The following is a 47,605-nucleotide window of genomic DNA, read 5'->3' as shown; positions in this document are numbered from 1 at the left end:
TCATCGTAGTCCTAATGGTTTTATGTTGAATTTACTCGCAGGGTTAGTAGCTTATTGCCTTAAAGAAAATAAGCCAATCCTTAATATTAATGACGTAGAGAAGAATGCTATGGTTAGGGCTTAACCCGATCTGAGGTTAATTACATTGAGTAACGTATACCAAACATGACTCGACGCTCTAATTGCTCTAAACTAATAGGCAGTAAAAGGTTATTAGATTGCATTTTGGTAACCGTTTCTTCCGTTATGTTTAATACATCAAACTGAATCGAAAAGTTTTCAGAAAGGTTGTAGTTTGCAGATAAATCTAACTGGCCATAAGCATCTTGATATTTAGCTTCTGGAAAGTAATCTACATATTCACTTCGCCACGCATAAGACAATCTTGCATCAAAAGTTGAATTATCATAGTAAACAATAGCGTTATAACTATTTTTAGATAATCCAGGCAAGGTTGTACTACGAATATCAGTTTCATCAGCAAATGAAGCAGCACTGTCGGTATAAGTAAAGTTCACTATAGTACCGAAATTACTCAAACTTTCAGAGATGAAAGTAAAAGGACTTTGAAAACTAACTTCTATACCTTGTACTGATGCATCAGTACCATTTTGTGGCTGAGTAAAATCAATAGGACCAGTAATTAATTCATTTGATATTTGATGACGATAAGTTGTCACTTCAGTAGAAACAGAATTCTCAACTAACGAATCTATCTTTTTATAAAAAAATGCGGCGGCTAAAAGTGATTCTGGAGCAAAATACCACTCTGCACCAAAATCAATATTGTTAGATGTATAAGGTAATAAGTTTACATTACCTTTGTTACCTTCTAAGCGAGATGCATCAATCGTTGTTGATGGAGACAAACTTGCTAATGGTGGGCGAGTCATTGTTCTTGAATAAGCAGTACGAAGGAGTACATCTTCACCTAATTCATAGCTTAAATTAAAGCTAGGTAAAAACTCAGTATAGTCACTTTTATAAGTAACCGGCTCTATTATGCCATTTTGAAACAGTGACCCATTAGACTCTATTTCTGTACTAATATATCGTAATCCTATATTAAAATGAGCATTATCAGTGACAAAATTAGCTTGAATGTAAGCAGCCAAAGTTTGCTCAGTTATCCCATAAGTTCCTGTAGCACTTGCTTCGGCTTGGTAACTATTATTTTCTACGTCATCACCATGCTTTCCTTGCATATAGGTTGCCTGCATTAAATCGTGATCAACATATAATAATGAACTTGGGCCATTTATGCTATCAACGCTGTAATCTCGATTACTACCTAAAACACTGGCTAACGTCATACCAGCACCCGAAAGTAGATCATCCTGCCCTTGCGCTGGACCATCACCCCAAAAGTCATTCCAGGCACTTTGATTATTTGCATAATGCTCTGGATTCATATGTTGAACAGCACTCTCCCCCATCTGCCAAAAATCATAATCACGAGTTTTTTCTCTATCACTCGCTGAAAAGCCATAATCAATGCTCACTAAATTATCTAAATCCAATAATTGTTCAAAATCAACTTTTGCAACTAATTCTTCATCTTCATTTTTACGATCTTTACTGAAGGCAACATTGAATAAAAAGTTTTCGGCATTGTTTTGATCTGCATAATATTCAGCAGAACTACCCACTGGGTAAAACTCATAACCGGCGCCAGCTCTTTGTATTTGTGTGGCTATTCGATTATAAAAAGAATAAAGATAGGTTTCTTCATCACCTGTACGTTTGGTATAACCAATTAAGGGTTTAATTGTTAATGAGTCACTCACATTCCAATCAGCGCTTAGTACATGAGAAGCAAATGTTTCTTCGCGATCAATATTCTGTGTTCCTACTCGATTTCTTGCACGAGGAAAAGCAGCATTGATAATATAATCATTACCGGCAATATTCTGAAGTTCAGCTGTTTCAGGCTCTCCCCCAATATCCCATTCTAAGGTAACATCTATGCGGTTGTATTCTCGCAAGGTATCAGAGGAAACATAAATGTTATCAAAAGTGAATTGTAGGTTTTCAGATGCGTTATATTGAAGTGTTAACGTGGTCCCTAATGATTCACGGTTGATATCATTACGTAAATACCGAGGATCATCAGGGATAAAGGCATGGCCATAATTTGGTGCCTCATGCACATCTCCCCCTGTTGCGCGGTAAGTAATATTTGGATCTAAAGTCGCATATTTCCATGTACCACTCTCATTTACTACCGTATCAACCTCAGAATATGCAACAGATGCAGCTATCCCAAAAACATCATCAAAATTATTGCTAAAAAACATCGATGCTCTAGGCGTTGTTTCTTCAGATAAACTACCATAACTCCCCTGAACGGAAGTGCTAAATTTAGGGTCGTTGGCGTCATAAGTAAACGGTTTTGGCGTTTCTAGATTAACAACACCAGCCAGTCCGCCTTCTGTTTGTTTGGCTGAGGCTGTTTTATGTATTGTAACTTGATTAAATAATTCTGAGGCGAGTAAACTAAAATCAAATTCTCGACCGCCTTCAGCATCCAGTTGTCCGCTAAAGCCAGAAGAAGTAGAAGAGACTCCATTAATTTGTACCATGGTAAACTCAGGGCCTAAACCACGTAAATTGATGGTTGAGCCTACACCAAATTCACGTTCAATAGTGACACCTGGTATCCGTTGCAGTGATTCAGAAATATTATTATCTGGAAATTTCCCCAAATCTTCAGCACTGATTGTATCAACAATACCGGTATTAAGGCGCTTATCACCTAGCGAACGATTTAAGCTTCCTCTGACACCTTTTATTTCAATTCTCTCGATATCAGCCGCTTTTGTTACTTCTTTTATATTGTTATCAATTGCTTTATTTTCAGCTTCTTCTGCCGTTGATGTTGCAGAAAATAACATGGTAAATATAGTGGCTAGCATTGTTTTTTGAGTATTCATTTGTTCATTCCCAAAGCTTTTGTTGTAATTGATATTCGGGGACAGTGGCTTTATCAAAAAAGCTTTCTTATCTGAAAGTTCACCTTCAAGGTCACTATTTTGCAACAAGACACTCAGTGCTTCTTGAACAGAATATTGACCTTGAACTAAACTACCCGTTTTATTTTTAACAAGGTCATAAGGGAATAGAAATGATATCTTGGCGACATCTGATAAATCATTAAGGGATTGGCTTAATGGTTGAATTGGAATATTAAATTCATATTTATCATTTATTATATTATTTTCTTTTGCTTCTACACACAGAGTATAAAACCCAAAATTTAATAAATGAATAACTATTAACACCTTACTAACTTGTCGTTTAATAAGACGCATCAAAAATAGAAATCTACTATTCATTAAGATCATTTATTTTTCTTTTACACGTAATTGGACATGTTTATCATTCAGTTTATTAACACTAATGCCAAACCCAGACTCTAATACATAAAATAATGTATCCGTTTCGCCTATTTGAAATTGCCCACCAATTCGCATGGACTTTAATTGAGGATCAATTACATCAATTTGCACTTGTGTATGTCGAGTTATCTCCTTAATAACTTCTTCCAAAGATTCGCCAGCAAAAACTAACTTACCTTTTTTCCACGAAAGAAAACGACTCACTTCACTCGTATCCAATTCATCAATATCACTGACAATATTACTCTGTATCGGAATACTAATACGCTGACCTGCAGACAAATTACCGAGTAATTTTTTTACTTTTACAGGTTGAGGCACGGTCTGTTGTAGAGGACTCGTTGAATCATTGTTACTATTTGGCTTTTCAAAGTTCCCTTCTATTTTCAATGCCTGATAATCATCTGGAATAACAACTAATGTATTATCAACTATCGCTAACTCTACGGTTCCCTCACTTACTAAGACTTCTATAGCACCTGTTACTTTATGAACAGTAAATGCTGTACCTGTCGCCCTAACTAATCGGTTATCAGCATAAACTTCAAAAGGTCTCGTTTTATCTTTAGCAACTTCAAAATGAGCCTCACCTTCAAGTAAGTTAATACGCCGATATTCAGCTGTATAATTTACCTTAACCTTAGTACTACTATTTAACCAGATAGTAGAGCCATCAGGCATAATTCTGCTTAAGCTTTCACCAACACCAGTATCAAAAGTCAAGCCTTCACCTTTCATGGTTGATGCATCATGACTCAATAAAAACCACGTAAATAAACAAATCACCAATGGGCTAACAAAGGCAACGCTAAACAATTGATTTCTTTTTTTTATGCAAGTTGATAGAAAAACGTATATGACGAGTAACGGATAAAGTAAGCCTCTCAACATTATTAAAAACAATGAAGGTTTGTGTATTTCTTGAGGTAACATAACTGATGAAAGTAAATCCATTTCCCCCCAACTATTTACCATACTTTCTAAACATTCACGATGTACGCTACTTGTTCGTATCCAAGCATTAAGCTCCGCTATTTGCGCTTTTGAAAGTTCTGGTGTGTCTTCAAGTAACAGAACCCATTGTGCCGCCTCTTGATTAATAATAACTTTATTAGTAAATCCTTTAACATTAGTATTCATAATTTTCTCCCTGCTTTAGCGGGAACTTTAGACCTTTCCATTGTTGAATCTTCATTGTGTTCATTATTATATTTCGTTACAGCCTCATTGTAGGCACACATTCCTTTAGTGATATAATTACTCACTGTAATAGTAGAAATATTCATACGTTTAGCAATGTCTTTTGTAGAAAGACCGTAAACTTTCCTCATTACTACAGCTTGTCGACATTTATTCGGTAAACTTGCGATAGCCTCACACATCACGCCCAATTTCTCTTGTGCAACTACATTACTCTCCAAAGTATCTAAATCTAAATTAACATCAACTAAATCAATATCCTCAACATATTCATTTAATTGTGTTGATGCTTTTCTAAAATCCGAAACAATTAAATTTTTAGCAACACGAAACATAAATGACTTAGGCTTTAATACTTCATTTTTTAATGAGGACTTATAGGTACGTAAGAATGTCTCCTGACAGACATCATCAACATCTTGAGAGTTAACAACATAGCTAGAAATAAAATATTTCAATGATGATTTATAACGTTTAAAAGCACTCAGCACGCCTTCCTCTGATTTATTCAGACCTTTATTACTATTATTTTTTGAATTCAAAATACTTCCAAATTTATCATAATACAGATGAACACTAGTTAAGAGGTGATCCTCCTATATGTAAGATGTAAAAATACAATAAAATGATCCCCAGTAATATGACGTATTACTTAATAAAATCTACTATAACTATTTAAAAAAATTAAACCTCGTGATAAAATAAACTACAGCTATTCGTATCGATAAGATTAAGAGAATACACCATAGAACAAATAACAATAAAAAATAGTCATTTATTCCTTGAAGCTGAATTCGTTTATCAGTATTCTAGTTACACAGCTAAATCAGACACTCATTAACCTTAAGTTAAAAAATTATGACGACTAACCTGAACAACCGACATCACCATCATATGGAACTGCCCGTTCAGGTATTTTATTATTTATTTTAAATAAAAAAAGACCGCGATGGGCAATGGCTTTTTCGCGGATTAAAACTTAAGTATTATATTTATGAACCCCCGAAGAGCCTTAAATCTTTCGGGGGTTTTTCGCATTTTATGCCCCTGAAAATTGTATATACAAATTTTTAGCATTAAAAACTTATAATTAGGAATCGAACAAATGACATCATCAGAGCCACGTTTACGTATAGCAATGCAAAAATCAGGACGACTTAGTGACGATACTCAAGCACTATTAAAGCGTTGTGGATTAAAACTTAATGTTACTGACCGCCGTTTATTGGCACATGTTAGTAATATGCCTATCGACATTATGCGCGTACGTAGTAGTGATATTCCAGGTCTAGTAATGGATGGCGTATGTGACTTAGGTATTGTTGGTGATAATACGCTTGAAGAAGAAGAATTATCACGTGCACTTATTGGTAGCAAAAACAATTATATTAAAACCACAGCATTAAACTTTGGTGGCTGTCGCTTTTCAATCGCCATGCCTGAAGAATTCGAATATACAGGGTTACAATGTTTAAACGGTTTACGTTTTGCAACCACTTACCCGCAATTATTAAGACGCTTTGCTAAAGAAAATGACATTAATGTTGAATTTTGTTTATTAAAGGGCTCTGTTGAAGTCGCACCAAGAGTTGGTTTAGCCGACGGTATATGTGATTTAGTGTCAACCGGTGCCACTCTTGAAGCAAATGGTTTAAAAGAAGTTGCTGAAGTATTTCGCTCTAAAGCTTCATTAATTCAACGTTCAGAATCTTTAGGTGATGAAAAACAAGCTATCCTAGATACACTACTTCCGCGTATTCAAGGCGTGATGAAAGCAAAAGAAAGTAAATACATTATGTTACACGCACCTAAAGATAAAATTAGTGAAGTAAGTGCATTAATGCCAGGTAAAGAAACACCAACTATTTTACCTTTAGCAGGACGTGATGACATAGTAGCCGTACATGTTGTGGCAACTGAAACTTTCTTCTGGGAAACTATGGAACAACTAAAAGCGCTAGGTTGTAACTCCATACTTGTTATGCCAATTGAAAAAATGATGGGCTAAATTCATTAAGTTATTGATTGGTTTGTTCAAGCTCGACATAAAAGTACTTACTTGGCTAGCGTCAACCTAGTACTTTCCGTTTCCTCTTGTACCAGCTATTTTCGCGTTAAAATAATTTATATAACCTATATATAGACATAGAGAATATTATGAATACCCAAATAATCGACTGGCAAACAATATCACCTCAGCAAAGAAAAGACGCGCTTGCTCGTCCTGCTATTGCTGATAATGCGCTTTTATCGACTCAAGTTGCTAACATCTTATCTAGAGTACAAAACCAAGGTGATAAGGCGCTATTTTCTTTAACCGAGCAATTTGATGGCATTGCCTTATCAACGTTATCAGTAACAGCTGAGCAAGTAGCACAAGCTAAGTTAGCATTAACTGACAAACGCCTTAAAGCCATTAACACCGCATACGAACAAATAAAAAGTTTTCACAGTGCGCAAACGCCAAAAGATATTTTTGTAGAAACTTGCCCAGGTGTTCGTTGTACACTAAAAACCGAATCAATTGAAAGTGTTGGTTTGTATATTCCCGCTGGCAGTGCTCCGCTTCCATCAACTGTTTTAATGCTTGGTGTACCTGCTCAACTAGCAGGCTGCAAACGTACAGTGTTAGTTTGTCCTCCAGATAAAAATGGCAAATTAGCGAATGAAATATTAGTGGCCGCTTCACTTTGTGAAATCACTGAAATTTACACTGTAGGTGGTGCGCAAGCTATTGCTGCTTTAGCCTATGGCACAGAAAGCATTCCAGCCGTTAATAAAGTATTCGGGCCTGGAAATCGTTATGTTACCGAAGCGAAAAAACAGCTCTCTCAACAAGTCGCTGGCTTTGCTATTGATATGCCCGCGGGCCCTTCTGAAGTATTAGTTATTGGTGATGCGCAAGCTAACCCTGCTTTTATTGCTGCTGATTTACTATCTCAAGCTGAACATGGTGCCGATAGCCAAGTTATATTTTTAACCGATAGTGAACAACTGCTCAGTAAAGTTTCAGATGAACTTGATAAACAAGTACAATTATTATCAAGAAAAGATATCGCGCTACAAGCTTTAAAGCAATCAAGATTAATTTTAACTAAAGATTTATCGCAGGCAGTTGAAGTATCAAACCTTTATGGTCCTGAACATTTAATTGTACAAACAGAAGATCCTCAACCTTTATTAACAAATTTACGTAATGCCGGCTCGATTTTTGTGGGTGCTTATACGCCAGAATCTGCAGGTGATTATGCCAGTGGAACCAACCATGTTCTACCAACCTATGGTTATTCAAAAGTTATTTCAAGTTTATCATTAGCTGATTTTTCTCGTCGCTATACGGTACAAGAAATTAGTAAAACAGGTTTACAAAATCTTGCAGAGTGTATTATCGAACTAACCGATGCAGAAGGGTTAGACGCTCACCAAAGAGCCGTCACTATTCGCTTAGAAGAAGGTGAATAACATGACAATAGCGAACAAGTTAGCACGGGCAGAGCTCGTTGATATGGTGCCTTATCAGTCTGCTCGCCGGCTTTTTGCCAGTGGTGATTTATCGAATAACACAAATGCTAGCGCGAACAAGAAAATATGGCTTAATGCCAACGAAGCTCCAGGAAATGGCGAATATCAAGTCACAAGTGAAAATATTAATCGTTACCCTGACTTTCAGCCCGATAACCTATTAAATGCTTATAGCAATTATTGTGGCCTTGAGCGTTCACAAATACTAGCTACACGTGGTGCAGATGAAGGTATCGAGCTTATCATTCGCAGTTTTTGTCGTGCTTATCAAGACAGCATATTAATTTGCCCTCCTACTTATGGCATGTATGCAATTAGCGCTGAAAATCATGGTGCAGGCATAGTTAAAGTACCACTAAAAAACAACATTCTTGATCTTGAAAGTATGAAGTCGCAAGTAGGTAAAGTTAAAGTTGTCTTTTTATGTTCTCCTGGAAACCCGACCGGCAATTTATTACCCAAAGAACAAATAGTTCAAGCGATTGAATTATTTAAAGATACTGCAATAGTTGTACTAGATGAAGCCTATATCGAATTTTCACCAGAACAAACAAGTACTACGCTACTTGCGCAATACGAGAATGTTATTGTACTAAGAACCTTATCAAAAGCGTTTGCTCTAGCTGGCCTTCGATGTGGTTTTACTTTAGCAAGTAGCGATATTATTACCCTACTTAGTAAAGTTATTGCTCCCTACCCTGTATCTGCACCGGTAGCTGAAATTGCCAGTTTAGCGCTTAGTACTGATTTAACAAAAATGACTCAGCGTGTACAGGACTGCAACACACTTAAGGCAGAGCTTACCATTTGGCTTAACGAACAATCTTGGTGTAGTGAAGTATTTGCAAGTGATGCTAACTTTGTTTTATTTCGTTGTACTACGCAACAAGAAAAAACACAAATTTTTGACTTATTAGTCAGTAAAAATATTCTCATCCGCGATCAGTCTAAACAACTACAATTAGATAATTGTTTACGTATCAGTATTGGTAGCGAACAAGAAATAACTCAACTTAAAGAAGTATTATCATGAGTAACAAACAAGAGAAAATATTATTTATCGATCGTGATGGCACCTTAGTTGAAGAGCCAATAATTGATAAACAACTAGATACCTTAGAAAAATTAGTTTTTGAACCAAACGTAATCCCTGAACTGTTAAAACTGCAAGCGAAAGGTTTCAAACTTGTGATGGTGTCCAACCAAGATGGTTTAGGTACAGATAGTTTCCCACAAGCTGATTTTGATTTACCTCATAATAAAATGATGGCAATTTTTTCGTCACAAGGTGTCGAGTTTCAAGATACTTTATTATGCCCCCATTTTGAAGAAGATAACTGTAACTGCCGTAAACCAAAACTTGGATTAGTAAGTGATTACTTACAGCAAGGTCGTGTAGACTTTACTAACTCTTATGTTATTGGTGACCGAGAAACTGATATGGGCTTAGCGGCTAATATGGGAATTGTCGGCATAAAGTATAACCGTGATAGCCTTACTTGGTCACAAATAAGTGAAAAAATCTTATCATCACTAGAGCAACCTCGTACGGCAACAGTTACCAGAACAACCAAAGAAACAGATATTACTATTAGCGTCAATTTAGATAAAAAAGGCGGTAGCAAAATTGATACCGGTTTGGGTTTCTTTGATCATATGCTAGATCAAATCTGTACCCATGGTGGTTTTAATTTGCAATGTAGTGTAAAGGGTGATTATCACATAGATGACCATCATAGTGTCGAAGATACTGCACTTGCCTTAGGTCAGGCATTAAAAGAAGCATTAGGTAATAAACGTGGTATTGCTCGCTTTGGTTTTGTCTTACCAATGGATGAATGTCGTGCTGAATGTTCAATCGATTTATCTGGTCGCCCTTGGCTTGAATTTGACGCGAAATTTACAGCAGACAATGTTGGCACTATGTCAACGCAGATGGTTTCGCATTTTTTCCGCTCACTAGCTGACTCCATGCTAATTACTTTGCATTTATCAACCACTAAAGGAAATTGTCATCACCAAGTTGAAAGCTTATTTAAAGTGTTCGGTCGTGCATTAGGTCAAGCAATTAAAGTTGAAGGTGATGAATTACCAAGTTCAAAAGGAACATTATAATGACCAGCTTTACCTCTAACAAAGGGAACTCTAATAAAGGAAACAATGTCATTGTTGATACTGGTTGCGCTAACTTATCATCGGTGAAGTTTGCTATTGAACGTCTTGGTTTTACCGCGACGATCACAGATGATATTGAACAAATCAAAGCCGCAGACAAGGTAATTTTTCCTGGTGTTGGTAGTGCTAAGCATGCAATGGCTAACATTATTGAAAAAAACTTAGTTACCACTTTGCAAAGTCTCACTCAACCAGTACTGGGTTTTTGTTTAGGTATGCAATTAATGACAGAATCCTCCCCTGAAGGTGAAAAAGACGATCTTGTGGATTGCTTAGGTATAATCCCAACCCAAGTGACTCCACTTAATGCTAAAGGTAACCGTTTACCACATATGGGCTGGAATACATTAACGAAAGTAGCAGAACACCCTGTATTAAAAGGTATTAATATTGGAGATTACTTTTATTTTGTTCATAGTTTTGCCGCGCCTGTTAGTGAATATACGCTAGCAAGTTGTGAATATGGTACTGAGTTTTCGGCCATTATTGCAAAAGATAACTTTATTGGTTGTCAATTTCATCCTGAGCGATCTAGTGAATTAGGTAGTAAAATTATTAAAAACTTTTTAGAGTTCGACTCTACTCAAATAGAACCGGAGTTAAGTACATCATGATGATTCCCGCGATAGACTTAATCGGAGGCGAAGTAGTTCGCTTATATCAAGGCGACTATAGCCAAAAAACCAATTACAAAACCACAGTACAAGAACGTCAACAAGCTTATGCAGCATCAGGTGCTACTGTAATGCATTTTGTTGACTTAGATGGTGCAAAAGATAGTAGCAAACGTCAATTATCAACGTTGAAAACCGTAGTAAACCATGAAACCATGATAACGCAAGTTGGTGGGGGCATACGCTGTGAAGATGATGTAGAACAGTTACTTGACTTAGGCGCAACTCGTGTTGTTATTGGTTCTCTTGCTATCAAACAACCCCAGTTAGTCATTGAATGGGTAAAAAAATATGGCGGTGAAAAAATTGTTTTAGCACTCGACATAAAAATTGATGAACAAGGGAATAAAACCTTACCTACTCATGGTTGGATTGAAGACAGCGGGGTTAATTTAGAAGACTTGCTTGATGAATATATTGAAGCTGGTATCAAACATATTTTATGCACAGATATTTCAAAAGACGGTACGCTTTCAGGCTCTAATGTTGATCTTTATATTGAGTTATGTGCTAAGTACCCGGCTATACAATGGCAAGCTTCAGGGGGTATTGGTAGTTTAGACGATATCAAAGCCCTCATAGGAACAGGCGTTAGTGGCGTTATATTAGGTCGCTCCCTTTTAGAAGGTAAATTTACACTTGAGGAGGCTATCGCATGTTGGCCAAACGCATAATTCCCTGTCTAGATGTTCGCGATGGTAAAGTCGTTAAAGGTGTACAATTTAGAAACCATGAAATTATTGGTGACATTGTCCCTTTAGCTCAAAAGTATGCAGAAGCAGGTGCTGATGAACTGGTTTTTTATGATATTACCGCTAGCTCTGATGGTCGTGTTGTGGATAAAAGCTGGGTTAGTCGCATTGCACAAGTCATTGATATTCCGTTTTGTGTTGCTGGCGGTATTAAAAGTGAAAATGATGCGAAAGAAATCCTAATGATGGGCGCTGATAAAATTAGTATTAACTCTCCCGCACTACGAGATCCAACGTTAATTTCACGCCTTGCAGATCATTTTGGTCAACAGTGCGTCGTGGTTGGTATTGATAGCTTTTACGACAAAGAGACCAATCAATATCAAGTTTATCAATTTACTGGTGATGAAAACCGCACTCAAAAAACAAACTGGACAACGTTTGAATGGATACAAAAAGTCGTGAGTTTAGGTGCTGGTGAGATTGTGCTCAATTGCATGAACCAAGATGGTGTACGCCAAGGTTATGATATTGAGCAACTAAAACAAGCACGTGCTGCTTGTAGCGTACCATTAATTGCATCAGGTGGCGCAGGCACAATGCAACACTTTGCTGACGCCTATCAGCAAGCAGATGTTGATGGCGCACTAGCAGCGTCGGTTTTCCATAAAGGCGTAATCCCAATACACGAATTAAAAGTATATTTAAAATCACAAAACATTGAGGTAAGACCATGTTAATTAACCAAGAAAATGTGAAAGATCTAGCATGGCAGAAAATGGATGGTCTTATTCCAGCCATTATCCAACACGCAGCTACAGGCGCAATATTAATGCAAGGTTATATGAACCAAGCATCGTTAACTGCTACGTTAGATACCGGTAAAGCGACATTTTTTAGTCGCTCAAAGCAAGCACTTTGGGTAAAAGGTGAAACATCGGGTAATTTTCTAAATGTTGAACAAGTACTTACCGATTGTGATCAAGATAGTTTATTAATTGCTTGCACCCCTATTGGACCAAGCTGCCACTTAGGTACAGAATCTTGCTTTCCTGAACAAAAATTAACAACACAAAACTTTTTGAGTCAGTTAGAACAAGTAATCGCCAGCCGTAAAGGTGATGATCCTAAAGAAAGTTACACAGCACACTTATTTTCTCGTGGCACAACAAAAATGGCACAAAAAGTAGGAGAAGAAGGTGTTGAGGTTGCACTTGCGGCCGTCGCGGAAACGAAAGAAGATTTATTAGGTGAGTGTGCTGATTTGTTTTATCACACACTAGTGTTACTTGCTGATCAAAAAATCAATTTAAGTGAAGTAATGGCGGTATTACAACAACGTCATAATAAGTAATAGTAGCTTACCACTTAGTAAAATAACTAAAATATTAAGCACCTCTATTGTATAAATATAGGTGCTTAAGTCATTTTTAAGCTGAGATCAGGTTACTTACTTGTTAACGCACTAAAAGCCACCCTAACTCGATCAAGGTCAGCTTGTGTGTCAACACCATGCACAGGTGCCTCAGATACAATACCTACACTAATATTAATACCATTATATAACGCACGTAATTGTTCAAGCTTTTCAAGTTTTTCAATTGATGCCATAGGTAAAAGCGTTAGTTTTTTTAGCGTTTCAACTCTATAACCATACATTCCGATATGTCTTAAATATGGTGTATTGCTCTTACCTAAATTATCCACTGTTAATTCAAGCTCACCATCTCGATCAAATGGAATCGCGGCACGTGAAAAATACATTGCCTGCATATTATGATTACACACTATCTTGACAACGTTTTGATTAAGCGCATCGGCTAAGTTTGTTATTGGAGAGCCTAATGTACTAATACCAGCCGTTAAGTCTTTTTCTAATAGTTCAGCGGTTTGAAGAATTAACGCAGGCGGTATCATAGGCTCATCGCCTTGTACATTAACAACAATGTCGGAATCTGCCCAATTAAGTTTAGTGACGACTTCAGCTAAACGATCAGTACCTGACTCATGACTAATTTCAGTCATAATTACTTGCGCACCAAAGTCTTGAGCTACACGATAAATTTCATCATTGTCGGTTGCTATAACAATACTATTAGCATCTATACCTGTTAACAAAGCTTGTTGATAAACATGCCAAATCATAGGTTTATCATTAATAGTAAGTAATGGCTTTCCTGGTAAACGAGAAGACCCAAAACGGGCAGGTATAACGATTTTAAACAACATCTGGGTTTCCTTAAAGAACACCTAAAAAAACAGCTTATTTTCAGTTATTGTAATTAAAATAGCTGAAAGTCAATATATCGACTCAACGTTATTATTGAGCAAAAAATTGTAATATAATCTGATTATTACCAAATTTAAGCACATAGACTCTTTATTACGACTGAAAATACTCTAAAACACCAACAACAGTATTACTATCATTATCATCAACGACCAACACATTCTTAATGTGGTTCTCTCTCATTATTTCTTCCGCTTCAGCTAACATATGATCTTGAGAAATAGTAATAGGAATAATTGTCATCATATCTGTCGCAGTAAGCACTTTATAATCGCTATACTGCATTAACGAACGTCTTAAGTCACCATCGGTAATAATACCTTCTAACAAGCCATTATTTTGAACGATTGCTAAGCCTAATGTAGAATTAGTCATGGTTAAGATAACATCGTGCATAGTATCATCAGGCATTACAAACGGTAAATTTTTAGTATGCATAACATCGGCAACTTTAGTCAGCAGTTTTTTGCCTAAACTACCACCGGGGTGATATAAGGCAAATTGATGTGGCTGAAAATCTCGTAGATAAATTAACGCAATAGCGAGTGCATCTCCCATCACTAACGTTGCCGTTGTTGAAGTAGTTGGTGCTAAATTATTTGGACATACTTCCTTTTCAATTTTAACATTGATGGTGATATCTGCATTTTTCGCTAAGGTACTCTGCGGTGCTCCTGTCATTGCTATAATTTTATTACCAAATTGCTTCAGTGATGGAATAAGCTTCAATACTTCATCCGTTTCACCGCTATTGGTGATTAATAAAATAATATCCTCGGGTTGAATCATGCCTAGGTCACCATGAAATGCCTCTCCTGGGTGAATAAAAAAAGAGGCTGTACCGGTAGATGCCATAGTTGCAGCAATCTTTTTCCCTATGATGCCTGACTTTCCCATTCCTGAAATAATTAAACGTCCCGAGCAACCAATAATTAACTCAACGGCTTTGGAAAAGTTTTCATCAACATTCTGAGCTACCAGCTGTATTTGTCGACCTTGTTCAACAATTGACTTATATGCTTTTTTTACCGCATATTCTGTCGTTAGGGCGTGATCAGCTTTAATTACTTTATTGCTCTCTTTCATTACTATTTTCTCTAGAATATTGGAATTTAAGGACAGAAAGCCCAATTTCTTTTATTTAACTGTTAGCTAAATTACTAACATTTTAATACGATTGATTACTGATTATAATACCTAAAAGACCGTTTAAAAACGGCCTTTTTAGTCGAAGTACTTTAAAATATTTACTAATAGTAATAATTAATAGCTGTTAAGTAAGCACTAACTTTAATACTAAGTTAGTAGATATTATTTACACTAAAATTTTATCTGTAACCGCTTTTAATGTCAGCTCAGGTTTCTGATAGAAACTTCCCGGTATTTGGTTAGTGACTAATAGTGATTCTTTAAATTTATTAAATTTAACTTGGCAAGGTTTACAGCATGATAACCAAAAATCATTTAAACTTTTCTGACTTGTTATGCCATCAATATTGTAAACAGCATGCCCAAGAGTTTTAGTTGGTATATTATGATGTAACGACGATATACCTACAGTGCTGTTAATAGTTATAGTGCCTTTTGCATGTTTTAATAATGACGGTAGGTTTAAATCATGCACATATAAGACCCGACTATTTACATCGTAAGCATAACAAAGTTTTTTTATGTAGCCTGCATAATGATTGAAACCACGATCCATCGGATGATGTTTAAATACTAAAAAATCTTTTTTATCAGCATTTTGTGCAAATGACTTAATAACATCGCCAATAAATTCTTCAACTGAACGATAAGGTGAATGATACAAAATCTGACTATCTACACTCACTTGCAAAGGAGCTAAGAAATATTTTCCCGATAATTCACCTTCAAGTAATTTTTGAAAAATAGACTCCTGAGAATTATATTTTATTTTTCGTATACCAGACTTTACCCAGTTATACGTTTCTTCAAATAAATGCCAAGGTCGGTGATGTATATACCCTTTATAACGGTTAAAATAAAACAACTTAAAAAAGTAATACATGCTGGCATGATACCCCATATGAAGAAAGGAGCGCTTCAATACCAACATATTGTCTTGGTTAGTCTCAATTGTGCTTTCTGGTATATTAGTTTCAGACTGGTACCGTTCAAAATCGAAAAGTGAATTACCATTAACACCATTTTTTTCTAAGGTAATAAATGAGGGGCGCAGGTAACCTTCTTCAAAAGCCCAAAATGATATGGATAATTTATCCGCAACTTTTTTTGCTTCTCGGTGATAATACCGACAATCACCAAAAACAATAATATCGGTAATATTATTATTCTTAACGTAAGTTGATAAATAATTGGTCCAATCATTAGAATGACCACGATAAGCTGTTGAATGCTGCTTATCACTAAAGTAATGATCACCACCATTAAAGGTGATTTGTTGAACACTTACGTTTTCTTTCGACTGTAAGTATTTAGATAACATTTTGAAAAATGGCCCAACAGGACCTTGAAGAAGTAGCACATTTCTCATAAATAACCAAAACCCGTTGACTTGTCTAATAGAAAAAACGTATAGAGCAGAGGCTCTAACATGGCGCAATTTTAGAGGAACACCTCCCCTATATCAAGCACTTAACACACTATTATTAAAGTAATGTGAAGGTAACATAAAACAACAATTAAAATATTGTTATGCAATGCCCGCTAGGATATAAAGACGGGTTGAGTAATCGTTTTTATAGAAATGGAAATTAGCCTTCAGACTCATTTATTTCAAAATACACCTATTAAAATAAAAAGATAACTAACTGATAAAGCGAATAAAAATTTATTTTTCAAGACGTATTGTTTATTAATAGTGCAACAATACGATTCAAATAAGAATGATGATAAGCGTTAAAATAGTTGAATTAATCATTTATAAAATAAATGTTTCTAATTGTAACCTTATTTGAACTTCAAATAAGGTTTAATGTGTATTAGTAGTAAATGAGCTAATAATTCTGCGATTTGTTTTTATCGATAGCTATTCTTTATTAGTGCCACACCTTAATTCATTAAAATGGGTTACTTATGCGTACGAAAACCCGAAAGTAAATTCAAGAAATTCGTGACTATGTAAAGCGGGTTTCATATTATGTTTACATTCCTCGCCATTTTCAAACTAAAATGAACACAAATAAGATACAAACCACTTGGCAAGTTAAACACTTTAGCCAATTGTCGCTTGAACAACTATACGAGCTATTAAAACTGCGCATTGATATATTTGTTGTAGAACAAACTTGTTATTACCCCGATTTAGATAGTGACAAAGGGCAATTAGACAGGCACCAAGACACACTGCATCTTTTAGGATATCAAGATAACACCCTTGTTACCTATCTTCGCATATTAGCGAAAGATCAAAGCTATAAAAACTATATTAGCATTGGTCGAGTTGCTACCGCTAAACAAGCCAGAGGAAAAGGTTTGGGGCATGAGCTACTCAAAAAAGCCCTCAACCTATGCGAACAACACTTTCCGAAACAAAATATTAAAATTTCAGCTCAGGAACATTTAATCGGCTATTACCAACAGCATGGGTTTAAACAAGTATCTCCAATGTACCTTGAAGATAATATCCCTCACGTAGCAATGGTTAAAAATAGTGATAGCTAACCATTGCTTTAGAATCAACTAACAAAGACATAAATATTGGCGATTGCTAACATTAGCAAGACCAAAAACATACTAATAACACCAAATGCACGCGGCTTTGAAGTACCTATAGATAAGCTTAAGCCGATAGCATGTGAAATTCGACCAAGAAATAAAATACTACCGAATATATGTACCCATAAACTATCGACGCCATTAAGCTCAAGCCCAGCTAATAAAATTAACGCTAACGGCATATATTCAGAAAAATTACCGTGAATTCTAATTGCTTTAATTAATGATGGATTCCCACCATCACCCAGCCCTATTTTTAGCTGAAAACGCAATCGTATAATATTAAACGATAGTCCAATAAAAAGAAGCGCAAGTAAGCTTGCATAAAATGCAGTGATGGTGATATTTATATCCATTTGATAACCTTTGTTATTATTATATTGTTAATAAGTTTTCTTTTATAAAGCAAAAAACTCGCCGAAGCGAGTTTTTATTTATATTGGTAATGCTTAACTCTATTATAATTAAGCTAATTGGTCATTCAATAACGCATTTACAGCCTCAACTGCTTGAGTACCGTCTACGGTTAAGTACTGACAATTACCTAACTTAGCTTCAGCTTGGTAAAAATCTACAAGCGGTTTAGTTTGTTCATGATAAATAGCTAAACGCTTACGTACTGTTGACTCTTCATCATCTGGACGAATTGATAAGTCATCGCCAGTAACATCATCCTTACCTTCGACTTTTGGTGGATTATAAACAAGGTGATATACACGACCTGAGCCAGAATGTACTCGGCGACCCGCCATACGTTCAACAATAACTTCATCTGGTACATCAAATTCGAGAACATGATCAACATTGATACCATTTTCTTTCATCGCATCAGCTTGAGGAATAGTACGAGGAAAGCCATCAAGTAAAAAGCCTGCTTTACAGTCATCTTGTGTGATACGCTCTTTTACTAAACCAATAATTAATTCATCTGACACTAGTTGGCCAGCGTCCATAACAGCTTTAGCTTGTTTGCCCAACTCAGTACCCGCTGAAATTGCAGCACGCAACATGTCACCAGTTGATATTTGAGGAATGCCAAATTTAGTCATCAAAAACTGTGCCTGTGTGCCTTTGCCCGCACCAGGAGCACCAAGAAGTACAATACGCATATAAACTAACCTTTAAGTGATAATGTTTAAAACAAGTAAAAATAATTACATTAAAACGATTTTATGGCCAAATTAACGCTATTTGATCATACTAATGTAATAATTCTCAGCTATTCTATTTATTGCGGCAAACACTATACAAGCAAGCCTTTAAGCAAACAACCCTAGCATACAAAAAAGGAGCATTCATTCATAGTGAATTGCTCCTTTTTCAGACTAAAGTATACTGTTTTTGTAGCTACTTCCCTAAGCCACTTAACAGCGTGACTTAGGAAAATAATATTACTTAGTTAAGCTCAACATTAGCTTATTTAAGCGGCCAACAAAGCTTGCAGGGTCTTTTAAGCTACCACGCTCTGCTAACATCGCTTGCTCAAATAAAACATCAACCCATTGAGTAAACTTCTCATCATCTTGCTCATCAGCAACATATTTTACTAAATCATGTTCACCATTGATTTCAAAAATAGGTAATGATTCAGGTACTTCTTGTCCAACAGAAGCCATTAGTTTTGCCATTTGGCTACTCATATCATTTTCATCTGCAACAATACAAGCTGGTGAATCAGTTAAACGCTGAGATAACTTAACTTCTTTAACTTTACCTTTAAGCGCTTCTTTTATACGAGCTACAACGCCATCAAACTCTTTTTCAAGCTTTTCTTGCGCTTCTTTAGTTTCAGCATCATCCATGTCACCTAAATCTAAACCACCACGCGTAACGGATTGTAGCTGTTTACCGTCAAACTCATTTAGGTGACTTACTAGCCATTCATCAATCCGATCAGACATTAACAATACTTCAATGCCTTTTTTACGGAAAACTTCTAAATGAGGGCTATTTTTAGCCGCTTCAAAGCTATCAGCAACAACATAATAAATTTTATCTTGACCTTCTTTCATACGTTCAATGTAAGAAGCTAAAGAAACATTCTGAGTTGCGCTATCTTCATGTGTTGAAGCAAAACGTAATAAACCAGCAATTTGCTCTTTATTCGCCATGTCTTCAGCTGGACCTTCTTTTAATACTTGTCCAAACTCATCCCAAAAACCCTGATATTGCTCAGCATCTTTTTTACCTAGCTTTTCAAGCATTTTTAATACACGTTTAGTACAACCCTTACGAATCGCCTGTGTAATTTTATTATCTTGTAAAATTTCACGAGAAACATTCAATGGTAAATCATTTGAATCAAGTAAACCTTTCACAAAACGTAAGTAGGTTGGCATAAACTGTTCAGCGTCATCCATAATAAATACACGTTGCACATATAACTTCAAACCATGTTGTTTTTCACGGTTATACATATCAAATGGGGCTTTAGTTGGTACGTATAATAATGAGGTGTATTCAGTTTTACCTTCTACTCTATTATGTTCCCACAACAGTGGATCAGCAAAGTCATGTGATACATGCTTATAAAATTCTTTATATTCATCGTCTGATATGTCAGATTTTTCTCGTGTCCATAGGGCTGTAGCCTTATTAATAGCTTCCCATTTAGCTGGTATCGCATCACGAGCTTCAATGCCTGGAGTTGTCACATTACCATCATCATCTTTCTCTTCAGCTACCGCTTCAACAGCCGGCACTTCAGGTGTTAGCATCTCAACAGACACTGAAATATGATCAGAATACTTAGTTACAATAGATTTTAAACGCCAATCATCAGCAAATTCACTTTCATCTTCTTTTAAATGAAGAATAATGTCTGTACCACGATTAGACTTTTCAATTTTAGTTGTAGTGAAATCACCTTCACCAGCACTCACCCATTCAACACCTTCTGAGGCATCATCACCCGCACGACGAGTACGAACAGTTACTTTATCAGCAACGATAAATGCTGAATAAAAACCAACACCAAATTGACCTATTAATTGAGAATCTGACGCTTGGTCACCAGAAAGTTGAGAGAAGAAATCTGCAGTACCAGATTTTGCAATAGTGCCTAAATGCTCAATAACCTCGTCCAGGTTCATTCCAATACCGTTATCAGAAATAGTTACTGTGTTGTTTTCTTTATCACAGCTTACTCGAACTCTTAAATCACCATCATTTTCAAATAGGTCTGCATTTGATAACGCTTTAAAGCGCAGCTTATCTGAAGCATCAGCAGCATTCGAAACTAATTCACGTAAGAAAATTTCTTTATTAGAATATAGGCTGTGGATCATCAGTTGAAGTATTTTTGCATTGTCTGATGCAAACTCATGTTTTTGTGTTGTATTTTCTGTTGTCATTATCTTTACTCTGCTTATATTTCAATTAGGGAAATAATTAAGTGACTTAAAATGCGCTGACATTAACAGCAGCATTTTCTATCTAAACTATCAAAAATCGTTAAAATTAACGTTAGAAAAGATGTGGGGGTTGAGGAAAATAATTCAAGGGAAAAAAGTATAAATTTAAGTGTTAATTATTATAAATAATTAAAAAACAATAATTTAAATTATCAATTGACTTTTATTAAAAATACTAAAAAAATAATAACAATGTAATATTTATGAACAATGTCGATACCAAACTAGTTAATTATTTTCTATCTTGCTCTTAAGTTAGCCAATTGAACAACGGAGAATCACATCAAGATAACATACATAATATACTTTATCTGATTACTCTTGTGGATTCATCCATAATGAGAAAAAGGCTAACTCAATCATGTATATTGAAAATATAAAGCACTAGCATACGAGTAATTAAAAATTATAGATTTTACGACCAGATAGTGCATGAGATAACGTATTACCATCGACATATTCAAGCTCACCACCGACAGGTACACCATGAGCAATTCGAGAAATATTCACTTGATATTTTTGTGCTAACTCAGCAATAAAATGTGCTGTAGCTTCCCCTTCAACAGTTGGGTTAGTAGCTAAAATAACCTCTTCAAATTGCCCAGACGCAAATTGGTTTGCTAAAATATCTAAACCTAGATCATCAGGCCCTATACCATCAATCGGGGATAAGTGTCCCATTAACACAAAGTATTTTCCAGTAAATTCACCTGTTTGCTCTATAGCAATAACATCACCAGGGCTTTCAACAACACACAAACTTGTGGCTACTTTTCGCTTCGGACTCTGGCAAATTTCACATAAATCTTGCTCAGTAAAATTCCGGCAAGATTGGCAATGACCAATATCGACCATTGCTTTGGCTAAAGTGTTTGCCAGTTTACTCCCTCCATGACGATTTCGCTCCAGCAACTGAAAAGCCATACGTTGAGCTGACTTAGCGCCCACACCAGGTAAACATTTCAAGGCATCGATAAGTTCTTGTACTAAAGGACTAAATTTCATAAAACATACTTAAGGTTGTCAATAAGAGTAAATTAAAAATGATTATACAGGACTTGATACAGGATAAAGTACCTGATCTTTATATCCCGTAGTAATTGGCATAAAGCCAGACAATAGCTGATCTAGTTCATTATCACCAGTATCGCTAATTAGAGGCGTATTATTTAAAGCCGCTAATTTTTTTTTCGTAGCAATAATCATAATATTGTCCTTGCCACCACGTTGCTCAAGAATAAGACGAATGATACGTGGACTTAATTGCTGATTACCGCGACCAAAAATATGGCCTTGCCCACCAATTAAAGTAATAACTAAGGTTATATTTTGCTGCTCAGTCGCTGCTGACTCTTTTGTTGCTATAAGATGTTGCCATAGTTGCTTTTCAGTTACATCATTAGCAACGAGCATTTGATTTTTTACTAAATCAACACCGAGTAAAGTATTATCTAAACCAAGCTCTCCCATTAAAAAGTCAGTTGTTGAACCCGAGCCAATAATAAATAAAGCTTCTTCATTATCACTCATATGTGAAATAACATCTTCACTAATATCTTGCAGTACTAATTCATCTAACTCTTTACCACCAGATTTAACCGCCTGAACATATCTAAGCTCACTTGGAATCTGCATTTCACCAAAACGTTTAGCTTTAACAATTCCTTGGCGAAATAATGATTCATCAATATCCATCACATCACCTTCAGTTAATGTTACTAACTGCTTAGTGACCATTAACTCTACTACTCGCCCAGCAGCCTTGGGTGTAATAGCATAAACACCAGAATGAATTTTACATCCTGCAGGTATTCCTAACACTGGTATTTGTGATGAATCTTTTTTCTTAGCATTTAAGGCAACTACTTTCGCGATATTACGCGCTGTCCCATCACCACCAGCAAATAAAATAATATCAACTTGTTTAGTGAGTAAAGCCGATATCGTTTTTTCTGTGTCAATGGCTTGGGTTTTATCTGTAGATGTTTGATAAACCAGCTCTACATTAAAGCCTAGTGATTTAGCCGTTTGTTCACCCATTTGATTATTTGCTGTATATATGATTATTTCATCTTGATATGGTAATAAAATATTCAGTGCTGTTTGTGTTCGCTCATTTGCTTTAAATTCAGCGCCAAGCGCTAAGGCGTGATTAACCATATCATCACTCCCTTTTAACGCAACACTTCCACCAATACCTGCGATAGGATTAATGACTAAGCCTAATTTGAACATTATTTATCTTCTTTGTTTTTAATAAAATCATCAATTTTTAAAGGTAAAGGCGTATTATAAAAATTAGCCAAAACTTCAATAAACTGATTTGCTCTTGCAGGAAAACCTTGTTGTAAAAACACTTTAACCTGCTGAAATACTTTCTTTTTAAAACCATCAGTATCAGCTTGAAATCCATTTAAGTTATCAGAAGAAACATGGAAATCTTTTTTAACGGCGACATTAAAAGCCCACTCAATAGCTTGTGGGATAATTTCAACTTGCTCAAATTGAGCTTGTTGCTGCTCATCTCGCCCATCCGGAACATACCAATATCCATAATCTTCAAGCAAACGCCTTTTGGCGCCGGCATGACACCAATGCGCTATTTCATGAAAAGCACTTTCATAGTAACCATGAGCAAAAACGATTTGATTATAGCTGCATTGATTATTTTTGGGTAAATAGATTGGTTCATCATCTCCCTTAATTAATCGTGTGTTATAAGATTGACTAAACGTTTTATCAAAAAGCGCAATTAAATCTTGATAATGGTATGGCATAACATTTATGAGTAAAAGTACAATAGTGGGAAAATAATAGCGCTATTGTAACGAAAAATGACGCTTGTGACAGCGTCATTTTAACTATGATAACGTTTAATAAAAGTTTAACCTTTCATGATTTATTTAAACATCATCTTCAATCTTATCCTTACCTTTAGTACGCTCGATACTATCAAGCTTATGATGGATAGCTGATTTAATCATCATATAAGCACTAATTGGCGCGGTTAGTAAAAGAAAGATAGAAATTAAAATTTCCTTTAAGCTTAACCCGTCTTGTGTTGTACTAAAGAAAATCATTGCCGCAGTTAATAGTGACGCCATACCTAGGGTAGTTGCTTTCGTTGGTCCATGAAGTCGCATAAAAAAATCAGGCATTTTCACTAAACCAATAGAACCAATAAGTACAAAAGTTCCACCAATTAATAATAATATTGAAATAATCCATTCAATCATAATTTATACCTTATTCTATAATATCGCCACGTAATAAGTACTTACATACAGCGACAGTACTTACAAAACCTAACATAGCAATTAGCAATGCAGCTTCAAAATACAACCCTGTCCCCATATTCATACCGTATAAAATAATCAATGCAATACTATTGATATACATGGTATCAAGTGCCAATATTCTATCAGGAACGGAAGGACCTATTAGCAAACGCCATAAGTTTAATATTAACGACAGACCTATCATCGCAAACACAATCAAGATAACAGTTTCTAGCATTGAAATATCTCCTTAAGAGGCGCTTCATAGCGTTGTTTAATAGTATTGATCAAAGCTTCTTCATCGGTAAGATTTAAAACATGTATCAATAAAAATCGTTGTTCAGGCTTCTCTCCTTCCGTGAAACATTCTCGCCAAGGGTAAACTTCAGCGCTTACTGTACCTGGTGTTAATGACACAGTACTCGCTAATATGGTAATTGGCATGCTATGTGTTAAATCTAACGGCACTTTAACAAAGCCAGGCGTCAATTTTTTTGTTGGGCCTAAGATTAATATAGCAACCTCAAGATTTGCCGTAACTATGTCATATAAAACCAACATTAAATGACGTAACGCTAACATAGGCTTTAATACTAATGGCTGTTTAGTTCTAAATGGATTAGTCGCAAGCGGAATAACAATAGCAAGAATAATAGCTAAAACAATATGCCCTGTTGATACACTATTATTTAAAAGTAACCAGACAACAAATAACAAAAGGCTCCGGATAGGAGTAGGTAGCCATTTAAACCGAGTATCTAATCGCATTACTGGCCTCCAGGAAGAATAGTTTTAATGTTGTTATTAAAGTCATGCAATTGAGTCGCAGCTCCAATAGCATACTCACTTAACGGCCCTGCAAAAATGCTCATCAATGGTGCGCTGGCTACCAAAATGATTAAAGCAGCTAACTGTGCTGGATGTACACGTTCTTGCTTAGCGCGTTCCGCCACTCTTTGCTCTGAAATCTTAGCTTGATGATGCCAAAAAACAGTACTACCTGCTTTAGCAACTGCAAATAAGACAGCCAAACTCGCGAGTAAATAAAGTGGCCAAAAAACAAAATTATATTCAGTCTCTAGTGTTGCTTGAAGTAACCATACTTTACCAATAAATCCAGATAAAGGTGGCATACCTATTACCGCTACCGCTGCGATAACAAAGCAAGAGCCTAATAACATGGGCTGAGACACCGGAGTACCAGCAGTAATTCGATCTGCAACCTTACCTCGTTGATGACCAATTAAGTCCGCTAATATATATAATGCAGCGGTAACCAACGTTGAATGCACTAAATAATAAATAGCAGCTGAGCTCGCTTCAACTGTTTGCACTGCAACTAATGCGACTAAAGTACCTATAGAAACAATCACCAAATTAGAAACTAATTTCCTTAAATCTTGGCTAGCAAGCACACCAATGGCACCCATAGTAATTGTCGCTAGTGCTAACCACCACAACCAACTTTGCGCCATATGAGTCAATTCGCCTGCTTCTTCACCAAAGATAAGTGTATAAACACGCATCATTGAATAAACACCGACTTTGGTCATTATCGCAAATAACGCCGCCACAACAGGCATCGCAGTAGCATAAGTATTAGGCAACCATAAATGTAGTGGTAGTAAAGCACCTTTTAATGCAAAAACCACTAATAATAACAAGCCCCCTATTTTAGCAAGGTAAACATCGTCACCTTGTAAATAAGTTACTTTTTGAGCCATATCAGCCATATTCAGTGTGCCTAACACGCCATATAAGATACCTAAGGCAACTAAGAAAACAGCAGAGCCAACTAGATTCATAATGACGTATTGTAAGGCTGCTCGCGTATTTTTTTTATCTCCACCGTGCATTAACAAAGCATAAGAAGCAATAAGTAATACTTCGAAGAAGACAAAAAGATTAAAAGCATCACCTGTTAAAAACGCACCATTAACCCCTAAAATTAAAAACTGTACTAATGGGTGAAAAAAGCTACCTTTTTCATCATCCCCAGCACTCGCGTATAGAGTACATACAGCACCAAGTAACGAGCTTAAACATACTAACAAAGTAGATAATGGATCTGCGACTAACACAATACCAAAAGGAGCACTCCAATCACCAATCGCATAAACTTGGATTCCATTTGCTTGAACTTTTAATAATAGCGCTAATGAAATTAAAAAAGTGAGAAAACTTAACGCTACAGAAGAAAATCGTCTAATCGCCTTGTTTTTCCCACATGGCGGCATTAGTAGGATGACCCCTGCCAACATAGGTAATAATATAGGTAAAGATGTCAAATGCTGGCTCATACTTTGCCCTTTTTCTTATTCTCTGGAACTTGTCCATTGACATGATCGTTGCCTAAATCTGCCCGCCCTCTTATGGCCAAAATAACGACAAAAGCCGTCATAGCAAAGCCGATAACGATCGCTGTTAATACAAAAGCTTGCGGTAATGGATCAGCATATACTTCACTGTAACCTAAAACTGCAGCACTATTTAGACTAAGTCGTCCCGAAGAAAACAAAAATAAATTAACACCGTAAGACAGCATCGTTAAACCTAAAACCACAGGAAAAGTTCGTGATCTTAATATTAAGAACACACCACAAAAAACCAACACTCCAACACAAGATGCGTAAAGTAATTCCATTAAATATTTACCTCTTCTTTAGGAGCATTTGCCGTTAACTTACCAAGACTACCTAAAATCATTAATGTCGCACCAACAACCGTAATATAAACACCTAAATCAAATACCAGTGCACTGGCAAGTTCAATTTCACCAATAAAAGGTATATTGAAATAATCAAACCAAGTTGTCATGAACGGTTTATCAAAAAACCAACTACCAACACCGGTAAATAACGCAATAGCAATCCCTGAGGCAATAATTTTGCGGTAATTAATTGTTAATCGTTCAGCAATCCAATTTGAACCATGCGCTATATATTGCAAAATAAAGGCAATAGCGGTTATTAGTCCTGCAATAAATCCTCCACCTGGTAGATTATGACCACGTAAGAAAATATAAAATGAAACTAATAACGCTAGCGGTAATAACGACTGAGAAATACTCGCTAATAAAATAGGGTATCGTTCTTTTGCCCAAGGGCGACCTTCGCTATCACTACCTGGCATAAATAAAGGTAAATTGATTAAAAGTTTATAAATACCTAATGCCGCAATGCCTAATACACAAATTTCACCTAATGTATCAAAACCACGAAAATCAACTAAAATAACATTAACAACATTAGTGCCACCACCACCTGTTTTAGCATTCGCTAAGAAAAAGTCTGATATAGACTCAAATGGACGTGTAATTAGGGCGTAACAAATACTACCAATAACAACACCTAACGTTGCTGATATGCCTATATCCCGCAATATACGCATTGAGCTAGATTCTCTCGGTGAATACTGTGGTAAAAAGAATAAAGCCAACATCAGCAATATAATAGTAACAACTTCAACCGTTAGCTGAGTTAAAGCTAGATCTGGTGCTGAGAAGCGAGTGAACGCAACGGATACCATTAGCCCTACAACAGAAATCATCAACAAAGAAATCATCCGTGTGCGATACCAAATAACTGTGCTAATAGCACCAATAATTAATAATGCGGCACCAACAGCATTGTGAACATCGATAGGTGTTAATGGTTTTTGCCCTACCAATTGGTTCATTTCAAGTAATGGCCAACCTGAAAAAAGTAATACAACTAAAAACATTAAGGTTAAATAACGTTGTAACGAGCCATTTTCTATCGTATTTATTTTATGCTGACACCACTTTATCGTGCTGTACACCATACCATCGAATGCTTTTTTAGCATTCAGTGGTGGCAATGAATCTTGAAACTTATAAAGGTGACGGCGTTGCGTATACATAAATAAACCACCACTCACTGCAATAGCACTCATCAATAACGGTAAATTAAAGCCATGCCACAGTGTTACTTTAAACTCTGGCACATAACCACCTAACACCGCGAAAGAGGCAGATTTTAAAATATCATTTACAATAAAGTTGGGGAATATTCCCACAAGTAAACATAAGGCGACTAATATTTCAATTGGTACCCGCATATAGCGAGGTGGCTCATTCGGTTGTCTAGGTAGGTCAATAGGATCGCCATTAAAGAAAACATCATGGATAAATCGTGCAGAATAAGCGACAGCTAAAGCACCTGCAATGGTGGCAAGTACCGGAATAAGCCATGACATGGAGCCTAATAACTGCTGATGTAATGTTTCAGCAAAAAACATTTCTTTAGACAAAAATCCATTTAACAACGGAACTCCTGCCATTGCAGCGGCAGCAACCATAGCCAATGTTGCAGTATAGGGCATAAATCGCCACATACCATTGAGCTTGCGCATATCGCGCGTCCCCGTTTCATGGTCAATAATACCTGTTGCCATAAATAATGAGGCTTTAAAGGTTGCATGATTAATTATATGGAAAATAGCAGCGACTGTCGCAAGTTCAGTACTCAAGCCTAATAACAGAGTAATTAAGCCTAAGTGACTAATAGTTGAATAAGCTAATAGACCTTTTAAATCATGTTTAAATAAAGCTATATAAGCACCAAATAATAATGTAGTTAAACCAGTTATACTAACAATAATAAACCAAGTATCTGTTCCCGCTAGCACAGGATAAAAACGAGCTAATAAGAAAATACCCGCTTTAACCATAGTGGCTGAATGAAGATAAGCACTTACTGGTGTTGGTGCAGCCATGGCATGGGGTAGCCAAAAATGAAAAGGGAATTGTGCCGACTTAGTGAACGCACCAAGCAACACTAAAATCAGTGCAACTTCATACCAATCATGCCCTTGAATCATTTCTCTACTAGCTAAAATAACATCTAAATTAAAACTACCAACAATATTGCCTAATAACAGTAAACCAGCCAATAAAGCTAACCCACCGCCACCGGTTATCGTTAAAGCCATAATGGCACCTTTACGTGCTTCAGACTTTTGCCACCAATAGCTAATCAGCAAAAATGAACTAATACTGGTAAGCTCCCAAAAAAACCAGAGTTGAATGACATTATTTGACATAACAATACCAAGCATTGCCGTCATAAATAACATTAAATAAGCATAAAGTTTAGGCATGGAATCATTACTACTTAAGTAATAACGGGTATAAAAAATAACTAATATACCAATACCCAGTATCATAAAAATGAATAATAGTGAAAGACCATCCAGGCGAAAGGCTATATCTATACCGAGTAAAGGAATCCACGAAATTGTTTCTCGAATTTCTTCACCTGAAAAAACAGCAGGTGCAAGATTAATGGTCATTAATAATGCAATAACAGGCATTAACAAGGATAACCCTGTCGATTGATTACGAGTTAATTTACCCGTCATTGAAGAAATAATACTGCCAAGTAAGGATAGCAAGGGTATCCAAAGCAAAGTCATAAAGTAAACCTTTTTGATAGCGTCGTATTAGTACGACAGTACACTATATTATTAGTGTGATGAATAGTGTAAATATACAATGTTAATGATAATTTTACTGTATTAGTCTTTGAGTTGTCTATAGTTTGTAATTATAGTTTTGTTCATATTATAAAGTACTCACTAGCCAATTATTGTCTCATTAATATGAAGAACAAGGAACATTACTTTTTGAATTAAATTTAACTTTCAGCCTACTACTCTATAACTATTAATTACAACAAATCAACTAATTAAGATCATAGTTAGCATCGATTTTAACTGTATGTTCACACCTAAAATACCAAAATCGTTTAGATTATGTAAAATTTTATGTCAAAAATTAAAATAACGCCTTCTAGCACTAGTCGCACTGCCTATATAAAGTGTAGTATTTACCTCACTTAAGAAGTATTAGTTTGCCAGGTGATAAATGAAGAAGCTAGACAATATCGATTTACAAGTATTAACTATTTTATATAATGATGCAGATATTACGAATAAAGAATTAGCTGAAAAAATAGGAATAGCACCATCAACCTGTCTAGAACGTGTAAAACGTTTAAGGCAAAATGGCGTAATAAAAGGTGCTTATATTGATGTCAATTTAAATACGATTGGTGGCAACATTGAAGCAATAGCAGCTATTCGTTTACAACCTTATTCAGAGCAAATTGTAAATCAGTTTAGAGATGATTTATTAAAATATCCTGAAATATTAAACCTTTATCATATGGGTGGTAGTTATGATTACTATATTCATATGTCAGTGCAAGATAGTGAACATTTACGCCAATTTGTTTTTAAAAATATAACCTCAAGAGACGAAGTTACTACGGTAGAAACTTCGCTTGTTTTTGAGCATAGCCGCAGTGGCGTACTACCTAAATTCCAAACAGATTAATTATTAGCTTTAGAATCTCTACTGCGATATGTTTTTGAAGACGTATTGTGCTGCGGTCTACTCTTCACTGAATGATTGTATTGCTTCACCGATTTTTTAGTACTACGCTCTTGATAATTTCTTGTTTGGCGTTGCTTAGCGGTCACTTTCTGAATATTCTTGTGCGAAGCATTAACTTTATGTTGCACAACTTTTTTCTGTTTAAGTTGACTTTCAAGATGCTGTGTTGATTTTCGTTTATTATGCAGCCTCACTTTTTTACTATAGTATTTTTGACCTGTAGCCATACTTCTATAAGCAACACCTTTTCTATGTATCGGTTGATGAACCCAGCGTTTAGCATAACCTCCTCTTGAAATGACACTAGGTTTACGATAATGATGAGACTTATGTGGGTTCACAACAAGTACATGACGTTTTTTCCATTGAAAAGTACTAAAGAAATAATTAAATGAGATATGAACACCTGAATGCCAATAAAAAGGGTTATGGCGATTTACAGAAACGTGCAAAGAAGGACGCCAGTATACCGGTGGATATGACGCCCAATGCCAAGTACCATAAACCATACGAGTGTCATAATAAGGAACATACACAACTTCTTTTTTCACAGGTTCAATTATGATATTACTGTCTTCATAACTGATTTCCATATTATTCATTTTACTAAGATTGCCAGCAATTTTAGCTTTTTCTCTAAGCGTTTGAATCCCTTCAAGAACTCTAGCCTCATCTTCTAAAAATGTATCACCTAATAATTGCATCCATGTTAAGTCTTCACTTAAATGAGTCAGTATTTGCTCAAAAGGCACTAATGCTTTAACACTAGCATCCCAATCAAAGCTTTCAATTGCTTGAGCAATTTGAGCAGCATTTAAGTCTGCATTATTTTCTAACCAGCGTTGTGCTTTAATAACTTCAATAGGATATGTTGACGATATCAAGATATGCGTTAACAAACTGTCAGGATATAAGGCTATTGGCGCTAACATTTGCGCTAACTCGGCATCACTTACTTCTGACTGTTCTTGCCCATCTAATTGATAACTTTGTTGTGAAAATGCACTAAAACTCACCGAGGCACTTAATATAAAACTTAATAACAAAATAAAGGTTTTCATCATTTCTATCCTCTTTACTGATCTTAAGTAATAAGCATACCTTGACCAAACTGAACACAAGCTGAATATATACTAGGTTGATATATCAAATACCAGTGTAAAGGTAGCGCCACCAAGCGTAGCTGATTTGCTGATAAATAACTGACCTTGATAGCTACTCACTAGATCGTTAACGATTGCTAAACCTATACCATGTCCAGCTTGATAGGTATCAGCCCTGCCCCCGCGGGATAAAATAACAGCCTGCTGTGATTGATTAATACCTGCACCATCATCAGAAATCTCTATAGTTAACGTTGTGCTTTTATTATAAACTTTAATTACTATCTTACTTTTAGCTGCTTTACAGGCGTTATCTAATATATTGCCTAAAATTTCCATTAAATCACCTTCATCTCCCCTAAAAATGGCCGACTTATCGACATCAAGTGTGAAACACAGTTGGTTTTCTTTGTATAGCTTCTCTAATGTTTTAACCAGCTTTTCGATTACTGCTTTTACTTCTACCCCCAAATACCATGACAATTGCCCTGAACTTTGTGCTCTTTTTAATTGATGCTCAATAATTTGGTTGATTTGCTGTAGTTGCTCATTGGCCCCAACTGAAATTTCTTTTTCACTTTGCATGATAGCAAGTGGAGTTTTCAAACTATGAGCCAAATCAGATAAAGCATTACGGTACCGTTTTCGTTGGTTCTCTTCTGTTACAAGTAATGTATTCAGTTGTTTTACCACCTTCTGAAGTTCAAGTGGGTAATAACCTTTCAATAACTTCTGCTGCCCTTTTTCAATATGTTCAAGCTCATATGTTAATTGTCTTAACGGTTTTAAGGTCCACAACAAGCCTATAAGCTGAACAAAGACAAACACGACGATTAATAATAACAGCCAGCCCCAAAGCTTATGTCTAAAATCGCTCAGTGCAATCAGCATATTCTCTTGATCTTTAATAATATGAAGCGTTATAGGGAATTCTTGTCCGTTGTTAAAAAAACTAACACTAAAACTAAAGAGCAAGTGACTACTACCTTCTAAATCTATTGTTGAAAACAATGTCTCTCCAACAATCGGTGAAGGTAATAACGTTGGTAAGGATAAGGTTAGCAAAGATTGTGATTGCCATAATGGTCTATTTTCGGGTTTACTCTCTGCCAATATAGCTACATCATCGGTAGGCGTTATTACTGCATACAACCCCGACTGACTAACATTAAATTGGTTTTCCAGTAAGAGTTCAGGCATAACTAATTCATTGTTTTCTACTTCAGCTACAGTCAAAATGGAATAACTATAAGCTTTTAATTCGTTTTGACTTCCTAACATTAACTGTCGTTCAAAAGCACTGCTTAATGTAAAACCAATAATAGGCAACATAATAACTGTCATTACTAATGTGCTCAGTAATAACCTAACCTTTAACGAATTCATTTAGCATCTAATCGCTTTAATTTATAACCATGACCTCGAAGGGTTTCAATAAAACCATATTCACCAGTAGGGTCGAGTTTTTTTCTTAAGCGTCTGATAAAAACTTCAATAACATTTGAGTCAAGATCAAAATCTTGATCATAAATATGCTCAGTAAGTTTTGCTTTAGAAGTCACTTCATCAAGGTGCAGCATCATATATTCCAATAATTTATACTCTGAACTACTCAATTTTATCTCTTGATTATTCACCTCAACCTGTAGGCTTTTGGTATTTAATGTTAGCCCACCATTAGTTATTAGTGGGCTTGCCTGTCCCGCTGAACGTCGTATTAACGCATTTAAACGTGCAAATAATTCTTCAGTCTGAAAAGGTTTAGTCAAATAATCATCTGCGCCGGCATCTAAACCTGCAACTTTATCTTGCCAACGGTCTCTTGCCGTTAACACTAAAATAGGAAAGCTAATATCTTTCTCTCGTAATGATTTAATAACACTAATACCATCAATAATCGGTAAACCTATATCAATAATGGCGGCATCGTAGGGATACTCTTGACCTTGAAATAAACCAGCTTGTCCATCACTAGCGACATCAACTAAATAATTCGCATCAATCAGATGTTTATATAAATTTTGTTGCAAGGCTAAATCATCTTCAATTAATAATAATCGCATATTAATTACCACCACTCACATTACCTGTTTTTGCATCAACAGAAACCGAGATAATATGACCATTATTTTTAATTAACTTAATACGGTAAGAGGACTTTTGTTTTTTCACTTTAAGTACTTTACCACCAAATCGACTTTTAGCCATTTGTGCTGCTTGCTGACTACTCGTTACTCTTAACTGTTGCTTATGCGCTTGCTGATTTGCTTTAATCGCATTGTTGTTAACGGTAAAACTTCCATGTGCAAATGTACTCATCGATAGAGCAGCTAAAAGAAGAAAAAAACAAGATAAAGCAAATTTCATTATTGTTCCAAGTACGAGTGTATTTCAGTATTAACCATAGCTTATTTAAAATAATACTCCTTAGCAACTGAATATAAGCTGAACGTACTCACCCGAGATAAAATATAAAACAAAGCTTATAAACTTTTATAAATCATTCAGCTTACATTCATCTTGATTGCGCTTTAATAACGTCAGAAGCACATATCACAAGGATAAATTATGTTTAATAACACAAATTCTAACCATGCAATCAAACTAATACTATTGGCCTTTACAAGTATATTATTTTCCACGCAAGCTTATAGTAACGAAGTTAATGAGTCTGCCTTACCAAGCTACTCTATTTCGCAAGGTTCATTTAAAAGCAATTTTACTAGTGAGCTACGCCAACAAGTGATTGACGTTAGTCGACTCACTAACACTCCCGATCAACTTAATAACAAAGCAACATCGAAAACAAGAGAAGAGATGCTTAACAATAATAGTGTACTATTGGATAAAGCCAGTAAAGATAAAGTAACACAAAAGCGTGGTTCTTATTACGACGCTGATTTTACTATTTATGGCGTAACAAGTTTTTTACTTGATGATTTTGATAATGATGGCTTTTATCAAACTTTCAGCGTCGTTTTTGATGCTGATATGTACAGCTATACACAGCACCAACGAGCTGAAGTTTACGCTTTGTTATACCTTAGCAAAAATGGCAAACCATGGAAGCATTACTATACTACTGACACCTTTATTATTGAAGGTGACTCTGACTTAGATGAATATGAAGTTATAACCACTTTTCTTTCTGGTTACCCAACTGATTTTTATGATGTATTAATTGATTTATATCAGGTTGGCTATACCGATATTGTTGCGACCTATAGCTCAGACGATAGCAACGCCTTATATGCGTTACCATTAGAAAGTGATAACCATGACGACACTTATATTGAAGTGATAGAGGTTTACGGTGGTGGTAGTTTTTCTTTTATAGTTTTATTTATGATTATAGCATTAAGCTTTTTCCGTTTTAGCGCTAAACAGTAATAAAGTTAATACACATAGCAATGATTTGCTTAAAAATAAAAAACCACAAAAAGAAAACTTTTGTGGTTTTTTTATGTTAAAGATTCGAAGTTATCTGAGCACTATATTGTAAAAATAGAAAGGCTTTCTATTAAAAAGCAGAAAGACACTCTCTCATTTAAACATTTATTTTAGCTTTTTAAGTCATCAAAGAATTTTTTTACACCATCAAAGAAGCCTGTTTCTTTTGGGCTATGCTTTTTACTGCTTTTCCCCATTTTCTCTTCTAATTGACGTAATAAATCCGCTTGATCACCCGATAAGTTTACCGGTGTTTCAAGTACTACTTTACACATTAAATCGCCCGTTGTTGAACTACGTACAGATTTAACACCTTTACCGCGTAAACGGAACATTTTGCCCGTTTGCGTTTCTTTTGGTACTTTTAATTTAACTTTACCACCTAAGGTTGGTACTTCAATTTCACCACCAAGTGCGGCAGTAACAAAACTAATAGGTACTTCACAATATAAGTGGTTTTCATCACGTACAAATATGTCATGATCACGTACATTAACTTGTACGTATAAATCACCTGCTGGTGCGCCATGTTCGCCAGCTTCACCTTCGCCCGATAAACGAATTCGATCTCCGGTATCAACACCTGCTGGTATTTTTACAGAAAGCGTTTTAGTTTTTTCAACTCGTCCTTGACCACGACATGAAGTACAAGGATCAGAAATAACTTTACCTTTTCCACCACACGTTGGACAAGTTTGCTGTACGGCAAATAACCCTTGACGCATTTGTACTTGTCCATGACCATGACACGTAGAACATGTTTTAGCAGAAGTACCTTTTTTAGCGCCTGAGCCATCACAAGGCTCACAAGCCACAAAAGTAGGTACCTTAATTTCTAGATCTTTACCTTTAACGGCATCTTCAAGGTTTAGCTCTACATTGTAGCGTAAATCAGATCCTCGCTGTGCTCGAGATTGACGACCGCCTCGACCACGACCACCACCAAAGATATCACCAAAAATATCACCAAATGCATCACCAAAATCACCTTGACCACCGCCATGGTGACCACCATGCCCACCTTGTTCAAAGGCAGCATGGCCATACTGATCATAAGCAGCACGCTTTTGATCATCTTTTAGCACTTCGTATGCTTCTTGAATTTCTTTAAAGGTTTCTTCTTTTTCTTTATCACCCTTATTTCTATCAGGATGATACTTCATCGCTAATTTTTTATAGGATTTTTTGATATCGCGCTCACTAGCATCTTTTGATACTTCAAGCACTGCATAATAATCACGTTTTGACATAAATAACTTCTTTTGTTTGCACTTAAATTAACATACGCTTTAACGTAAGAAGCGCCGGGGATAGGCCAGCGCTTTAATTTTACTTCAATCCGAATAAGCTAAAGACTACTTGTCGTCTTTTACTTCTTCAAACTCTGCATCAACAACATCATCAGCAGAATCAGAACCTTCAGCATCTGAAGCAGCGCCTTCAGGCGAACCTTGTGCTTGCTGTTTTGCTTGAGCAATTTCCATTAATTTAGCTGAAGCTTCCATAAGCGCTTGAGATTTAGCATCAATTGCTTCTTTATCTTCACCTTTAAGTACTTCTTCAAGTTCAGAAATTGCCGTTTCAATTTTCTCTTTGTCTTCAGCAGGTAGTTCATCGCCAGCTTCTTCAACTTGCTTGCGAGTAGCGTGAACTATACCATCAGCTTGGTTACGAGTTTGTACTAGCTCTTCAAACTTCGCATCAGCATCAGCATTTGCTTCAGCATCATTTACCATTTGCTCAACTTCTTCATCTGATAAACCACTTGAAGCTTTAATCGTAATTTTTTGCTCTTTACCAGTGTTTTTGTCTTTAGCTGTAACATGTAAAATACCATCAGCATCAATATCGAAAGTAACTTCGATTTGTGGTGTACCACGTGGTGCAGGGTCAATACCTTCAAGGTTAAATTGACCAAGTGATTTGTTAGCAGAAGCTTGCTTACGTTCACCTTGAACAACATGTACAGTAACCGCAGCTTGGTTATCATCGGCTGTTGAGAATGTTTGTGATTGTTTCGTTGGGATAGTGGTGTTTTTATCGATAACTTTCGTCATCACGCCGCCCATCGTTTCAATACCTAAAGATAAAGGTGTAACATCTAACAATAATACATCAGTTACATCACCTGAAAGAACACCCGCTTGAATTGCTGCACCTGAAGCTACTGCTTCATCAGGGTTAACATCTTTACGTGGCTCTTTACCAAAGAAATCAGATACTGCTTGTTGAACCATTGGCATACGAGACTGACCACCAACTAAGATAACGTCATTTACGTCACTTACTGATAAATCAGCATCTTTAAGTGCTTTTTTAAGTGGTTCTAATGTCGCTTTAACCATATCTTCAACTAATGACTCTAATTTAGCACGTGTAACTTTAATGTTCATGTGCTTAGGACCAGAAGCATCCGCAGTGATGTAAGGTAAGTTAACATCTGTTTGCTGTGCAGAAGAAAGTTCACATTTAGCTTTTTCAGCAGCTTCTTTTAAACGCTGCATTGCTAAAGGATCAGCTGTTAAGTCCATACCTTGGTCTTTTTTAAATTCAGCTACAAGATAGTTAATTAAACGGTTATCAAAATCTTCACCACCTAAATGCGTATCACCATTAGTCGCTAATACTTCAAAAGTGTGCTCACCATCAACTTCATCAATTTCAATAATTGAGATATCGAATGTACCACCACCTAAATCGTATACCGCAACAACTTTATCGCCTTCTTTTTTATCCATGCCGTAAGCAAGAGCAGCAGCAGTAGGCTCATTAATAATACGTTTAACATCAAGACCTGCAATACGACCAGCATCTTTTGTTGCTTGACGTTGTGAATCATTGAAATAAGCAGGAACAGTAATAACGGCTTCAGTTACTTCTTCGCCTAAGTAGTCTTCAGCTGTTTTCTTCATTTTCTTAAGAACTTCAGCAGAAACTTGTGGAGGAGCAACGTTTTTATCACGTGCTGTAACCCAAGCATCACCATTGTCAGCTTTAACAATACCAAATGGCATTATTTTAATATCACGTTGTACTTCTTCGTCTTCAAAACGACGACCAATTAAACGCTTAATTGCGAATAATGTGTTTTTAGGGTTTGTTACTGATTGACGCTTAGCAGGTTGACCTACTAATGTTTCGCCTTCTTCAGTATATGCAATAATCGAAGGTGTAGTACGATCACCTTCTGCATTTTCAATAACACGAACTTTATCGCCGTCTAATACAGCAACACAAGAGTTAGTTGTACCTAAGTCAATACCAATGATTTTACCCATGAGGGAAGCTCCTATCTATTATGTTCTGCTCTCCTTTGAGAGCAAAATCTTAATTAATCTGTTGTTGAAATATTAAATGGGGGTAGGAAAATACTTTTCAATAGAAATTTTGTAAATAAATGCATTTTATTTAAAATAATCATTTCTTCCGTTCTATTAAGCTGTTTTAGTCATGTTTTAGCTAAAGTAACTTAAGCTTAAAAGACAATGCATGCCAATATAGGGTTAAAATAAAATATAGGGTTAAAATAAAAAACCAGACAAATTGTCTGGTTTTTGAAAATGCATCACATAGTAACTTGAGAATCTATTTATTTTAACAATTAAACAGATTCATCAACGCTAGGTGCTGCTTTAGATACCATCACCATAGCAGGGCGAATTAAACGACCATTAAGTTCGTAACCTTTTTGCATTACAGCAATAACCGTATTAGGTGCTACGCCAGGCACTTCTTGCATAGACATTGCTTGATGTAATTCTGGGTTAAAAGGTTGATCTTGTGGATCTACAGATTTAATACCAAATTTTTCTAATGATGAGATTAAACCTTGAAGAGTTAATTCAACACCTTCAATAACTGCGGCTTTACTGTCATCTTCTTTATCAATATTTTGTAATGCACGCTCTAAGTTATCAACAGTAACAAGCATTTCACCAGCAAACTTTTCTAAAGCAAACTTTTTCGCTTTATCAACATCTTGCGCAGATCTACGACGAATGTTATCCACTTCAGCCTTCGCTCGAATTACTGAATCTTTTTGATCTGTAACTTTTGCTTGAGCTGCTGCTAAAGCAAGTTCCAACTCATTAATACGCTCTTGTTCAGCACTAATGACTTCATGAGCTTGTTCATGCTGTTCTTCAACTTGTTCTTCTGCTTGCTGAACAATTTCGTCAGCTAATTGCTCTGGCGATAACTCTTCTGTAGAAAACTCAGCAGACTGCTGTTCTTCTGATTTTGTAGACTCTGTAGTCATAAAAAACTCCAATTAAATCTTAGTAATTTTACAATAATAAAAATGCAATAATGCTAATTATGGGGTCAAGCTTTCGCTATTCAAGCCTTTATAGCAACTAATTAAGTGCATTTTATCAAATACAAACTTTACAAGCCACGCAAATAAAGGGAAACTTCTTTTAAAGATATCAAATATGAAATAATTGTTATGGCTCAACTTTATAAAACAATTGGGCTTATTGGTAAGCCCAATCATCAAGGTGCAAGCTCCACAATAGCGGCATTACATGACTATTTACTGGCAAATAAATACCAAGTATTAGTAGAAACATCCGTCGCTACTTCTGTCGAAATTACAGATATGAATGAATGTTCTCTCACCGATATTGGTAATAATGCAGATCTTGCTATTGTTGTTGGTGGTGATGGCTACATGTTAGGTGCTGCTAGAGTTTTAGCTTGTTTTGACATCGGCGTTATTGGTGTAAACCGTGGGAATTTAGGTTTTTTAACCGACTTATCCCCTGATGAAATAATAAAACCACTTGAAGAAATTCTAAATGGTAAATCTCGCTCTGAACAGCGCTTTATCATTGAAGCTGAAGTTTATCGGCATGGTAAACTTAAAAGCTCGAACAGTGCCGTAAACGAGGCGGTTTTACATGCAGGTAAAGTTGCCAGCATGATTGAGTTTGAAGTTCATATTGATAATTCATTTATGTTTAGTCAACGCTCTGATGGTTTGATTATTTCAACTCCTACAGGATCGACCGCTTACTCTATGTCTGCTGGCGGACCTATACTAACGCCTAATTTAAATGCTTTATCTTTGGTACCTATGTTTCCTCATACACTAACTAGTCGCCCTATTGTGGTGGACGGTGATAGTGAAATAAAGCTAATACTTGCAAATGAAAATCAAGAAAGTTTACAAGTTAGCTGTGATGGCCATGTAATTCTAGCCGTTATGCCTGGTGACGAAGTTATCATTAAAAAAAGTCCTCAAACTATACGCTTAGTTCATCCTCTCGATCATGATTATTTTAACGTACTACGAAATAAATTAGGATGGGGCAATAAGCTTTATTAATCTTATTTAATAAAAACGATTAAAATTTTCTAAGTTACTTGCAAAAGCATAAATTACTGTATAAATTAACAACTATATATTTATACAGTAAAGTGAGAGTTCACATTATGCTTTTACAACTAAACATTCAAAACTTCGCCATTGTTAAATCACTTGATATTGATTGGCAATCTGGCATGACAACTATCACAGGTGAAACTGGCGCGGGTAAGTCTATAGCAATAGATGCCTTAGGTTTATGTTTAGGAGATAGAGCCACCACTAATGTTGTTCGTCCTAATTGCAAAAAAGCAGAACTTGCTGCCACTTTCGATATACAAAAAAATATAAATGCTCAGCACTGGCTAACGATTCATGATCTGTTATTGGAATCAAGCAATGAGTGTATTCTACGACGAGTAATTTCTGCTGAAGGTCGCTCAAAAGCTTACATTAATGGTAGTCAAGTACCTCTAGTACAGCTTAAAGAAGTGGGTCAATTATTGATCAATATACATGGTCAACATGATCACCAATTAATCGTTAAATCAAGTCAGCAATGTAAGTTGCTCGATGATTATGCAGATCATCAGTCAGCACTGGATGAAGTTAAACATTATTATCAACAATGGCATAAATTAAATAAAGAATTAAATTTATTACAGCAAAACAAACAACAACGTGAAGCTCAGCAACAACTACTCCAATATCAAGTGAATGAACTCAATGAGTTTTCTTTACAAGAAGGAGAGTTTGAAACATTAGAAAGTGATTATAAACGCCATGCTAATGCTCAAGATTTACTTGATACAACTCTCCAATCACTACATACACTTACTGAAAACGAAAGCTTTAATGTACTCGACTCGTTACGCCATTGTAGTGACAACATAGCTGCCTTAGCCCGTTTAGATGAAAGGCTGAAAAATATTGCAACTATTCTTAATGACTCTTTTTTACAAGTTGAAGAGGCTTCTGCAGATCTTAAACACTACTATCAAGAACTTGAATTAGATCCACAAGCATACGCAATAATCGAAGAGCGCTATTCTACAGCCTTGCAACTGGCAAAAAAACATAGTTTACCTCCAGAAAACTTAGTTAGTTTTCATCAATCACTCACTCAAGAGTTAACAAATATTTCCAATGATGAATCAAGAATTAATGTGGTAATTGAAGAACTAGTCAAAACAGAGCAAAACTACCAAGATAGTGCCTTAGTTTTAACTTCTTCGAGAAAAAAAGCAGCCAAAAAATTAAGTAAAGATATTAGCAAAAGCATGCAAGAGCTGAATATGCCCCATGGAAAATTTCACATTGCAATTGAATCACATAATGACAGTCTCACTACGATATCAGCCAATGGTGTAGACAAAATTGACTTTCAGGTCAGTATAAACCCTGGTCAAGCATTAGAGGCAATGAGTAAAGTCGCTTCTGGTGGTGAATTATCCCGTATTAGTTTAGCCATGCAAGTTATATTAGCAGACAAAGTCATTACCCCGACCCTAATTTTTGATGAGGTAGATGTAGGCATAAGTGGTCCTACAGCGGCAATGGTGGGGAGTAAATTACAACAACTAACTAAAAACACTCAAGTAATATGTGTAACGCATTTACCACAAGTGGCATGTAAGGGACATCAACAGTACTTTGTTAGTAAACTAACCGATGGTGAACATACTGAAACAAAAATAACGGAACTAAGTGAGCAAAGTCGCATCCAAGAAATAGCACGTTTACTTGCAGGTAATAAAATAACCGAGCATAGTTTAGCTAACGCACAAGAGTTATTAGCCGGTTAATTACGGATGTCTATCGCAAATTTATGAAAAATAGCTTTGTATCTCAAGCCGTGCTTCGTTATTATCACTGCTTGCACTTAATGCATTAATTTTTAATTGTATTGATTTATATTTAAGGAAAGTAAAATTTCATGTTGTTTCGTACCTCAATTATTACCATAGCCCTATCACTTTCTGCTTGTTCAAGTTGGGTTTATCGTATTGATATTCCTCAAGGAAACTATCTTGAGCAAAAAAGCATAGATAAAATACAAGTGGGTATGACTAAGGAACAGGTTAAATTTGTTTTGGGAAGCCCTGTTTTAGTTGATTCTTTTGACAAAGATACTTGGAATTATGTTTATCGTTTCAAGTCAGGTCTTAGTGAAAAGTTAGATACCCAGAAGAATTTCACCATGAAGTTTGAAGATAACAAACTAGTTTCAGCAGATGGCGATTTTGAATTATCAGAAAATTTTCATATCCCATTCAACGCCCCTATCATACAAAATGATGAACAAATCAATACGGATAAACAAGGTAGTTAATCGTATTATGCTTTTAAAATAATTGTTTTATTTATATTATTACAATACGAAACTAACTTGAGAGCAACTAATATGACATGATAATTTTCATATTAGCTATTTTTAGTATAGGTTAAATTTGGTTAACTCGTTTTACAACGCGCTAACCAAATTTAATAAAATAACTAGAACTTACTTGTATCGGTAAATAAGCCTACTTTTAAATCTTTAGCTAAATATATTTCACGGCCATCAACACTCACAGTACCGTCAGCTAAGCCCATATATAATTTACGTTTAATTACACGTTTGAAATCAATTCTAAAGGTTACTTTTTTTGCCGTAGGCAAGATTTGTCCAGTAAATTTAACTTCACCTACACCTAATGCTCTTCCTTTACCTGGACCACCAGTCCACGCTAAGAAAAACCCAACTAATTGCCACATAGCATCTAAGCCTAAGCAACCAGGCATTACAGGGTCACCTTTAAAATGACAATCAAAAAACCATAAATCAGGTGAAATATCTAATTCGGCTTCGATAAAACCTTTACCAAACTCACCGCCTTCTTCAGTAATCGTTAATATACGATCCATCATTAGCATGTTGTCTGAAGGAAGTTGTGAGTTACCCTCACCAAACATTTCACCTGTACCTGCTTTAACTAAATCTGCTTTGTTGTACGAACTCTGTTGTGCCATTGCCATAAGTATTTTGACCTATATGAAGTTGTTTACTAAGGATGTAATATTTCTTGAGCGTTACTTTAGCGAACACTTGTACACTAAACAACTCCGAACAGTAAAAAAAACAACTTTAATGGGGATAATATCGTTTTTTATCGATTGATTTACCCAAGGCAAGATAATATTACTAAATTCTGTAAACATTTAGCGCTATTAGCTTTCACTATCGTATTGCAAAATAAAACGGTCAGGGTAACATAGCAGCTAGTTGCAAAATTTTATAAAGCGCATCGAGATTAAAATGAACGATACCGTTAAAAATAAGAAAAAGGCTATGACTAATGCCGAGAAGCAGAAACGCTACAGGGAAAGACAAAAAGAACGTGGTAAGCAAGAGATGCGCGGATACTTATCACCCGAAGCTAGAGTATGTTATCAATTAATTGCTGAACAAACTAACTGGTCTGATAGTATTATTTTAAGCAACGCAGTTCGCTTAACTTATGCCGCCTATAAAAATGGGCAAATTGGCTTACTTAATAGTTGGCTAAAAAATAACGAGTTATAAAGGCAGATTCCATTGATAAATATATTATTAGTTGACGACCATGAACTAGTACGCACTGGTGTTAATAAAATACTCAACGAAGTTAAAGGTTTTAAGGTTATTGATGAATGTGAAACAGGTGAAGACGCGGTAAAATTTTGTCGTATGACTGAACCCGACGTTATTTTAATGGATATGGATATGCCTGGCATGGGCGGCTTAGAAGCAACGAAAAAGATTTTACGCCTAGCACCAGAAGTTAAAGTAATAATCTTAACGGCTCACACCGAAGACCCTTTCCCAACCAAGGTAATGAAAATAGGTGCTGCTGGTTATTTAACTAAAGGCGCAGGGCCAAATGAAATGATTAATGCTATTAGAGCCGTGAATAGTGGTCAACGTTATTTACCCCCTGCAATAGCTCAACAAATGGCTTTAAGTCAATTTAAAACAAAAGACGAAAACCCTTTTAGCGAATTGTCAGATCGCGAATTACAAATAATGTTAATGATCACTCGTGGTGAAAAAGTACCTGATATTTCTGAACATTTACACTTAAGTCCAAAAACAATTAATAGCTACCGCTATCGAATGTTTGATAAGTTAAATGTAGGAAATGATGTAGAGCTAACACATTTAGCGATTCGTCACGGCATGATAAATACAGAAAAATTATAATTTTGCCAAACATACATAACACCGCACCAACACAACATTTCGATAGCGACGCCTTCTTGAGTTCAGTTACAGATCAAGCTGGTGTTTATCGGATGTACAATGCTAGCCAAACAGTTATTTATGTTGGAAAAGCAAAGCATCTTAAAAAACGTTTGAGCAGCTATTTTCGTAAAGATGTAGGCTCGGTAAAAACAAAAGCATTAGTTAATCAAATTTGCGCTATAGACGTCACTGTAACTCATACAGAAGGCGAAGCATTAATTCTTGAAAATAATTATATTAAAAAGTATCAGCCTAAATATAATATTTTACTCAGAGATGATAAATCTTACCCTTATTTATTAATTACTCACCATAAACACCCTAAACTTGGTCTTCATCGCGGAGGAAAACGCACTAAAGGTGATTATTTTGGTCCCTACCCTACTGTAGGAGCTGTTTGGGAAAGCCTACGCTTAATGCAAAAGATCTTTCCTATCCGACAGTGCGAAGATAGTTATTACAAAGCAAGATCACGACCTTGTTTACAATATCAATTAGGACGTTGTTTAGCACCTTGCGTTGACAAAATATCTGAGAAAAATTACCAACAACAAGTTGATTTAGCCAAACTATTTTTAAAAGGTAAAAGCTCAATGGTAATTGAGCAACTTATTGAAAAAATGGAATTATCGAGTAGCCAATTAGATTTCGAACAAGCGGCTAAATATAGAGATCAAATCACTACATTACGTAAAGTACAGCAACAACAATATGTTAGTGGTATAGCAGCTGAAATGGATGTTATTGGATTATTTAGGCTTAAAACCCAAGTTTGTATTCATTTACTTTGTATTCGTGACCATAAAATATTAGGCAGTAAAAGCTATTTCCCTGTTGTACCTAATGACACAAGTGATGAAGAAGTCATACAAGCATTTATCGGACAACATTATTTAGGCAATGAACTCGGCAGCGGTTCGAACGAAGGCATGATCCCAAAAGAAATTATAGCCCCGTGTGATTTTGAACAACTGACAGAAATTGCAGTATTATTATCAAAACAGTCTGAGCATGAGGTTAAAATATCAACCAAGATTAGATCCGAGCGTCGACAATACTTAAAGCTAGCCGCAACCAACGCACAAACTGCTTTGCTAACAAGAAACAGTCATAAAGAATCGATGCAAGCTAGGTTTGCCGCTTTAAATGAAGTTTTTGAATTACCAAATGGTATAAACCGAATAGAGTGTTTCGATATTAGCCATACAATGGGACAACAAACTATAGCATCTAATGTTGTTTTTAACCAAGAAGGTCCGCTTAAGAGTGATTATCGTCGATATAATGTTTACGGTATTACACCGGGTGATGACTATGCAGCAATGGCTTTTGCTTTAAATAAACGTTATGGAAAAATAAAAGCAACCGATATTGAAGCATTAAAGAAGTTACCTGACATCGTTTTTATTGATGGTGGTAAAGGCCAATTAGCAAAAGCTGAAGAATTTTTTGCACAATTAAGTTCTGAACAAGCGCTTGAAAGAATTCCTTTGCTTGTTGGCGTAGCTAAAGGCGAATCTAGAAAACCGGGCTTAGAAACATTAATACTAGCTGGCTCTCACCAATTAATATCATTACCTGGTACTTCTCCAGCTCTACACCTAGTACAACATATACGCGATGAGTCACACCGATTTGCAATTACAGGACATCGAGCTAAAAGGCAGAAGGTAACTAAAAAGTCAGTATTAGAATCTATCGAAGGGATAGGAGCAAAGAAACGGCAAGCCCTACTGACACACTTAGGTGGAATTCAGGAAGTAAATAAAGCTGACGTAAGTGAATTACAGAAAGTTCCAGGTATTAGTATCGTACTTGCTCAAAATATTTATGACGCTTTACACAATAAGTGACTATATCTAACTCCTGATACTGTGTAGAATAAACTCAGAACTTTTGCTGTTATATCTTTAACTAAAATAAAAACTATGTGGACATTACCCAACCAAATAACCTTATTTCGGATCATTTTGATTCCCGTTTTCCTTATTATTTTCTATTTACCTTTATCTTGGAGTCACTTTGGTGCCTTTGTAGTGTTTTGGACCGCTTCAATTAGCGATGCCTTAGACGGATATTTAGCACGAAAATTAAATCAATCTTCAGCCTTTGGCGCTTTTATTGACCCTGTGGCTGATAAACTGATGGTGGTAGCAGCTTTAGTTATGATCGTACAAGAATATCAGAATTGGCTCATTGCTATTCCGGCAATTATTATGATCGCACGGGAAATATTCATCAGTGCTTTGAGAGAATTTATGTCATCGCGTGGTAAGCGCGACGTTATTGCCGTGTCTGATATGGGAAAATATAAAACCGCAGCTCAAATGTTGGGTATTATGGGATTAATATGGCGACCTGATTACGACATTCCGTTAATTTTATTTTATTTACCGCATGAAATTATCAATTATGCCGCTTACTTTTTCTACGCCATTGCCACTATTTTAACTATTTCAACCTTAGTTAGTTACTTTAAAGCCGCTTGGCCGGAGCTAAAAAGATAATAGCTAGGTTGTTTTTGATTGCTATAGCATCAAATTAGCTGCTTTTTGAGCAGTCGAAATAAAAAAGTTATTTATTAGTTGACTGTAACTTAATACGCTGTAGAATGCGTTTTCGTTGACAGGGAGTCAACAGGTGAAGCGGCTGTAGCTCAGCTGGTAGAGCATCACGTTGCCAACGTGAATGTCACGAGTTCGAGTCTCGTTAGCCGCT

At 35.9% G+C, this 47,605-nt stretch carries 44 protein-coding genes, 1 tRNA gene and 1 pseudogene; 20 read left to right on the top strand and 26 right to left on the bottom strand.

The window, feature by feature from the left end; translation table 11 throughout:
• A pseudogene (locus tag Q4503_RS16905) lies at positions 1 to 124 on the top strand (IS982 family transposase); the annotation flags it as partial.
• A 16-nt stretch (positions 125 to 140) separates the two neighbouring features.
• On the opposite strand, the gene Q4503_RS16900 reads toward Q4503_RS16905, so the two are convergent.
• From Q4503_RS16900 to Q4503_RS16890, 3 genes are read right to left on the bottom strand one after another with little or no spacing between them, the layout of a single operon-like run.
• A complete protein-coding gene (locus Q4503_RS16900) occupies positions 141 to 3,335 on the bottom strand; it encodes a TonB-dependent receptor (protein ID WP_303602984.1) in 3,195 nt (1,064 codons plus the stop codon).
• 9 nt (positions 3,336 to 3,344) lie between these two features.
• Positions 3,345 to 4,538 (bottom strand): FecR domain-containing protein, encoded by a 1,194-nt coding sequence (locus Q4503_RS16895; protein ID WP_303602983.1) that lies wholly within the window; start codon positions 4,536 to 4,538, stop codon positions 3,345 to 3,347.
• Positions 4,535 to 5,140: an RNA polymerase sigma factor gene (locus Q4503_RS16890; RefSeq protein WP_303602982.1), complete on the bottom strand. Its 606-nt coding sequence runs from the start codon at positions 5,138 to 5,140 to the stop codon at positions 4,535 to 4,537. Before Q4503_RS16890 ends, Q4503_RS16895 begins: the two co-directional genes overlap by 4 nt.
• A gap of 563 nt (positions 5,141 to 5,703) precedes the next feature.
• Between Q4503_RS16890 and hisG the strand changes: the two genes are divergently transcribed.
• The 8 genes from hisG to hisIE all read left to right on the top strand — a co-directional run bounded on the left by hisG (position 5,704) and on the right by hisIE (position 13,015).
• Positions 5,704 to 6,606: an ATP phosphoribosyltransferase gene (gene hisG, locus Q4503_RS16885; RefSeq protein ID WP_215973699.1), complete on the top strand. Its 903-nt coding sequence runs from the start codon at positions 5,704 to 5,706 to the stop codon at positions 6,604 to 6,606.
• Positions 6,607 to 6,755: 149 nt separating this feature from the next.
• Entirely contained in the window at positions 6,756 to 8,060 is a 1,305-nt protein-coding gene (hisD, locus tag Q4503_RS16880; RefSeq protein ID WP_215973698.1) for a histidinol dehydrogenase, read from the top strand.
• A gap of 1 nt (position 8,061) precedes the next feature.
• Positions 8,062 to 9,153 (top strand): histidinol-phosphate transaminase, encoded by a 1,092-nt coding sequence (gene hisC, locus Q4503_RS16875; protein WP_303602981.1) that lies wholly within the window; start codon positions 8,062 to 8,064, stop codon positions 9,151 to 9,153.
• A complete protein-coding gene (gene hisB / locus Q4503_RS16870) occupies positions 9,150 to 10,235 on the top strand; it encodes a bifunctional histidinol-phosphatase/imidazoleglycerol-phosphate dehydratase HisB (protein ID WP_215973696.1) in 1,086 nt (361 codons plus the stop codon). The genes hisC and hisB overlap by 4 nt, the downstream gene beginning before the upstream one ends.
• On the top strand, positions 10,235 to 10,909 hold the full coding sequence (hisH, locus tag Q4503_RS16865; protein WP_303602980.1) for an imidazole glycerol phosphate synthase subunit HisH: 675 nt from the start codon (positions 10,235 to 10,237) through the stop codon (positions 10,907 to 10,909). The genes hisB and hisH overlap by 1 nt, the downstream gene beginning before the upstream one ends.
• Entirely contained in the window at positions 10,906 to 11,643 is a 738-nt protein-coding gene (gene hisA / locus Q4503_RS16860; RefSeq protein WP_303602979.1) for a 1-(5-phosphoribosyl)-5-[(5-phosphoribosylamino)methylideneamino]imidazole-4-carboxamide isomerase, read from the top strand. Before hisH ends, hisA begins: the two co-directional genes overlap by 4 nt.
• Positions 11,625 to 12,401 carry an imidazole glycerol phosphate synthase subunit HisF gene (gene hisF, locus Q4503_RS16855; RefSeq protein ID WP_215973693.1) on the top strand — a complete coding sequence of 259 codons (777 nt, stop codon included), beginning with the start codon at positions 11,625 to 11,627 and terminating at the stop codon, positions 12,399 to 12,401. Before hisA ends, hisF begins: the two co-directional genes overlap by 19 nt.
• Positions 12,395 to 13,015 carry a bifunctional phosphoribosyl-AMP cyclohydrolase/phosphoribosyl-ATP diphosphatase HisIE gene (gene hisIE, locus Q4503_RS16850; RefSeq protein ID WP_215973692.1) on the top strand — a complete coding sequence of 207 codons (621 nt, stop codon included), beginning with the start codon at positions 12,395 to 12,397 and terminating at the stop codon, positions 13,013 to 13,015. Before hisF ends, hisIE begins: the two co-directional genes overlap by 7 nt.
• 92 nt (positions 13,016 to 13,107) lie before the next feature.
• Here the strand turns inward: hisIE and kdsB are convergent, their stop codons facing one another.
• The 3 genes from kdsB to Q4503_RS16835 all read right to left on the bottom strand — a co-directional run bounded on the left by kdsB (position 13,108) and on the right by Q4503_RS16835 (position 16,469).
• A complete protein-coding gene (gene kdsB, locus Q4503_RS16845; RefSeq protein ID WP_215973691.1) occupies positions 13,108 to 13,890 on the bottom strand; it encodes a 3-deoxy-manno-octulosonate cytidylyltransferase in 783 nt (260 codons plus the stop codon).
• A 154-nt stretch (positions 13,891 to 14,044) separates the two neighbouring features.
• Complete coding sequence (locus tag Q4503_RS16840; RefSeq protein ID WP_215973690.1) at positions 14,045 to 15,037, bottom strand: SIS domain-containing protein; 993 nt, start codon at positions 15,035 to 15,037, stop codon at positions 14,045 to 14,047.
• Positions 15,038 to 15,266: 229 nt separating this feature from the next.
• The gene (locus Q4503_RS16835; protein ID WP_303602978.1) at positions 15,267 to 16,469 is read right to left on the bottom strand and encodes a capsule biosynthesis protein; all 1,203 of its coding nucleotides are present in this window, start codon (positions 16,467 to 16,469) and stop codon (positions 15,267 to 15,269) included.
• Positions 16,470 to 17,107: 638 nt separating this feature from the next.
• Between Q4503_RS16835 and Q4503_RS16830 the strand changes: the two genes are divergently transcribed.
• Positions 17,108 to 17,599, top strand: a complete 492-nt coding sequence (locus Q4503_RS16830) for a GNAT family N-acetyltransferase (protein ID WP_215973688.1) — start codon at positions 17,108 to 17,110, stop codon at positions 17,597 to 17,599.
• Positions 17,600 to 17,613: 14 nt separating this feature from the next.
• Here the strand turns inward: Q4503_RS16830 and Q4503_RS16825 are convergent, their stop codons facing one another.
• The 12 genes from Q4503_RS16825 to Q4503_RS16770 form a co-directional block, all read right to left on the bottom strand.
• Positions 17,614 to 18,009: an MAPEG family protein gene (locus tag Q4503_RS16825; RefSeq protein WP_303602977.1), complete on the bottom strand. Its 396-nt coding sequence runs from the start codon at positions 18,007 to 18,009 to the stop codon at positions 17,614 to 17,616.
• Between the two features lie 108 nt (positions 18,010 to 18,117).
• Positions 18,118 to 18,762: an adenylate kinase gene (gene adk, locus Q4503_RS16820; RefSeq protein ID WP_215973686.1), complete on the bottom strand. Its 645-nt coding sequence runs from the start codon at positions 18,760 to 18,762 to the stop codon at positions 18,118 to 18,120.
• 282 nt (positions 18,763 to 19,044) lie between these two features.
• A complete protein-coding gene (gene htpG / locus Q4503_RS16815; RefSeq protein ID WP_215973685.1) occupies positions 19,045 to 21,006 on the bottom strand; it encodes a molecular chaperone HtpG in 1,962 nt (653 codons plus the stop codon).
• A 459-nt stretch (positions 21,007 to 21,465) separates the two neighbouring features.
• Complete coding sequence (gene recR, locus Q4503_RS16810) at positions 21,466 to 22,071, bottom strand: recombination mediator RecR (protein WP_215973684.1); 606 nt, start codon at positions 22,069 to 22,071, stop codon at positions 21,466 to 21,468.
• Between the two features lie 42 nt (positions 22,072 to 22,113).
• A complete protein-coding gene (locus Q4503_RS16805; RefSeq protein WP_303602985.1) occupies positions 22,114 to 23,304 on the bottom strand; it encodes an ATP-NAD kinase family protein in 1,191 nt (396 codons plus the stop codon).
• Complete coding sequence (locus Q4503_RS16800; RefSeq protein WP_303602976.1) at positions 23,301 to 23,843, bottom strand: elongation factor P hydroxylase; 543 nt, start codon at positions 23,841 to 23,843, stop codon at positions 23,301 to 23,303. The genes Q4503_RS16805 and Q4503_RS16800 overlap by 4 nt, the downstream gene beginning before the upstream one ends.
• A gap of 126 nt (positions 23,844 to 23,969) precedes the next feature.
• Entirely contained in the window at positions 23,970 to 24,302 is a 333-nt protein-coding gene (locus Q4503_RS16795) for a Na+/H+ antiporter subunit G (protein WP_215973682.1), read from the bottom strand.
• Between the two features lie 10 nt (positions 24,303 to 24,312).
• Positions 24,313 to 24,582, bottom strand: a complete 270-nt coding sequence (locus tag Q4503_RS16790; RefSeq protein ID WP_215973681.1) for a K+/H+ antiporter subunit F — start codon at positions 24,580 to 24,582, stop codon at positions 24,313 to 24,315.
• Positions 24,576 to 25,112: a Na+/H+ antiporter subunit E gene (locus Q4503_RS16785; protein ID WP_215973680.1), complete on the bottom strand. Its 537-nt coding sequence runs from the start codon at positions 25,110 to 25,112 to the stop codon at positions 24,576 to 24,578. Before Q4503_RS16785 ends, Q4503_RS16790 begins: the two co-directional genes overlap by 7 nt.
• On the bottom strand, positions 25,112 to 26,644 hold the full coding sequence (locus tag Q4503_RS16780; RefSeq protein WP_303602975.1) for a monovalent cation/H+ antiporter subunit D: 1,533 nt from the start codon (positions 26,642 to 26,644) through the stop codon (positions 25,112 to 25,114). The genes Q4503_RS16785 and Q4503_RS16780 overlap by 1 nt, the downstream gene beginning before the upstream one ends.
• A complete protein-coding gene (locus Q4503_RS16775) occupies positions 26,641 to 26,988 on the bottom strand; it encodes a Na+/H+ antiporter subunit C (RefSeq protein ID WP_215973678.1) in 348 nt (115 codons plus the stop codon). The genes Q4503_RS16780 and Q4503_RS16775 overlap by 4 nt, the downstream gene beginning before the upstream one ends.
• Positions 26,988 to 29,780 carry a monovalent cation/H+ antiporter subunit A gene (locus Q4503_RS16770; protein WP_215973677.1) on the bottom strand — a complete coding sequence of 931 codons (2,793 nt, stop codon included), beginning with the start codon at positions 29,778 to 29,780 and terminating at the stop codon, positions 26,988 to 26,990. Before Q4503_RS16770 ends, Q4503_RS16775 begins: the two co-directional genes overlap by 1 nt.
• 451 nt (positions 29,781 to 30,231) lie before the next feature.
• Between Q4503_RS16770 and Q4503_RS16765 the strand changes: the two genes are divergently transcribed.
• The gene (locus Q4503_RS16765; protein ID WP_215973676.1) at positions 30,232 to 30,702 is read left to right on the top strand and encodes an Lrp/AsnC family transcriptional regulator; all 471 of its coding nucleotides are present in this window, start codon (positions 30,232 to 30,234) and stop codon (positions 30,700 to 30,702) included.
• Here the strand turns inward: Q4503_RS16765 and Q4503_RS16760 are convergent.
• The 4 genes from Q4503_RS16760 to Q4503_RS16745 form a co-directional block, all read right to left on the bottom strand.
• Entirely contained in the window at positions 30,699 to 31,826 is a 1,128-nt protein-coding gene (locus Q4503_RS16760) for a DUF3300 domain-containing protein (RefSeq protein ID WP_303602974.1), read from the bottom strand. The two genes, Q4503_RS16765 and Q4503_RS16760, sit on opposite strands and share 4 nt — an antisense overlap.
• Positions 31,827 to 31,895: 69 nt before the next feature.
• Positions 31,896 to 33,251 carry an ATP-binding protein gene (locus tag Q4503_RS16755; RefSeq protein ID WP_303602973.1) on the bottom strand — a complete coding sequence of 452 codons (1,356 nt, stop codon included), beginning with the start codon at positions 33,249 to 33,251 and terminating at the stop codon, positions 31,896 to 31,898.
• Positions 33,248 to 33,928 carry a response regulator transcription factor gene (locus tag Q4503_RS16750; RefSeq protein ID WP_215973673.1) on the bottom strand — a complete coding sequence of 227 codons (681 nt, stop codon included), beginning with the start codon at positions 33,926 to 33,928 and terminating at the stop codon, positions 33,248 to 33,250. Before Q4503_RS16750 ends, Q4503_RS16755 begins: the two co-directional genes overlap by 4 nt.
• A 1-nt stretch (position 33,929) precedes the next feature.
• Positions 33,930 to 34,232 carry a PepSY domain-containing protein gene (locus tag Q4503_RS16745; protein WP_215973672.1) on the bottom strand — a complete coding sequence of 101 codons (303 nt, stop codon included), beginning with the start codon at positions 34,230 to 34,232 and terminating at the stop codon, positions 33,930 to 33,932.
• A gap of 201 nt (positions 34,233 to 34,433) precedes the next feature.
• Here Q4503_RS16745 and Q4503_RS16740 point away from each other — a divergent pair, with 201 nt between their 5' ends.
• Positions 34,434 to 35,255, top strand: a complete 822-nt coding sequence (locus Q4503_RS16740) for a choice-of-anchor H family protein (protein WP_303602972.1) — start codon at positions 34,434 to 34,436, stop codon at positions 35,253 to 35,255.
• A gap of 170 nt (positions 35,256 to 35,425) precedes the next feature.
• Here the strand turns inward: Q4503_RS16740 and dnaJ are convergent, their stop codons facing one another.
• The 3 genes from dnaJ to grpE all read right to left on the bottom strand — a co-directional run bounded on the left by dnaJ (position 35,426) and on the right by grpE (position 39,573).
• On the bottom strand, positions 35,426 to 36,565 hold the full coding sequence (dnaJ, locus tag Q4503_RS16735) for a molecular chaperone DnaJ (protein WP_215973670.1): 1,140 nt from the start codon (positions 36,563 to 36,565) through the stop codon (positions 35,426 to 35,428).
• 105 nt (positions 36,566 to 36,670) lie between these two features.
• Positions 36,671 to 38,593 carry a molecular chaperone DnaK gene (gene dnaK / locus Q4503_RS16730; RefSeq protein WP_215973669.1) on the bottom strand — a complete coding sequence of 641 codons (1,923 nt, stop codon included), beginning with the start codon at positions 38,591 to 38,593 and terminating at the stop codon, positions 36,671 to 36,673.
• Positions 38,594 to 38,916: 323 nt separating this feature from the next.
• On the bottom strand, positions 38,917 to 39,573 hold the full coding sequence (gene grpE / locus Q4503_RS16725) for a nucleotide exchange factor GrpE (RefSeq protein WP_215973668.1): 657 nt from the start codon (positions 39,571 to 39,573) through the stop codon (positions 38,917 to 38,919).
• 189 nt (positions 39,574 to 39,762) lie between these two features.
• On the opposite strand from grpE, the gene nadK reads away from it, so the two are divergent.
• The 3 genes from nadK (at position 39,763) to Q4503_RS16710 (ending at position 42,955) form a co-directional block, all read left to right on the top strand.
• Complete coding sequence (gene nadK, locus Q4503_RS16720; protein ID WP_215973667.1) at positions 39,763 to 40,644, top strand: NAD(+) kinase; 882 nt, start codon at positions 39,763 to 39,765, stop codon at positions 40,642 to 40,644.
• Between the two features lie 107 nt (positions 40,645 to 40,751).
• Positions 40,752 to 42,428, top strand: a complete 1,677-nt coding sequence (recN, locus tag Q4503_RS16715) for a DNA repair protein RecN (RefSeq protein WP_303602971.1) — start codon at positions 40,752 to 40,754, stop codon at positions 42,426 to 42,428.
• Between the two features lie 131 nt (positions 42,429 to 42,559).
• The gene (locus Q4503_RS16710; RefSeq protein ID WP_303602970.1) at positions 42,560 to 42,955 is read left to right on the top strand and encodes an outer membrane protein assembly factor BamE; all 396 of its coding nucleotides are present in this window, start codon (positions 42,560 to 42,562) and stop codon (positions 42,953 to 42,955) included.
• A 164-nt stretch (positions 42,956 to 43,119) separates the two neighbouring features.
• Here Q4503_RS16710 and fabA read toward each other — a convergent pair whose 3' ends face one another.
• A complete protein-coding gene (gene fabA / locus Q4503_RS16705; protein ID WP_215973861.1) occupies positions 43,120 to 43,635 on the bottom strand; it encodes a bifunctional 3-hydroxydecanoyl-ACP dehydratase/trans-2-decenoyl-ACP isomerase in 516 nt (171 codons plus the stop codon).
• Positions 43,636 to 43,921: 286 nt separating this feature from the next.
• On the opposite strand from fabA, the gene Q4503_RS16700 reads away from it, so the two are divergent.
• From Q4503_RS16700 to Q4503_RS16680, 5 genes are all read left to right on the top strand, one after another.
• Positions 43,922 to 44,188, top strand: a complete 267-nt coding sequence (locus tag Q4503_RS16700) for a hypothetical protein (RefSeq protein ID WP_159821107.1) — start codon at positions 43,922 to 43,924, stop codon at positions 44,186 to 44,188.
• A 12-nt stretch (positions 44,189 to 44,200) separates the two neighbouring features.
• On the top strand, positions 44,201 to 44,845 hold the full coding sequence (gene uvrY / locus Q4503_RS16695; RefSeq protein ID WP_215973664.1) for a UvrY/SirA/GacA family response regulator transcription factor: 645 nt from the start codon (positions 44,201 to 44,203) through the stop codon (positions 44,843 to 44,845).
• A 56-nt stretch (positions 44,846 to 44,901) separates the two neighbouring features.
• Entirely contained in the window at positions 44,902 to 46,740 is a 1,839-nt protein-coding gene (uvrC, locus tag Q4503_RS16690) for an excinuclease ABC subunit UvrC (protein ID WP_303602969.1), read from the top strand.
• A gap of 75 nt (positions 46,741 to 46,815) precedes the next feature.
• Positions 46,816 to 47,394 carry a CDP-diacylglycerol--glycerol-3-phosphate 3-phosphatidyltransferase gene (gene pgsA / locus Q4503_RS16685; protein ID WP_215973663.1) on the top strand — a complete coding sequence of 193 codons (579 nt, stop codon included), beginning with the start codon at positions 46,816 to 46,818 and terminating at the stop codon, positions 47,392 to 47,394.
• Between the two features lie 138 nt (positions 47,395 to 47,532).
• A tRNA-Gly gene (locus Q4503_RS16680) sits at positions 47,533 to 47,605 on the top strand.

The sequence above is a fragment of the Colwellia sp. 6_MG-2023 genome (assembly GCF_030547765.1).
In the GTDB taxonomy this organism is placed as follows: Bacteria; Pseudomonadota; Gammaproteobacteria; order Enterobacterales; family Alteromonadaceae; genus Colwellia.
Note: the sequence above shows the minus strand (reverse complement) of the source record. Positions and strands in the feature narration are given on the sequence as shown.

Excerpts from the sequence above, each read along its gene's own strand:
- Q4503_RS16825 (WP_303602977.1), bottom strand. The coding sequence starts at position 18,009 with ATGGATATAAATATCACCATCACTGCATTTTATGCAAGCTTACTTGCG.
- Q4503_RS16760 (WP_303602974.1), bottom strand. The coding sequence starts at position 31,826 with ATGATGAAAACCTTTATTTTGTTATTAAGTTTTATATTAAGTGCCTCG.
- Q4503_RS16785 (WP_215973680.1), bottom strand. The coding sequence starts at position 25,112 with ATGCGATTAGATACTCGGTTTAAATGGCTACCTACTCCTATCCGGAGC.
- hisD (WP_215973698.1), top strand. The coding sequence starts at position 6,756 with ATGAATACCCAAATAATCGACTGGCAAACAATATCACCTCAGCAAAGA.
- Q4503_RS16800 (WP_303602976.1), bottom strand. The coding sequence starts at position 23,843 with ATGCCATACCATTATCAAGATTTAATTGCGCTTTTTGATAAAACGTTT.
- Q4503_RS16790 (WP_215973681.1), bottom strand. The coding sequence starts at position 24,582 with ATGCTAGAAACTGTTATCTTGATTGTGTTTGCGATGATAGGTCTGTCG.
- Q4503_RS16770 (WP_215973677.1), bottom strand. The coding sequence starts at position 29,780 with ATGACTTTGCTTTGGATACCCTTGCTATCCTTACTTGGCAGTATTATT.
- hisF (WP_215973693.1), top strand. The coding sequence starts at position 11,625 with ATGTTGGCCAAACGCATAATTCCCTGTCTAGATGTTCGCGATGGTAAA.
- kdsB (WP_215973691.1), bottom strand. The coding sequence starts at position 13,890 with ATGTTGTTTAAAATCGTTATACCTGCCCGTTTTGGGTCTTCTCGTTTA.
- dnaK (WP_215973669.1), bottom strand. The coding sequence starts at position 38,593 with ATGGGTAAAATCATTGGTATTGACTTAGGTACAACTAACTCTTGTGTT.
- pgsA (WP_215973663.1), top strand. The coding sequence starts at position 46,816 with ATGTGGACATTACCCAACCAAATAACCTTATTTCGGATCATTTTGATT.
- Q4503_RS16750 (WP_215973673.1), bottom strand. The coding sequence starts at position 33,928 with ATGCGATTATTATTAATTGAAGATGATTTAGCCTTGCAACAAAATTTA.
- nadK (WP_215973667.1), top strand. The coding sequence starts at position 39,763 with ATGGCTCAACTTTATAAAACAATTGGGCTTATTGGTAAGCCCAATCAT.
- hisH (WP_303602980.1), top strand. The coding sequence starts at position 10,235 with ATGACCAGCTTTACCTCTAACAAAGGGAACTCTAATAAAGGAAACAAT.
- Q4503_RS16895 (WP_303602983.1), bottom strand. The coding sequence starts at position 4,538 with ATGAATACTAATGTTAAAGGATTTACTAATAAAGTTATTATTAATCAA.
- Q4503_RS16830 (WP_215973688.1), top strand. The coding sequence starts at position 17,108 with ATGAACACAAATAAGATACAAACCACTTGGCAAGTTAAACACTTTAGC.
- Q4503_RS16740 (WP_303602972.1), top strand. The coding sequence starts at position 34,434 with ATGTTTAATAACACAAATTCTAACCATGCAATCAAACTAATACTATTG.
- Q4503_RS16700 (WP_159821107.1), top strand. The coding sequence starts at position 43,922 with ATGAACGATACCGTTAAAAATAAGAAAAAGGCTATGACTAATGCCGAG.
- Q4503_RS16835 (WP_303602978.1), bottom strand. The coding sequence starts at position 16,469 with ATGAGAAATGTGCTACTTCTTCAAGGTCCTGTTGGGCCATTTTTCAAA.
- Q4503_RS16745 (WP_215973672.1), bottom strand. The coding sequence starts at position 34,232 with ATGAAATTTGCTTTATCTTGTTTTTTTCTTCTTTTAGCTGCTCTATCG.
- Q4503_RS16900 (WP_303602984.1), bottom strand. The coding sequence starts at position 3,335 with ATGAATAGTAGATTTCTATTTTTGATGCGTCTTATTAAACGACAAGTT.
- htpG (WP_215973685.1), bottom strand. The coding sequence starts at position 21,006 with ATGACAACAGAAAATACAACACAAAAACATGAGTTTGCATCAGACAAT.
- Q4503_RS16840 (WP_215973690.1), bottom strand. The coding sequence starts at position 15,037 with ATGAAAGAGAGCAATAAAGTAATTAAAGCTGATCACGCCCTAACGACA.
- Q4503_RS16755 (WP_303602973.1), bottom strand. The coding sequence starts at position 33,251 with ATGAATTCGTTAAAGGTTAGGTTATTACTGAGCACATTAGTAATGACA.
- hisIE (WP_215973692.1), top strand. The coding sequence starts at position 12,395 with ATGTTAATTAACCAAGAAAATGTGAAAGATCTAGCATGGCAGAAAATG.
- hisA (WP_303602979.1), top strand. The coding sequence starts at position 10,906 with ATGATGATTCCCGCGATAGACTTAATCGGAGGCGAAGTAGTTCGCTTA.
- hisB (WP_215973696.1), top strand. The coding sequence starts at position 9,150 with ATGAGTAACAAACAAGAGAAAATATTATTTATCGATCGTGATGGCACC.
- grpE (WP_215973668.1), bottom strand. The coding sequence starts at position 39,573 with ATGACTACAGAGTCTACAAAATCAGAAGAACAGCAGTCTGCTGAGTTT.
- recN (WP_303602971.1), top strand. The coding sequence starts at position 40,752 with ATGCTTTTACAACTAAACATTCAAAACTTCGCCATTGTTAAATCACTT.
- recR (WP_215973684.1), bottom strand. The coding sequence starts at position 22,071 with ATGAAATTTAGTCCTTTAGTACAAGAACTTATCGATGCCTTGAAATGT.
- Q4503_RS16775 (WP_215973678.1), bottom strand. The coding sequence starts at position 26,988 with ATGGAATTACTTTACGCATCTTGTGTTGGAGTGTTGGTTTTTTGTGGT.
- dnaJ (WP_215973670.1), bottom strand. The coding sequence starts at position 36,565 with ATGTCAAAACGTGATTATTATGCAGTGCTTGAAGTATCAAAAGATGCT.
- Q4503_RS16710 (WP_303602970.1), top strand. The coding sequence starts at position 42,560 with ATGTTGTTTCGTACCTCAATTATTACCATAGCCCTATCACTTTCTGCT.
- hisC (WP_303602981.1), top strand. The coding sequence starts at position 8,062 with ATGACAATAGCGAACAAGTTAGCACGGGCAGAGCTCGTTGATATGGTG.
- Q4503_RS16765 (WP_215973676.1), top strand. The coding sequence starts at position 30,232 with ATGAAGAAGCTAGACAATATCGATTTACAAGTATTAACTATTTTATAT.
- adk (WP_215973686.1), bottom strand. The coding sequence starts at position 18,762 with ATGCGTATTGTACTTCTTGGTGCTCCTGGTGCGGGCAAAGGCACACAG.
- fabA (WP_215973861.1), bottom strand. The coding sequence starts at position 43,635 with ATGGCACAACAGAGTTCGTACAACAAAGCAGATTTAGTTAAAGCAGGT.
- Q4503_RS16780 (WP_303602975.1), bottom strand. The coding sequence starts at position 26,644 with ATGAGCCAGCATTTGACATCTTTACCTATATTATTACCTATGTTGGCA.
- hisG (WP_215973699.1), top strand. The coding sequence starts at position 5,704 with ATGACATCATCAGAGCCACGTTTACGTATAGCAATGCAAAAATCAGGA.
- Q4503_RS16795 (WP_215973682.1), bottom strand. The coding sequence starts at position 24,302 with ATGATTGAATGGATTATTTCAATATTATTATTAATTGGTGGAACTTTT.